This window comes from Bacteroides sp. 90-K9/2, from assembly GCF_047310725.1.
GTDB classification, from domain to species: domain Bacteria; phylum Bacteroidota; class Bacteroidia; order Bacteroidales; family Bacteroidaceae; genus Bacteroides; species Bacteroides vicugnae.
Window position 1 is genome coordinate 1 of the sequence record NZ_JBCGVL010000015.1, and the last position, 57,671, is coordinate 57,671.

Annotated in this window: 47 protein-coding genes, 1 tRNA gene, 2 pseudogenes and 1 riboswitch; of the genes and pseudogenes, 25 read left to right on the forward strand and 25 right to left on the reverse strand. The window is 42.5% G+C overall.

All coding sequences use genetic code 11. The features are described 5' to 3' along the window. Positions 1–87 precede the first annotated feature (87 nt). Entirely contained in the window at positions 88–660 is a 573-nt protein-coding gene (locus AAHJ11_RS21245; protein WP_074557505.1) for a Crp/Fnr family transcriptional regulator, read from the forward strand. Positions 661–681: 21 nt separating this feature from the next. Further along, positions 682–1,065, forward strand: coding sequence for an MmcQ/YjbR family DNA-binding protein (locus AAHJ11_RS21250; RefSeq protein ID WP_148365754.1), 384 nt, complete (start codon positions 682–684; stop codon positions 1,063–1,065). Between the two features lie 103 nt (positions 1,066–1,168). Here AAHJ11_RS21250 and AAHJ11_RS21255 read toward each other — a convergent pair whose 3' ends face one another. The 3 genes from AAHJ11_RS21255 to AAHJ11_RS21265 are packed head-to-tail and all read right to left on the reverse strand — an operon-like array spanning position 1,169 to position 6,620. Then, a complete protein-coding gene (locus AAHJ11_RS21255) occupies positions 1,169–2,419 on the reverse strand; it encodes a TolC family protein (protein ID WP_320974597.1) in 1,251 nt (416 codons plus the stop codon). Then, on the reverse strand, positions 2,397–5,504 hold the full coding sequence (locus AAHJ11_RS21260; protein ID WP_320974594.1) for a CusA/CzcA family heavy metal efflux RND transporter: 3,108 nt from the start codon (positions 5,502–5,504) through the stop codon (positions 2,397–2,399). The genes AAHJ11_RS21255 and AAHJ11_RS21260 overlap by 23 nt, the downstream gene beginning before the upstream one ends. A 6-nt stretch (positions 5,505–5,510) precedes the next feature. Beyond that, the gene (locus tag AAHJ11_RS21265) at positions 5,511–6,620 is read right to left on the reverse strand and encodes an efflux RND transporter periplasmic adaptor subunit (protein WP_217721338.1); all 1,110 of its coding nucleotides are present in this window, start codon (positions 6,618–6,620) and stop codon (positions 5,511–5,513) included. Between the two features lie 300 nt (positions 6,621–6,920). Here AAHJ11_RS21265 and AAHJ11_RS21270 point away from each other — a divergent pair, with 300 nt between their 5' ends. After that, a complete protein-coding gene (locus tag AAHJ11_RS21270) occupies positions 6,921–9,050 on the forward strand; it encodes a cation:proton antiporter (protein WP_195649979.1) in 2,130 nt (709 codons plus the stop codon). Between the two features lie 58 nt (positions 9,051–9,108). Here AAHJ11_RS21270 and AAHJ11_RS21275 read toward each other — a convergent pair whose 3' ends face one another. Next, complete coding sequence (locus AAHJ11_RS21275) at positions 9,109–10,416, reverse strand: hypothetical protein (RefSeq protein WP_195649980.1); 1,308 nt, start codon at positions 10,414–10,416, stop codon at positions 9,109–9,111. Between the two features lie 223 nt (positions 10,417–10,639). On the opposite strand from AAHJ11_RS21275, the gene AAHJ11_RS21280 reads away from it, so the two are divergent. Then, positions 10,640–11,485 carry a hypothetical protein gene (locus AAHJ11_RS21280; protein ID WP_320978862.1) on the forward strand — a complete coding sequence of 282 codons (846 nt, stop codon included), beginning with the start codon at positions 10,640–10,642 and terminating at the stop codon, positions 11,483–11,485. A 43-nt stretch (positions 11,486–11,528) separates the two neighbouring features. Here AAHJ11_RS21280 and AAHJ11_RS21285 read toward each other — a convergent pair whose 3' ends face one another. Genes AAHJ11_RS21285 through AAHJ11_RS21295 form a run of 3 tightly spaced genes read right to left on the reverse strand, consistent with a single transcriptional unit; the run spans position 11,529 to position 17,159 of the window. After that, positions 11,529–12,890, reverse strand: a complete 1,362-nt coding sequence (locus AAHJ11_RS21285) for an efflux transporter outer membrane subunit (protein ID WP_320983195.1) — start codon at positions 12,888–12,890, stop codon at positions 11,529–11,531. A 12-nt stretch (positions 12,891–12,902) separates the two neighbouring features. Beyond that, positions 12,903–16,046, reverse strand: a complete 3,144-nt coding sequence (locus AAHJ11_RS21290; protein WP_148365763.1) for an efflux RND transporter permease subunit — start codon at positions 16,044–16,046, stop codon at positions 12,903–12,905. 9 nt (positions 16,047–16,055) lie between these two features. Continuing rightward, positions 16,056–17,159, reverse strand: coding sequence for an efflux RND transporter periplasmic adaptor subunit (locus AAHJ11_RS21295; RefSeq protein ID WP_148365765.1), 1,104 nt, complete (start codon positions 17,157–17,159; stop codon positions 16,056–16,058). A gap of 230 nt (positions 17,160–17,389) precedes the next feature. Between AAHJ11_RS21295 and AAHJ11_RS21300 the strand changes: the two genes are divergently transcribed. Then, complete coding sequence (locus AAHJ11_RS21300) at positions 17,390–18,397, forward strand: sensor histidine kinase (protein ID WP_148365767.1); 1,008 nt, start codon at positions 17,390–17,392, stop codon at positions 18,395–18,397. Continuing rightward, on the forward strand, positions 18,394–19,101 hold the full coding sequence (locus AAHJ11_RS21305; protein ID WP_320974590.1) for a LytTR family DNA-binding domain-containing protein: 708 nt from the start codon (positions 18,394–18,396) through the stop codon (positions 19,099–19,101). Before AAHJ11_RS21300 ends, AAHJ11_RS21305 begins: the two co-directional genes overlap by 4 nt. A 31-nt stretch (positions 19,102–19,132) precedes the next feature. Here AAHJ11_RS21305 and AAHJ11_RS21310 read toward each other — a convergent pair whose 3' ends face one another. After that, a complete protein-coding gene (locus AAHJ11_RS21310; RefSeq protein ID WP_320974589.1) occupies positions 19,133–19,753 on the reverse strand; it encodes a hypothetical protein in 621 nt (206 codons plus the stop codon). A gap of 196 nt (positions 19,754–19,949) precedes the next feature. On the opposite strand from AAHJ11_RS21310, the gene AAHJ11_RS21315 reads away from it, so the two are divergent. The 4 genes and pseudogenes from AAHJ11_RS21315 to AAHJ11_RS21330 all read left to right on the forward strand — a co-directional run bounded on the left by AAHJ11_RS21315 (position 19,950) and on the right by AAHJ11_RS21330 (position 22,622). Next, complete coding sequence (locus AAHJ11_RS21315) at positions 19,950–20,366, forward strand: DUF3788 domain-containing protein (RefSeq protein WP_196993573.1); 417 nt, start codon at positions 19,950–19,952, stop codon at positions 20,364–20,366. Continuing rightward, positions 20,363–20,536: pseudogene (locus AAHJ11_RS21320) on the forward strand (zinc ribbon domain-containing protein); the annotation flags it as partial. The gene AAHJ11_RS21315 and the pseudogene AAHJ11_RS21320, both read left to right, overlap by 4 nt. 280 nt (positions 20,537–20,816) lie before the next feature. Beyond that, positions 20,817–21,695: a hypothetical protein gene (locus AAHJ11_RS21325; RefSeq protein WP_320978857.1), complete on the forward strand. Its 879-nt coding sequence runs from the start codon at positions 20,817–20,819 to the stop codon at positions 21,693–21,695. 708 nt (positions 21,696–22,403) lie between these two features. Next, entirely contained in the window at positions 22,404–22,622 is a 219-nt protein-coding gene (locus tag AAHJ11_RS21330; protein WP_148365777.1) for a hypothetical protein, read from the forward strand. A 20-nt stretch (positions 22,623–22,642) separates the two neighbouring features. Here AAHJ11_RS21330 and AAHJ11_RS21335 read toward each other — a convergent pair whose 3' ends face one another. The 5 genes and pseudogenes from AAHJ11_RS21335 to AAHJ11_RS21355 form a co-directional block, all read right to left on the reverse strand. Beyond that, a complete protein-coding gene (locus tag AAHJ11_RS21335) occupies positions 22,643–23,104 on the reverse strand; it encodes a DUF3795 domain-containing protein (protein ID WP_320978861.1) in 462 nt (153 codons plus the stop codon). A 2-nt stretch (positions 23,105–23,106) separates the two neighbouring features. Next, positions 23,107–24,063: a GNAT family N-acetyltransferase gene (locus AAHJ11_RS21340; RefSeq protein WP_320978856.1), complete on the reverse strand. Its 957-nt coding sequence runs from the start codon at positions 24,061–24,063 to the stop codon at positions 23,107–23,109. 196 nt (positions 24,064–24,259) lie between these two features. Continuing rightward, positions 24,260–24,361, reverse strand: a pseudogene (locus tag AAHJ11_RS21345) (alpha/beta hydrolase); the annotation flags it as partial. Positions 24,362–24,377: 16 nt separating this feature from the next. Next, entirely contained in the window at positions 24,378–25,004 is a 627-nt protein-coding gene (locus AAHJ11_RS21350; protein ID WP_259021549.1) for a CatB-related O-acetyltransferase, read from the reverse strand. A 216-nt stretch (positions 25,005–25,220) separates the two neighbouring features. After that, positions 25,221–25,691, reverse strand: a complete 471-nt coding sequence (locus AAHJ11_RS21355) for an Lrp/AsnC family transcriptional regulator (RefSeq protein ID WP_004299136.1) — start codon at positions 25,689–25,691, stop codon at positions 25,221–25,223. Between the two features lie 178 nt (positions 25,692–25,869). Here AAHJ11_RS21355 and AAHJ11_RS21360 point away from each other — a divergent pair, with 178 nt between their 5' ends. Beyond that, positions 25,870–27,156 carry an O-acetylhomoserine aminocarboxypropyltransferase/cysteine synthase family protein gene (locus AAHJ11_RS21360; RefSeq protein WP_099146753.1) on the forward strand — a complete coding sequence of 429 codons (1,287 nt, stop codon included), beginning with the start codon at positions 25,870–25,872 and terminating at the stop codon, positions 27,154–27,156. A 67-nt stretch (positions 27,157–27,223) separates the two neighbouring features. Beyond that, positions 27,224–27,463: a hypothetical protein gene (locus tag AAHJ11_RS21365; protein ID WP_004306417.1), complete on the forward strand. Its 240-nt coding sequence runs from the start codon at positions 27,224–27,226 to the stop codon at positions 27,461–27,463. A 102-nt stretch (positions 27,464–27,565) separates the two neighbouring features. Here the strand turns inward: AAHJ11_RS21365 and AAHJ11_RS21370 are convergent, their stop codons facing one another. Beyond that, positions 27,566–28,474, reverse strand: a complete 909-nt coding sequence (locus tag AAHJ11_RS21370; protein ID WP_148365781.1) for a mechanosensitive ion channel family protein — start codon at positions 28,472–28,474, stop codon at positions 27,566–27,568. 129 nt (positions 28,475–28,603) lie between these two features. After that, positions 28,604–28,700: riboswitch (TPP riboswitch) on the forward strand. Here AAHJ11_RS21370 and AAHJ11_RS21375 point away from each other — a divergent pair. The 3 genes from AAHJ11_RS21375 to AAHJ11_RS21385 are packed head-to-tail and all read left to right on the forward strand — an operon-like array spanning position 28,701 to position 32,152. Next, positions 28,701–30,950 carry a TonB-dependent receptor gene (locus AAHJ11_RS21375; RefSeq protein WP_413580084.1) on the forward strand — a complete coding sequence of 750 codons (2,250 nt, stop codon included), beginning with the start codon at positions 28,701–28,703 and terminating at the stop codon, positions 30,948–30,950. A gap of 12 nt (positions 30,951–30,962) precedes the next feature. Continuing rightward, complete coding sequence (gene pnuC / locus AAHJ11_RS21380) at positions 30,963–31,529, forward strand: nicotinamide riboside transporter PnuC (RefSeq protein ID WP_148365783.1); 567 nt, start codon at positions 30,963–30,965, stop codon at positions 31,527–31,529. Continuing rightward, entirely contained in the window at positions 31,526–32,152 is a 627-nt protein-coding gene (locus tag AAHJ11_RS21385) for a thiamine diphosphokinase (RefSeq protein ID WP_342989158.1), read from the forward strand. The genes pnuC and AAHJ11_RS21385 overlap by 4 nt, the downstream gene beginning before the upstream one ends. A 132-nt stretch (positions 32,153–32,284) precedes the next feature. On the opposite strand, the gene thrC is transcribed toward AAHJ11_RS21385, so the two are convergent. The 3 genes from thrC to thrA form a co-directional block, all read right to left on the reverse strand. Next, the gene (gene thrC / locus AAHJ11_RS21390) at positions 32,285–33,586 is read right to left on the reverse strand and encodes a threonine synthase (protein ID WP_413580085.1); all 1,302 of its coding nucleotides are present in this window, start codon (positions 33,584–33,586) and stop codon (positions 32,285–32,287) included. 13 nt (positions 33,587–33,599) lie between these two features. Then, the gene (locus AAHJ11_RS21395) at positions 33,600–34,808 is read right to left on the reverse strand and encodes a cofactor-independent phosphoglycerate mutase (RefSeq protein WP_148365786.1); all 1,209 of its coding nucleotides are present in this window, start codon (positions 34,806–34,808) and stop codon (positions 33,600–33,602) included. A 99-nt stretch (positions 34,809–34,907) separates the two neighbouring features. Beyond that, positions 34,908–37,343 (reverse strand): bifunctional aspartate kinase/homoserine dehydrogenase I, encoded by a 2,436-nt coding sequence (gene thrA / locus AAHJ11_RS21400; RefSeq protein ID WP_148365787.1) that lies wholly within the window; start codon positions 37,341–37,343, stop codon positions 34,908–34,910. 401 nt (positions 37,344–37,744) lie between these two features. Here thrA and AAHJ11_RS21405 point away from each other — a divergent pair, with 401 nt between their 5' ends. From AAHJ11_RS21405 to AAHJ11_RS21440, 8 genes are all read left to right on the forward strand, one after another. Continuing rightward, positions 37,745–38,782 (forward strand): asparaginase, encoded by a 1,038-nt coding sequence (locus tag AAHJ11_RS21405; RefSeq protein WP_413580086.1) that lies wholly within the window; start codon positions 37,745–37,747, stop codon positions 38,780–38,782. 102 nt (positions 38,783–38,884) lie between these two features. Next, positions 38,885–40,084, forward strand: coding sequence for an ATP-binding protein (locus AAHJ11_RS21410; RefSeq protein ID WP_148365789.1), 1,200 nt, complete (start codon positions 38,885–38,887; stop codon positions 40,082–40,084). Positions 40,085–40,096: 12 nt separating this feature from the next. Beyond that, positions 40,097–41,464, forward strand: coding sequence for a DNA repair protein RadA (gene radA, locus AAHJ11_RS21415; protein ID WP_008777372.1), 1,368 nt, complete (start codon positions 40,097–40,099; stop codon positions 41,462–41,464). A gap of 59 nt (positions 41,465–41,523) precedes the next feature. Beyond that, positions 41,524–41,898: a GxxExxY protein gene (locus AAHJ11_RS21420; RefSeq protein ID WP_148365864.1), complete on the forward strand. Its 375-nt coding sequence runs from the start codon at positions 41,524–41,526 to the stop codon at positions 41,896–41,898. Between the two features lie 45 nt (positions 41,899–41,943). Then, on the forward strand, positions 41,944–43,596 hold the full coding sequence (locus AAHJ11_RS21425; protein ID WP_259021552.1) for an NAD(P)/FAD-dependent oxidoreductase: 1,653 nt from the start codon (positions 41,944–41,946) through the stop codon (positions 43,594–43,596). Between the two features lie 16 nt (positions 43,597–43,612). Further along, positions 43,613–44,215 (forward strand): response regulator transcription factor, encoded by a 603-nt coding sequence (locus AAHJ11_RS21430; RefSeq protein WP_148365791.1) that lies wholly within the window; start codon positions 43,613–43,615, stop codon positions 44,213–44,215. 156 nt (positions 44,216–44,371) lie between these two features. After that, the gene (locus AAHJ11_RS21435) at positions 44,372–46,837 is read left to right on the forward strand and encodes a TonB-dependent receptor (protein ID WP_167511805.1); all 2,466 of its coding nucleotides are present in this window, start codon (positions 44,372–44,374) and stop codon (positions 46,835–46,837) included. A gap of 348 nt (positions 46,838–47,185) precedes the next feature. Next, positions 47,186–47,323 (forward strand): hypothetical protein, encoded by a 138-nt coding sequence (locus AAHJ11_RS21440; protein WP_413580087.1) that lies wholly within the window; start codon positions 47,186–47,188, stop codon positions 47,321–47,323. A 32-nt stretch (positions 47,324–47,355) separates the two neighbouring features. On the opposite strand, the gene AAHJ11_RS21445 is transcribed toward AAHJ11_RS21440, so the two are convergent. The 4 genes from AAHJ11_RS21445 to metA are packed head-to-tail and all read right to left on the reverse strand — an operon-like array spanning position 47,356 to position 51,808. Continuing rightward, positions 47,356–47,883, reverse strand: coding sequence for a GNAT family N-acetyltransferase (locus AAHJ11_RS21445; protein WP_413580097.1), 528 nt, complete (start codon positions 47,881–47,883; stop codon positions 47,356–47,358). A 39-nt stretch (positions 47,884–47,922) separates the two neighbouring features. Next, positions 47,923–49,068 carry a zinc ribbon domain-containing protein gene (locus AAHJ11_RS21450; protein ID WP_195650004.1) on the reverse strand — a complete coding sequence of 382 codons (1,146 nt, stop codon included), beginning with the start codon at positions 49,066–49,068 and terminating at the stop codon, positions 47,923–47,925. Continuing rightward, on the reverse strand, positions 49,065–50,894 hold the full coding sequence (locus AAHJ11_RS21455) for a peptidase U32 family protein (RefSeq protein ID WP_148365793.1): 1,830 nt from the start codon (positions 50,892–50,894) through the stop codon (positions 49,065–49,067). Before AAHJ11_RS21455 ends, AAHJ11_RS21450 begins: the two co-directional genes overlap by 4 nt. After that, on the reverse strand, positions 50,891–51,808 hold the full coding sequence (gene metA / locus AAHJ11_RS21460; protein ID WP_074559981.1) for a homoserine O-acetyltransferase MetA: 918 nt from the start codon (positions 51,806–51,808) through the stop codon (positions 50,891–50,893). The genes AAHJ11_RS21455 and metA overlap by 4 nt, the downstream gene beginning before the upstream one ends. A 180-nt stretch (positions 51,809–51,988) precedes the next feature. Between metA and AAHJ11_RS21465 the strand changes: the two genes are divergently transcribed. Next, a complete protein-coding gene (locus tag AAHJ11_RS21465; protein WP_002559159.1) occupies positions 51,989–52,159 on the forward strand; it encodes a DUF362 domain-containing protein in 171 nt (56 codons plus the stop codon). A 237-nt stretch (positions 52,160–52,396) separates the two neighbouring features. Here the strand turns inward: AAHJ11_RS21465 and AAHJ11_RS21470 are convergent, their stop codons facing one another. From AAHJ11_RS21470 to AAHJ11_RS21485, 4 genes are all read right to left on the reverse strand, one after another. Then, on the reverse strand, positions 52,397–53,590 hold the full coding sequence (locus AAHJ11_RS21470; protein ID WP_148365794.1) for a pyridoxal phosphate-dependent aminotransferase: 1,194 nt from the start codon (positions 53,588–53,590) through the stop codon (positions 52,397–52,399). An 82-nt stretch (positions 53,591–53,672) separates the two neighbouring features. Next, complete coding sequence (locus AAHJ11_RS21475) at positions 53,673–54,890, reverse strand: bifunctional 3,4-dihydroxy-2-butanone-4-phosphate synthase/GTP cyclohydrolase II (RefSeq protein ID WP_148365795.1); 1,218 nt, start codon at positions 54,888–54,890, stop codon at positions 53,673–53,675. A gap of 5 nt (positions 54,891–54,895) precedes the next feature. Beyond that, a complete protein-coding gene (locus AAHJ11_RS21480) occupies positions 54,896–56,794 on the reverse strand; it encodes an LptF/LptG family permease (RefSeq protein WP_413580088.1) in 1,899 nt (632 codons plus the stop codon). Positions 56,795–56,870: 76 nt separating this feature from the next. Continuing rightward, the gene (locus tag AAHJ11_RS21485; protein ID WP_148365797.1) at positions 56,871–57,257 is read right to left on the reverse strand and encodes an START-like domain-containing protein; all 387 of its coding nucleotides are present in this window, start codon (positions 57,255–57,257) and stop codon (positions 56,871–56,873) included. 223 nt (positions 57,258–57,480) lie between these two features. Between AAHJ11_RS21485 and AAHJ11_RS21490 the strand changes: the two genes are divergently transcribed. Next, a tRNA-Met gene (locus AAHJ11_RS21490) sits at positions 57,481–57,554 on the forward strand. Positions 57,555–57,671 lie beyond the last annotated feature (117 nt).

Consider the following 57,671-nt stretch of genomic DNA (forward strand, 5'->3'; position numbering starts at 1 on the left):
GGAGCTGTATGCGGTGAAAGTCGCACGTACAGTTCTTAATGGGGAAAGCGGCAGCAATGCCGCCGACCTACATAACATTCATGTTATATGGATATACACGAGATTATCAATAAGATATACCCGATACCGGAAGCTTCGATGGATAAATTGACAAAGCATCTGTCTAAAGTGACGTACCCCAAAGGGTATCATATACTGGAAGCCGGTAAAACTGAAACGAATATCTTTTTTATCGAGAAAGGGATTGTCAGAGCTTATATTCCTGTGGATGGGAAAGAAGTTACATTCTGGATCGGGAAAGAGGGTGCTGCCATTGTCTCGCTGAAAAGTTATGTGGATAACCAGCAGGGATATGAATCGATGGAGTTGATGGAAGAGTCGGAGTTGTATTTACTGAAGCGTAAAGACTTACAGGAATTATTCAAAGAAGACATTCATATCGCCAACTGGGGACGTAAGTTTGCCGAATCCGAATTCATGCAAACGGAGGAAAGACTTATTTCCCTATTATTCACCAATGCATCCGAACGGTATATGAAGCTGATCCGGAACAATCCGGAGTTATTGCAGAGAATGCCATTAGAATGCCTTGCTTCTTATCTGGGAATAACTCCGGTAAGTTTGAGCCGGATCAGGGCAAAGCTGAAACGAATGCTCTGAAAAAGAACAAAGAGGGAAATCATGAATATAGAGGAGTATAGAGACTATTGCCTGTCTGTTAAAGGAGCAACAGAATGTATGCCGTTTGGTGAAAATGTCCTGGTTTTTAAGGTCATGGATAAAATGTTCACTTTTGCCACATTACAACCAAAGAACGGAAGATTCTGGGCTGATATGAAATGTGCTCCTGATAAGGCAGAAGAATTAATAGAACAGTATAGAGATATTTTTTGGGGACCATTTTCTGATAAGAAACATTGGATAACCGTATACTTAGAGGGAGATGTGCCCGACAAACTTATCAAAGAACTGATTAATCATTCGGTAGAAGAAGTCATCAAGAAGTTGTCCAAGAAAAAACAGGAAGAATATTATAGAATATGCGAAAGATACAGAATGCCATAAACTCTCGTTGGCAGGTATCAGAATTACAATTTAGTATTCTAACAATAAATATCCGGTTCTACTGTCATTGCAGAATGTAGAACCGGATAAGAATCCTCCCTTTTCAGAAACGTATGTCCCAAATGCCACAAGCCTTTTCCAGTTCTACCAACGAGACAGCATATCCTTTCATCGTTTCAAGATATTCTTGCTGCACTTCATTATAAGTACGCTGGGCGACTAATACATCCAAAATGTTGGTTTCACCGCGTTTGTATTTATATACCATCCCATCCATTACTTTTTGAGCATCTCCAAGCATTCCCGACTTAAATTGAACCACTTTCTTTTTCTCTGCTTCATAACTGAACCATGCCTGCATAATCTCTGCCTGTATTTGTTGTTCTATATCTTTCTCCTGAATTTCGGACTGGGAAATACGAAATTTAGCAGCCTTAACGGCCCCTTTATTGATATTCGAGAAAGCCAAAGGAACAGACACTCCTACCGTAGCAGAACGAGCCGATGGAAAAAAACGATTCCAGTCTTTTTCATAAGAAACGGACAGACCAATATCCGGGCGACGTTCTGCCCTCGTCAGTTTATACGCACGGGAAGTAATTTCCGTGTTTTTTTGAGCCGTAAACAAATCTATGCGATTATCCAGACCTACTTTAATCAACTCCGAAAGATTAAACTCACGGTTTAATTCATCCCAATTACCCAACGGAATATAAAGAGTGTCCGCAGCCATTCCCATCTGTCTATTCAGCACGACCAATGCCGACTGATAGGCAGCTTCCTGACTATAAACCGCATTGAGCAAAGTGACAGCTTCCAACTTTGATTGCCGGGCATCATTCTCTGTAATCTCTCCCGCTGCATAACGTAAACTATCTGACTGGCTCAATTGCAACATATACTGGTAAGAACTTTGCTGTACTTCAAGCAACTCTCTTTGAAGAATTGCCTCCAAAAAAAGACTGGCAGCTTCGGCCCTCAAATTCTGAAATGACTGTTCCAGGATTAGTTTTTCAAGCTCCATCTGACTACGTGCCAACTTTATCCGTGCCCCTCGTTTGTTTCCTAATTCCAGTGAATAGGAAAGCCCTAATGAAAAAGTCTCATGACCGGCTTCAAATCCCACTTCCGGATCAGGAAGCACTTTTTGCGCAATCATCTCCGCATCAGCTATACTTACATTCAATTTCTCTGCCAGATAGTTTAGATTACCTTCCCCTACCCGTTTCAGATACTCATCGAGAGAGATACTCTGATAGAGAGTACTGTCCGGAATTTGCGCCACTGCACGAACAGATATTGCTTCCACAAGCAATAAAAGGAGCAAGATATTAAAGTGTATATTCCTTCTCATCATTCTTCTTTTTATTTAAAACGTTATTCTCAATCAGATAGTAGAAAACCGGAAGCACAAACATAGAAATGAGTGCGGAGAACATCAATCCATATACAATAACCGTTGCCAGAGGACGTTGCACATCACTGCCGATTCCGGTTGCCAGAGAAGCGGGAAACAGTCCGAGTACCGTAGTGACCGAGGTCATCAGAATGGGACGGAACCGTTGACGTGCCCCTTCGATAACAGACTTCCGAAGTTCCATTCCTCCTTTACGCAAGTTATTTATCTGAGATACCATAATAATTCCGTTTTGAATGGAAAGTCCGAACATGGCAATAAAGCCCACGGCAGACGATACATTCAATGTCATACCGCGTACATTGAGTGCAAGCATTCCGCCAAAAAGAGCCAACGGCACGATGGACAATACCAGACCGGCTTGCCGGAACTTCCCGAACGTAGCATAAAGCAAAATAAACATACACATCAGCGTCAACGGAAGAATGACAGAAAGACGGGTATAAGCCCTGTGCTGGTTTTCGAAAGCCCCTCCCCACTTGACTGTATATTTGCTTTTATCATAGTTCACTTTCGCATCGATCACATTCTGCGCTTCTTTTAAGAAAGAAGCCAGATCGCGTCCACGCAGATTCAACTTTACCGTCAGGTGGCGTCTGTTCATTTCACGAGTGATCGTACTTTCCCCGACACTCAACTTCACTTCGGCTACCTGCGAAAGGGGTATTTTAGCTCCGGTAGAAGAGGTCAGCATCAATCCGGCTATCTTTTCGGGTGTATCCCGCATTTCTTCTTTATATTTACAGGTAATGTCATACTGACGGTCTCCCTGATAAAGCTGAGCAATAGCTTTCCCTCCGATTGCCACCTCTATCAAATCAGCCACATCAGACACGTTCAGACCATATCGGGCAATCGCATCCCGATTCATAATGATTTGCAGTTGAGGTAATGGAGGTTCCTGGTCAATATCCAAATCAACGGCACCTTTCACCGTTCCCAGCGCCCGGGTGATTTCTTCCGCAATACGACGTGTTTCCCGAAAATCCTCACCATATACCTTTACAACCAATTCACTATGCGCACCGGCTATTTTATCCATCACCCCGTCTATCATCGGTTGGCTGAATCCGACCCTAAAACCGGGTAGTGTCTTATATTCTTCTTCCAGTTCATGAATCAAATCTTGCTTGGTCTTTCCCTTCGGCCATTCATCATAAGGCTTTATCCCGATAGATACCTCAAAATGCGAAGGGGTGAACGGATCTGTACCATCGTCATTTCTCCCTGCCTGAACCATGATATAAGTTACTTCGGGATACTTCATCGTACGGAAACGAAGGGTATCGGACATCTCTCTCGATTTCTCAACAGAAATGCCGGGAGGAAGATTCACCTGCAACCAGATCGAACCCTCATCCAATTCAGGAAGGAAATCTTTCCCTATAACACCACTTAACAAGCTACCTGCAATCAGAATCAAACATGAAAAGAGTATGGTCTTTATTGGTTTTTCTATGAGTTTCACTATTGCGCCAGTATATTTCTCCTTCAATTTTTCCAGCCATTTATTCTTATAGACCTTGCGCGGCTTACGATAAATAGCATAAGCCAGTCCCGGAATCAGCAGAAGAGCAACCAAAAGTGCTCCGATCATTGCATAACTCATCGTAAATGCCATAGGAGTAAACAGTTTACGTTCCACACGTTCGAAAGCGAATAATGGCAAGTAGGCTGTAATAATGACTATGGTGGAGAAAAGAATCGGGCGTCCTACCTCTTTGGCTCGTTGTGCGATACTTTGTTCTTCGATGTACTGTTCGGGATAATCCTCACGTTTCTTGAGAATAGTTTCCAGCATAACAATGGCACCATCTACTATGATTCCAAAATCTATGGCTCCGAGTGACAGAAGATTGGCAGGGATATCCGTAAGATGCATCAGGATAAAAGCGATAAGCAAGGATACCGGAATGGTGATTGAAACCAGTAATGCTCCACGCCAGTTGCCCAAAAACAAAATAAGCACAATAACAACCAATGCCATCCCCATTAAGAGCGTATGGGAAACAGTATCCAAAGTTGTATCCACTAGGCTGGTACGATCCAGAAAAGTATGTATACGCACCCCTTCCGGCAAAATTTCATGATTCAATTCATCCACTGCTGCATGAATGCCATCCAATACCTTAGACGGATTTTCATGTTTCAGAAGAAGCACAATCCCTTCCAAACTTTCCGAATAATCACGGGTACGATCGGTATATCCCAATACACCTTTCCTCTCCAGATTACCGTATTTCAAAGAGCCTATATCATTTAAAAAGACAGGAACTCCGGAAGTTGTAGTGACCACAATATGCCCCAAATCGTCCAGATTCTCTATCAAACCTATACCGCGTACCACATACCCCAGATCTCCCCTATTCAATATGCTGCCTCCCACATTGGCATTGTTATTTTCAATAGCCTCAATAACCTGACTAAGGGATAAGTGATATTGTTCCAGTTTATAAGGATCTATTTCTACTTGAAACTGGGTGGTGATACCTCCGAAATTTGTCACATCCGCCACTCCTGAAACTTCTTTGATACGGGGAATAACCACCCAATTCTGGAGGTCGGTCAGTTCACGAAGTGAATGTTGGTCACTTTCTATAATATAACGGTAGACTTCTCCCACAGGTGACGTCAACGGATCGAGTCCGGGGACTGCCCCATAAGGTAGTTCCACTTCATTCAATCTTTCCTGTACCCGTTGGCGGCTCCAGTAATCTTCTGTCCCATCCTTGAATACAATCGTAATCATAGAAAGTCCGAACGTACTTTTGCTACGCATAACATGCATACCGGGCAAACCGTTGATGGCACGTTCCAAAGGAATAGTGATCTGTTGTTCCACTTCTTCGGCAGCCAGTCCCGGCACTTGGGTAACAACCTGCGATGTGACATCTGCAATATCCGGATAGGCTTCTATTGAAAGTTGTGTCCATGAGTAATATCCGAACACACACATCATCACAAACAGACAAAGCATGATCCATCTTTTCTGTATAATTGAAAGCATCAAATCCTTCTTCATAATCTCCTATTTTAAATAATATCCTCCTTCACTGATGACTTTATCTCCCGGATGCAATCCATCATTTATCACAGCAAATCCATCTTTGGTCGCTTCTACCTTCACCGGTGTTCTTACAAAGATATCCGGAGTAACCTGCACATACACATAACTGTCTTTCTCTCCCTGCAACAATGCGCTCTCCGAAATCTGAATCTGTTCAATGGGAGCACTAAGAAAATGGACGGTAGTATACATACCCAATTTCAAATGTTTCTTCGAATTATCACAAACCGAAAGTACTTTGATAGACCTTGTATCTTCGTCAACCGCCTCTTCCACATGATAGACGTTACCTTTAATCACCCTCCCCGGTAAGGCCGACACTTCTATATCCAGACTACTGCCTGCATTGATAAACCGAATGTCTTTTTCTTTCACTTGGGCGGCAATCCATACTTCCGACAAATCTGCCACTATCGCAACAGGTTCGATATCATCTTTCAGGTATTGTCCGGTCACAATATTATTCTCTATAATTTCGCCCGAAATAGGCGAACGCACCACAAGGGGCTGTCCCAGTGTCATATTCTCCGGATGCTCTACCTGATATACTTCCAGTGCAGCAGACGCATTTTCAAACTCTTTGTCGGCAATAAGCAAAGCATTTTGTGCTTCTTCCAGTTCTTTCTGCGAACTAACTCCGTTCTTTATCAGGTCTTCTTTGCGCTTTAAATCTTTCTTAGCCAGCTCACGTGACGATAATGCCTGGAAGTATTCTTTTTGTGCCGTAGTAAAATCCGGTGAGCTGATTTCAAACAAAGGGGTTCCCCGGTTCACCTGTTGTCCGATTTGTATATACGATTTTATAACTCTTCCTGCAAAAGGGGAAGCAATGCAGGCATAACGGGTAGGAATAGGACGTACCACACCGGAAGTAATCACTTCTTTGGAATAAGGTTCAAGTCTGGCCTCAGCCACTTTTATCTTTTCAGATAAAAAACGGTCTGTGATCTGTACTGTGTCACCTTCCATACGATAACCACTCTGTTGTTCTTCCTTTGATTTACTCTTGCATGCGGTAACTAGCAATGCACCGCAAATTAAAAGCATTTGCAAATTTTTCTTTTTCATCATCATCCATAAAAATATTGTTAGCATTCTTTTTCGGATGCAAAGGTAAGTGGAGGTATTCCGGAAGCCTGTTAGAGATTTGTTAGAACGCTATTAGAATTTTATTAGAGTCATGCTATCGGTATAGCCAATCTCTTTGCTATATGCGGTATTGCAATTGTGATAACAGGGACACTCGCATTCTTCATTCCATCGATCATGAATCTGAAGAAAAAATAAATGACTAATTTTATTAACTAATCCTTTTTTAGAAGCTTTTTTTTAGGTTATTTTGCGGAACAAATATCACGAACTCATCAAATTATGGATTGGATTGGCCTTGATTTAACATTCCCTATCACCGACCCTACATGGATATTTCTCCTTGTACTCCTAATTATTTTGTTTGCTCCGATATTATTGAATAAGCTGCGCATTCCTCATATTATCGGTATGATCCTGGCGGGATTGGCTATTGGCGAACATGGATTTAATATCCTGGCACGTGATAGCAGTTTTCAGTTATTCGGCAAAGTCGGGCTTTATTACATCATGTTTCTGGCCGGTCTGGAAATGAACATGGGAGACTTCAAAGAGACGCGAAACAAAGCATTAGTACTGGGATTACTGGCTTTCATCATTCCCATCGGGATTGGGTTCGTGGCAAATATATCTTATCTGAAATACGGCGTAATCACTTCTGTGCTGCTAGCCAGTATGTATGCCTCCCACACACTCGTTGCCTATCCCATCGTCACCCGCTTCGGTATATCCCGCCATCGTAGTGTAAGTATTGCTGTAGGAGGAACGGCGGTGACGGATACGCTCACGCTGTTGGTACTAGCCGTTATAGGCGGATTATTCAAAGGAGAAACCGGTGGTTTATTCTGGATTTGGCTAGTAGTAAAAGTAATCTTTCTAGGAGCACTTATCATTTATTTCTTCCCACGCATCGGTCGCTGGTTCTTCCACCGATACAATGACAACGTGATGCAGTTCATTTTTGTGCTTGCAATGGTCTTTTTAGGAGCAGGACTGATGGAACTTGTAGGTATGGAAGGTATTTTGGGAGCTTTCCTCGCCGGATTAGTACTCAACCGACTCATTCCGCACGTTTCTCCATTGATGGATCATTTAGAGTTCGTCGGTAATGCCCTCTTCATTCCTTATTTCCTTATCGGAGTAGGAATGTTAATCAACCTACGGGTTATTTTCGGACATGGGGATGCTTTAAAAGTTGCTGCCGTAATGATAACCATGGCACTGACAGGCAAATGGATTGCGTGCTGGCTGACACAAAAGATATACAAGATGTCTGTTCTTGAACGAAACCTGATGTATGGTTTAAGTAACGCACAGGCAGCAGCCACATTGGCAGCCGTATTGGTCGGATATAACATTATTCTGCCCACCGGCGAGCGCTTGCTGAATGATGATGTACTAAACGGCACAGTCTTGCTTATCCTGGTCACTTGCGTAGTGAGTTCACTGATTACCGAACGGGCAGCCAGAAAAGTGGCAATGGATGACTCACTATCGGAAAATGAATCTTCAAAAGAAACAGAGAAGATTTTAGTATCCATAGCCAACCCGGACACTATCGAGGACATGGTGAATCTGTCTCTAATCATACGTGATTCTAAATTGAAAGATAATCTACTGGCCCTCAATGTAATCAACGACAATAATAATTCCGATAATCTACGACTTCGAAGCAAATATTACCTGGAAAAAGCGGAAATGACAGCAACAGAAGCAAATGTACCACTGAAGAAAGTCACACGGTATGATTTGAATATAGCTTCCGGCATTATACATTCAGTCAAGGAAAATGAGATCACAAGTATTATCACCGGTCTGCATCGTAAGAAAAATATCACAGACTCATACTTTGGAATACTTGCCGAACATTTATTGAATGGATTAAACTGTGAGATAATTATTTCTAAGTTTCTAATACCAGTCCATACAATCAAACGAATTGTCATTGCCGTCCCTCCTAAAGCCGAATACGAATCCGGTTTTCCTCATTGGATGGAACATTTCTGTCGAATGGGAAGTACCCTCGGATGCCGGGTACATTTCTTTGCCAATGAAAAAACAACCATACGCCTGCAAACGTGGATAAAAAAGCGGCATAAGCAGACACTTACCGATTTCTCCCTTTTGGAAGATTGGAATGACTTGCTGGTGCTGACGGGACAAGTAAGCTACGACCATTTATTAGTTATTATCAGTGCACGACCGGGAACTCTCTCTTACGACAGTTCTTTTGAGAAACTACCGAGACAGCTTAGTAAGTACTTCTCCAACAATAGCTTAATCGTATTATATCCTAACCAATCGGGAGAACCATTAGATACATCATTCTTCTCTAAACTATACACTGATACCGAAACCCGGCATTATGAAAAGGTGGGTAAATGGGTTTACAGGTGGTTTAAGAAAGACTGATATTTCATAGTGCCTACCTTGTTAAAATTACAGGCTGCTTATACTAAACAAGAACAGACTAATTTTGTATAGTTGTCAATTTTCCATTCTCAAAATACAAGTATTGTCCCATTCCATATACCCATTGTTCATGTGTCCCCCATGCACCAGTAGTTTTATTAATGCCACCCGAAGGATGCCCCCATGATTCCAGAACCATAGCCTTAGTCATCCCAATACACACTTGGCCTTTTAATATCAAGTCCGCCGTAGCTTTTCCGTATTTCTTATATAATTCTTTAGTTCTCTGTTGTCTTTTTATACTAGCTAACTTCTTTGCCTCTTCTTGTGCTAACTTTTCCTTCATCAATAATTCCTCTTTAGCAAGTCTTTCTCTTTCCATTGTTTCCTCATAAACGTCTGCTTCGACAACATCCAAATTATAGAAATACATCTGAGTCATTCTTTTCTGATTATCAAATATGCTTACTTCGTATGAAAATAGAGATGGACTCTCACATAATGGCATTATCAAATCGGCACTATCATTCTTCAGAACAAATGAAGGAACCATATAAGTATCTTCACTGCCTGAATAGGCTATTTCCATACATTTATATTTATTAATCGGATGAATATTTTTAATGTATATGTCTTTATTCAAATACAACTGTTTCATTTTATCCATAAATCCTAATACAATGACAGGATAGTGTTGCCTAGTATAATTGAATCCATCATACTCACCACGTTTAGCATACCAATAAAGAGTATCACCTTCTTCAGACTGTAGTGCAAAAATTGTGTTTTTTTCAACTCCGGCATCAGACAGCTCTATATCTAAAATTTTAAAAGTCCTGCCTTCTATCTCATTATAAGGTGTGAAAATGCCATCATGTTTTTCCATAGAATGATTCGTTGCTCTATATATTTCAAATGGAAAAATCCTATATCCTTGTTCAAGTATATCGTGAAAAGAAGCACATAAAGTAACATAACCATCCTTCACCAACTGAGGTTTATATCTCTTGGAGGTTATTTGATTTAATTTATAATCTTTAGGTTTAGGGTTAGATCTTTTTTTTCGCCAAATAGTGTCAATGGCAACAACCTGCTCATTAGAAGTTAGAAAATTAGCATAATACTTAGGTAGTGATTCCGAAGAATTTGGATTCCGGGGATAGAACAAAATACTTTGCCCAACAAATTGTTTATAATAGGAAGCATCTTTATAAGGGCGTATATTAGTTAACGAATCATATTCAACTACCACAGCCTCCTTTTTATCTTTTTTAGGCACACTAGTATCAATCATTTTCATATTCTGAGCATAGGAAACAGTATAGAGCGTAAATACAATGGCAGATAGCAAGACTTTCATTTTCATAATTCTTTGTTTTATTTCTACAAAGCTAACTAAAAATACAATTTGTCCATAATGATTTCAGATAAAAAGTACCCTTTTATTTTCCCGTATTATCCTATCTGTTTATATTTGTAGAATTATGTAATTCACAAAGAACATTTAAAGAAAGGAAGCACCATGCCAAATTCCGAAGCTATTGGTGCGACTTCGATTCATGAATTGGTTAATTCCTAAATACACCGATATGGCAACTTACACTCATTTCGCAAAACAACCCGATGTCTTGAAACATCTGATACTCTGTGAAGTACTCAAGAATGAAACTCCGCAAGTATATGTAGAGACCAATTCGGCATGTGCCATCTATCCGATGACACAAACCCCGGAGCAGCAATATGGCATCTATCATTTCCTGGAGAAAGCGGATGAGGTCCCATCTCTAAAGGATTCCGTATATTACCAACTGGAAAGCGGAGAGATGGCAAAAGGAAATTATTTAGGTTCACCTGCCTTGGCTATGAATGTATTAGGGAAGCAAGCAAAAAGGTTTGTATTCTTTGATTTAGAAAAGAGTGCACTGGAGAATGTGGGTACCTATGCCAAACAAATCGGATTAAGTGCCTCTGTAGAGATACATCATACCGACTCTTCGAGAGGTACCATAGAGCTACTGCCTTCACTTCCCACATCCTCTTTCATCCATATCGATCCTTACGAAATAGACAAGAAAGGAAATTCTGGAGTAACCTATCTCGATGTCCTGATACAGGCTACTCTATTAGGAATGAAGTGTTTATTATGGTATGGATTCATGACCGGAGATGATAAAGCATCTTTGGACAACTATATTACATCCAGTCTGGAAAAGGCCGGCATCAAAGATTACACAGGTGTAAAGCTTACCATGAATTCAATAAGGAAAGACAGTGTATTATGTAATCCCGGTATTTTGGGAAGTGGTATTCTGGCGACCAATTTATCCCAAACCTCCACAGATATAATCCTTGATTACAGTAATCAACTGGTTGATATATACAAAGATGCTAAATACAAAGATTATGATGGGAGTTTATATATTCAGCATCTTTGATATCAACTTATTAACAATTTTGTTTTAATCCATCTATTATCAATCAGTATCCTCCTCCCAATGCATGATAAAGATTAATAACTCCCTGTATTTCATCAAAATGATTGGAAGCGACGGATAATTCCGCCTGCAAAAGAGTCTGACGGGCAGTAAGTACTTCCAGATAGTTTTGCGAACTGTGCCGCATCAACAGTTCGGAACTACGCACCGCGGACTGAAGCGAAGTGACCTGCTGTTTGGAGAGTGCCAAACGGCCTTGCGCCTTCTGCCATTGCACCAACGCATCGTTTACTTCCGTTCCTGCATCAAGCAAACTTTGGCGGAAGGTGAGTAACGCCTCTTCCTGTTGTGCTTTCGCTACTTTCAGATTAGCAATATTCTGCCCGCGATTGAAAAGTGGCTGAACCAATGAGCCGACAGCGGAAAGCAACCACTGTCCGGGATTGGTTATAGCGCCACCTGCCGAGTTTGTCCATCCTGCGGAACCACTCAACGTGATAGAGGGATAAAAAGCAGAACGTGCCTGATTCGTTGCATAAAAAGCCCCAGCCAGTTCAGCTTCCTTTTGACGAATATCCGGACGACGGTGCAACAATTGCAACGGTACTCCGGTTGAAAGGGATTCCGGGAAACGCTGGTTGTCAAGCGTAGAACGTGTTATCAGCTGCGGAGCCATACCCAACAGGGCGGAAAGAGAATTCTCCATTTCACTGATTTGCTGTTCAATAGAAAGTACAGAGGCATCTACCGATAGCTTGCTCGCTTCTGTTTGGGCAACAGCCATTTCCGTCGTTTGCCCGGCTCTTTTCAATGCTTTCATTGCACGCAGGTTCTCATCCCATGTTTCAGCCGTGCGACGGGTGATATCCAGTTGCTTATCAAGCATCAACAGGGTATAGTAACTATTGGCAATCGTTGCTACCAGTTGTGTCTGTACCGCTTGCCTATAGGCTTCACTCTGTTCGAGGGCGGCTTTGGCTCCTCGTTTGGCATTGGTCAACTTTCCGAAAATATCCAGTTCCCAGTCTGCCGATGCTGCCAGATCATAGGTCTTGGAGGTTTTCGAACCATCCACGCTACTCAATGTTCCTTGCGGAGTGAGCGATACAGAAGGCAAATAAGCCAACTTGGAAGAAAGCAGTAATGCTTCTGCTTCTTTCACTTTCAAACGGGCGATATTCAAATCGGTATTATTCGCGATACCCGTTTCAATCAGTTGTTGCAGTTGCGGGTCGGTAAACAGTTCCTTCCACGAAAGGGAAGCAATGGAAGCGGTATCCGCTGCAACCACCGGCTGCCGGTAAAGACTGTCGGTAACCGTCATATCCGGACGTTCATAAGTCCGGTACACATGACAACCGCTCAATCCGGCCGACAGGAATAAACATATTATTATCTTTTTCATACACTTCAACAATTAAAGATTCTCCAACTCTTCCGGTTTACGTGCCGGCATCAGTTTTTCCTGAAGATACTGGAATACGATAAACAATACAGGTACGATAAACAACAGAGCAACCGTACCGATCAACATTCCACCTACGGTTCCTACACCGATGGAAATATTACCGTTTGCTCCTACTCCCGATGCAAACATCATCGGTAGCATACCGAATATCATCGTAAGAGAAGTCATCAGAATTGGACGCAGACGGACTTGTGCAGCCGAAACAGCCGCTTGTGTGATTGTCATTCCCTGACGGCGGCGTTCGGAAGCATATTCCGTAAGCAGAATAGCTGTCTTCGACAACAAGCCGATCAGCATAATCAAACCTGTCTGTAAATAGATATTATTCTCCAGCCCGAACATCTTGGCGAAAAGGAAGCTTCCGGCAAGTCCGAATGGTACAGAAAGAATCACCGCAATCGGAATGAACAAACTTTCGTAGAGCGCACAAAGAATAAGATAGATAAAGACTACACAGATGATAAATACCAGTGTGGTGGTATTCCCTGTGGAGGATTCTTCACGTGACATACCTCCGAACTCAAAGCCATAACCTGCCGGCAACACTTGTTCCGCAACTTCACGTACCACCTGAATAGCTTGTCCGGAACTGTAACCATCTGCCGGAGCACCATTGACGGAGATGGCAGAGAACAGATTGAAACGCGTCAGCGACTCTGCACCGTAGACTCGTGTCAAAGTGAGATACTGACTGACAGGAGACATCTCTCCGTTGGAATTGCGGACAAACATATTATTCAATGCTTCGGTATCCAAACGGAATTCCGGTGAAGCCTGCACCATTACACGGTAAAGTTTGGAGAAACGGTTCATATTGGATGCATAGTTACCACCGATATAGCCGGACAAAGTACTCAATACATCCGAAGGTGACACTCCATTCCGCTTACAAAGGGCGGCATCCACTTCTACCAGGAATTGAGGATATTTTGTATCGAACGAAGTCGAAGCACGTCCGATTTCAGGCCGGGCATTCAACGCGTCAATCATCTGACGGGTGTATTTCAGCAAATCTTCTACCGAACCGCCTTTCTGGTCCTGGATATAAATTTCAAAACCACTACTTACCCCATACCCGGGAATCATCGGTTGTGCAAAAGCCATAATTTGCGCAGAAGAAATGTCATCCGTACGCCGGTAAATCTCGTTAATAACAGCATTGATACCGTCTTCCTTTTCCGTACGTTCATCCCACGGTTTCAGACGGACGATAAACATACCGTTCGATGCCCCCTGACCGCTTATCATACCGTTACCCGTCACTTTAGAAAACATTCTGACTTGCGGTATGTCATGAATACGCTTATCTATTTCGTCCATTACACTTTTGGTTTCTTCCAGACTGTTTCCGGGTGAAGTACGCACATCTACAAAGATAGTTCCCATATCCTCTTGAGGAACCAACCCGGTCTTGGTGGTTTTCATCAGAAGGAACAATCCCGCACAAGCGACTAACAACAATGCTCCTGCCAGCCATTTACGTTTCAACATGAAAAATACGCCACTCTTGTATTTCAGTACCAACCGATGAAAAGCACTATCAAATGCCATGTGGAAACGGGATGAGAAACTCAACTTCTCCCCTTTCGCAGCCTCCATGTGCGGTGTCATTATCAGTGCGCAGAGAGCGGGACTTAAAGTTAACGCGTTAATTAGAGATATTGCTACGGCAACAGCCATGGTCAGTCCGAACTGGGTGTAGAACGTTCCGGTAGTTCCTCCCATAAAACATACGGGAATAAATACCGCCATGAAGACAAAGGTGGTAGTTACCAGTGCCGAGGTGATGCCCCCCATGGCATCAATGGTGGCCCGGTAAGCCGATTTATATCCTTCATCGAACTTTGCCTGCACCGCCTCCACCACAACAATAGCATCATCCACCACCGTTCCGATAACCAACACCAGTGCAAACAACGTCAACATATTCAGACTGAAACCTGCGGCATAGAGAAAAGCAAAAGTACCCACAAGGGAAACGATGATAGAAATGGCCGGAATAAACGTAGACCGCAAATTTTGCAGGAAAACGTAAACCACAAGTACCACTAACAGAATGGCTTCAATCAAGGTTTTGATCACATTCTTAATGGATGCATCCAAAAAATCTTTCGAACTCATCAGGTCTACCAGCTCCATTCCTTTAGGCAATCCTTGAGCGATCTCTGCTGTCACCTTATCTATTTCCTTAATAATCTCATTGGCGTTCGAACCGGAAGTCTGCGCAATCATACAGTTGGAGCCGGGATGCCCGTTCACTTCACCGATGTATGTATAAGAGTTGGCACCCAATTCGATACGTGCCACATCTTTCAGCCGTAGCACCTCGCCTCCTGCCTGCGAACGGATTACCAGATTGCCATAATCCTTTTCTTCTTCATAACGTCCGCGATATTTCAATACATACTGAAAAGTATTCTTCGATTCGGCGCCAAGCGTTCCCGTAGGGGCTTCCAGATTCTGTTCGTCAAGTACCGTCGTGATGTCGGACGGAACCAATCCATATTTAGCCATCTTGGCAGGATCAAGCCAGATACGCAACGAATAGTCCGCTCCCATCACATTCACCTCACCCACACCGGCAATACGTGAAAGACGGGGTTCGATATTGATTTTCAGATAGTTATTCAGAAAGCTTTCATCGAACGTGTTGTCGGGGCTATACAATGCCAATGCTTTGATATTACTTGTCTGGCGCTTACGGACGGTGATACCGCTGCGGGTGACTTCTGCCGGTAATAATCCTTGTGCCGTAGCAATACGGTTCTGCACATTAACTGTCGCCATATCGGGGTCGGTCCCTTGACGGAAGTAAATGGTGATTCTCGCTGAACCGTTATTGGTAGAGGAAGAGGTCATGTACATCATGTTCTCTACCCCGTTGAGCGCTTCTTCCAATGGCACGACTACACTCTTCTGTACTGTTTCCGCATTAGCACCGGTATAGGTAGCGGAAACGCTGACGGTAGGAGGTGCAATTTCAGGAAACTGTTCAACAGGAAGCTGCGAAAGTCCTATCAATCCGATGATAAGAAAAACGACCGAAATTACTCCTGCGAGAATAGGCCGGTCTATAAATGTTCTGATTTTCATAACGGCATCTTATTCTTTAGTCGGATCACTCTTGATTACTGTTCCCTCACGCACCAGTCCGGCACCTTCGGCTATAATAACATCACCCGGCTCAAGTCCTGTTTCAACGATATATTCAGTACCGTTATTCAACCGGAACACTTCTACCGGGGTTGATTTCGCTTTACCGTCGACCACTTTATATACAAATATACGATTCTGCAATTCGTAAGTAGCCGCTTGCGGAATAATGATACATCCTTTCTTTATAGTAGGAACTACTACTTTACCACTTCCACCGTTACGCAGGAACTGGTCGGGGTTGGCAAAAACAGCCCGCAGTCCAACAGCACCGGTTCCTTCATCCACCGTACCGCTGATAGCGTCTACCTTTCCGGTATGGGAATAGGTTTTTCCATTGCTCATAGTCAGCTCCACTTCGTCCATGTTTTCTATCGCTTTTTTAAGTGAGCCATATTGTTGTACAAAGTCGAGTATCTGATTCTCCGTCATGGAGAAATAGGCGTATACTTCGCTGTCGTCCGAAACAGTGACTAACGGCTCGGTGATACTGCTGCTCACCAACGCCCCTACCCGATAAGGAATCATGCTGGCGACTCCGTTCACCGGACTTTTCACTTCGGTATAAGAAAGGTCATTGCGCGCATTCACTTCCTGTGCCTTAGCCTGTGCCAATGCCGCTTCTGCCGCCGCTTGTTCATTACGGGCTGTTTGCAGATCGAATTCGGACACAATCTGTTCTTTGTAAAGTTCAGCTTTACTATCTGCTGTCAATTTAGCAGTGGCAAGCTTGGCTTCCGCGCTTTTTACATTGGCAACTGCTGTTTCCAACGCTGCTTTATAAGGAACCTGGTCGATAATGAAAAGTGTCTGCCCTTTATGGACAGGATCCCCTTCATTGATACATATTCCGGTAATAATGCCACTCACCTGCGGACGAATTTCAACATACTGCCGCCCTCGTAACGTAGCTGTATAATCGGATTTTAAAATCTGGTCACTTTGTGTTACGGTAAGTGTTTTGTACGTGGCCTCTGCCTTTTTCTGTTGCGAACCTCCACAAGCACATAACAGAGGCAAACAAACCAAGGCAAAAATGATTAGTTGTTTCATTGTAGCTATATTTAAATGATTGTTAATGATTTATAACCCATTATTCCATAAAAAACGCGACTGACCAAATCTAAGAATTATCAAACAATAAAATAAGAATGTAGTGACGAACGGCAAGAATATGATGACGAACGACAAAAGGGAATGCTTGGGGTTTCAGAACAATCTTTTATCTTTGCAAAGAAGTGAGAAAATATACTTCCGGGAGTTAAACGAGCAATGAGAAGAATATGAAACGTACTAATATACCTGTTTACATCGACTTGCTTTTCTGTCTGGTAATCATGCCGCCCATCATCATGCTAGTGCCGGTAGACAAATGGATTGTACACCACACGGTCTTTATGCTGACCCTGATTGCCTATCTTTACGGTCTGTACTTCATCTACCGTAAAGTGAAACTACCGATGCTTTTCATGCAACGGAAGTTCGGACATATCTTACTGCTCATGCTATCGCTTATCTTCATCACATGGTTGCTAACCCACTTTCCATATCCACCGGAACCCGACAATATAGATCCGATAATGCATAAAACCCGGCAACACATGCGGGCGCAGACTGTGTGGTTCTTTTTTCTGGTAGTGACGGGGTTCAGCCTTTCCATAGAACTGATCTTTGAACTTTTCCGGCAAATTCTTTCCAAACAGGAGATTGAAGCAGAAAAGAACAAGGCGGAGCTGGCTCTCTACAAGGCACAAATCAATCCGCACTTCCTTTTTAATACATTAAATGCTCTCTACGGGCTGGTACTTACGAAGTCGGACAAAACAGAATCCGCCTTTATCAAATTTTCCAATATTCTGAAATATATGTATGCCCAGACTACTTCAGATCTGATTTCCATAAGCAATGAAGTAGAATATATACGCCAATACGTTGACCTGCAATCTTTGCGTTTAAACAAGCATACGAAAGTGGTATTTGAAACCGAGATGGATGACGAACAGATACAGATTCCTCCGATGATTCTCATTACTTTTGTCGAGAACAGTTTCAAATACGGCGTTTCGTCCGACACGGACTGTACAATTCTTATTCGTATCATTGTAAAGGAGGGCCTGCTAAACTTTGAAACCGAGAATATGATTATGAAGAAGAACCACAAAAATCCTCATGCCATCGGAATAGACAATTGCCGTAAACGACTGGAGCTTCTTTATCCCAGCCGCTTTGCATTGATTACAAAAGAAGAAAACGGATGTTTCAAAACCTATCTTAACATTCAACTACGATGAAAAAGCTTACTTGTATCGCTATTGACGACGAACCGATTGCATTGCTCATCATCAGCCAGTTTTGCGAACGAAAAGGAGGACTGGAACTTACTACTTTCAGCGAACCGCTGACCGGACTGCGAGAAATAGCCCGGCGCAAACCGGATCTGGTCTTTCTGGATATTGAAATGAACAGTACCAACGGACTAGATATTGCCCATGCGCTTCCTCCCGAAAGTTGCCTTATTTTTACGACAGCCCATGCACAGTATGCACTGGATGGCTTCGACCTCGATGCCGTGGATTTCCTGCATAAACCCTTTGCTTATGAACGATTTGAAAAAGCTGTTGAGAAAGCGATTGTCCTTATTGAAGCACGCCAGCATAAAGTACCGGAAAACATCATAATCAAACAAGAATACAATAACATATCCATCCCTATCTCCGATATTCTTTATATCGAAGCAATGGAGAATTATACGAAAATATTCCGTATAAACGGCAACTATATATTATCGCGCACAAGTCTGAAAAGTATTCAGGAGATGTTACCCGAAAAGGCTTTTCTACGTACGCACCGCTCCTATATCATTCCGGTTAATAAGGTGGAACGGTTCTCTAAACGGGAAATAAACCTGACCGGATGCCGGATTGTAATCCCCATAGGAAGACAATATGCAGAAAATGTCTATGCCACATTGACGGCCAGGAATATGACGCTATAAACAAATCTACAGAATACCGGAGCTTTTTAAATCAGCTCCCGGCTTTCTGGGTATAAATTAATTTATCTCTTTGGCTGATTGTCCACAAGCCATCTATCAAGCGTACATTTTTCGTATCATCGTCTTCCACGTTCCATGCATAACCTCCTGAAAGCAGTCCACGCCTTTCCAATATTTCATTGGGCTGATTATTGGAGAAGAAAAGTTCCAGCTGTGTAGAATCGGGACCAAAGACAATGAAAGCTGAAATGCCGCTGCCATCCACCGCTTCTGTACGAATCCCTTTCTCAAATAAGCGGATACAGTCTTTTTGCACTTCACACCATACGTATCCGGCAGAGCCGATACAGCCATGTTCATCCCGGTCACCTCCCACAAGCGGAGATTGCGGATACTGAACTAGTTTGGAAGCCGACATCCCCGGTGTATATTTTCCTGTATAAAACACTTCCAGCGTATCATTCAGAAGTAAACCGTTGACTTCTTCTTTATTCGCATCCATCGTACTGAATGAAAGGGTATCATTCTTATCGGTGACAATCGTTACCGTATTCATGGTTGCATCACTTACAATTCCTTTAGAACTGCTCATTTTCGACGAGCAACCTGCCATGAGGCACAGAGTGCCTACCGCTAATAGCATTGTTTTCATTTTCTTTAAATTTTGCTTTGTTTTAAATTAATGCAAAGATAAAGGTTATACATCAATATCCCACTTCTACAAAATAAATTAATTTCGGGACAGTTTGTTCAGTTGCACTGCCTAAAATGCCTATATTGGACAACGATCTATTAGAAATTCAGTCTACCTTTGTGATGTAGATAATCAAAAGTAAATACGGAATGCCATGAAAGAAACTTTTCAAATCCCAACTCCCGAAACTTTGGAAGCCTTGACAGGTAAGGAACTTTATGATCTATGGACTTCACTTCGCCAACTTATCGAACAGAAGTACAATATGGAACAAATGTGGAATCATGGAGGAAAAAAATGGACCTACGAATACAAATATCGCAGAGGCGGAAAAACTCTATGTGCCCTATACGCCAAAGAGCAAACGATTGGGTTCATGGTTATTTTAGGTAAAGATGAACGCACTAAATTCGAATCCATGCGAGAAATGTTCTCCAATGCGGCTCAAAAGATATATGATGAGACGACCACTTTCCATGATGGGAAGTGGCTTATGTTCGAATTAAAAGATACTTCTTTATTTAATGATATAGAGCGGCTCCTATCTATCAAACGAAAACCCAACCGATGATTGAATCAGAAATAAATAAGAGGTATTGTCAAAGTTGCGGGATGCCTCTCCGCTTTGATGTAGAGAAATATCTGGGTACTAACTCCGACGGTTCGCGAAGTGATGAATATTGCTATTACTGTCTGAAAGACGGAAAATATATCGTTGACATTCCGATGTCGGAAATGATTACAGACTGACCAATTACTCCAAGCAACATCATAAAGGTACCTTTAGTTTTGAGATGTATATGAACCGTCCCACCTCTACTCTTAGGTTTGAGTTAGAAAGTTGGAAAAGGAAATTAATATACCGACTTCTAACAGAGAAGACAGTGGAGAGAATACGTGCCCTTTATTTATAGAGGAGATATAGAACTTTTTGAAAAAAACAGGGTATCCTATAAATTTGGTGCAGTTGACTTGGTTCACGAAAATTATAACTATATTTGCAAAATAAAAGAAAAATACTATGGAAACAAAACTGACAAAACTTAGTTTATTATTTATTCTGCTATGTTCTTTACCTGTATTTCACTCATGCAGTGATGATGAAACTGACAAGTTTTTCGTATTTGAATATTGGGAAGTACTCACAGAGACTCCCGTAAACAATGTCAATATATCAATCCTAACAGGTACTAAACTAGGGATTATAGGCGGCACAATGCCTTTCACCGTTGAAATAGACGATAAGCAAATAGCGACCGCCTCTTTAGATGAAAGTAATGACATTCATATCAGTCCTGTAAAACTAGGCACAACCTCATTGATAGTGAAAGATGCTGATGGAAGAAGAATAAAAATAGGTGTACAGGTTGTCAATGCCAGACAATCTTTCGCTGTACAAGATGTAAAAGGAAGAATCACAGGAATAGATGATAGCGGACTGACTGATCAACAGAAAGAGACGATAAAAAAGTTGGAAGAAGAGGTTATGGATAAGATACAGGAAGAATCATCCATCATTGTACAACCTACAGGACGCATAACATTTTCCTTTGATACGAAAGAAGCTGGTACTGTGAAGATTATTACTTCCGCAACAGAAACTGCCTCACCAAAACAGGGAACATTCGTCCGCTTATTATCAGAATCCGGTTATTCCTTTCAAGTTACTATTGATAATGGAAAAACATATAATTTAAAACTCCAATCTCCTGAACGCCCCGATACCTCCAAAGAAAAGAAAACGACGACACGAGATATAGGTCCGGTTCCTTTTTGGATGATAGAAGACATGACAGAACATTATAAAACATTTGTAGAAGAACAGTTGGAAGCAGAAAATATTAATGCTGGTTCTCTTCTGAAAATAGAATGTATTTATATCGGTACACTAGCTCATTAAGAATTAGATTAGTAGTTCAATCTCTTTCCACAAGAAAATGCGACAAAAACACTCATTTTACATACTAATGTCCCATTCTTAAGATTATCCTAAGACATCGTTGTGTGAAAAATGACAAACTGGAAAATAAATTGCATAAGCAAGTGCAATAATATGCAGAAATGCAGCCTCTTTTTGTATAAAAAAGCATGAGATATGCATCTTCCCTTACTAAAGAAACGTCTATTGGTTTTAAACCAACGAGAAGTCCCTCACCGAGGAACATGTCTTTTCTCACCGAGGAACGTGTCTTTCATCGGTGAGAAACCCATTAAATGTCAATTTTGAATCTTTTTTCTCCTAGTTTATCATAAATTCAAATGAGAAGACAAATAGCATAATGATTAAAATCACACGAATAAATCTCTCATATAGAATAAAAATGATGAAATAAAAATCATTGGGGTTACAATTTACCTGAAACAAAATAATAATAAAATTCACACCTGCAAATGCTGCGTTTTTTCTAGGCTTCCCGTAATTCGGATCACATTTATTGCCTTCTCGGCTGTTTAAATATTCCATTCTTCAGAAAGGATAGCTATATGAAGTTAATCTCCCATATTACTTATTTCGTCATGAGAAATCAGGGCGTTCGTCGAATAATCCTATACAGAACCCTGTTTAAACTTACCTTTGCACAGAAAACAAAAGTAATCGATAGTAACTATGGAAGAGCAAATACTAATTTTTCGCACCTCGGTAAAGAATGTACGGGATATCAAACATATCGCAGCGCTTTTCACCCTATGTCCCCAAATCTACAAATGGAATGTAGATATGGAGGATTGGGAAAAAGTGTTGAGAATAGAATGTCAGGGGATCACCCCGACTGAAATATTAAAGGCATTACGCGCCATCAACATTTATGCACAGGAACTGGAATGAAGCAGAGAGAAAGCCATAAATTAATAGCGAGGTAAATCCCTTACCTCTTCATAATATTTTTCTATTCCAATCTCTTGCATCCGTTTGTTGATGACTACAAATCTCTTATATAAATGTTCATCAAAACCTGTATTCTCGCAAGGAAAACAGCTACACTGGAAGCAATAATCCACTTGCTTCTCTTCGCTGCATACACGAACATTACAGTTTTTGAACAACTTGCATTTTTCTTTTCTGCACCCCTGACAAGTCGCCACGGACAAATGATTTAAAAACTCTTTAAAATCGGGGTACTTTGCAAAGACAGGCTCATCAAGCATCTCTACAAAACGTTGTGCATAGACATCAAAATTGCCTAATGCCTTCTTGAGTTCACCGCTGTGATAAGAAATATCTCCATCGGCAAAAGCAAAGCATTTTCCGCAATGCAGTCCACAAGGGGCAATGCGCCCCTTAATAAATTCACCATCCACCTTTTTCATTTTCACTCTTCAATCATTAATTCCATCTGTATATCTCCTCTTTCATAAGTCGTGTGATATTCGGGAAGTTCCTTGAAGCCTAACTTATGATAAATATGGATAGCCGGTTTCAGACGCGTATTGCTCTCTATAAAGATTCTTTTACCACCAAGCTCCTTCGCCTTATTGACAACGGCTTCGCAAAGTAGTACTCCGAGACCTTTGCCCTGAACCTTAGGGCTGACAGCCAGTTTGGCCAACTCATAATCATAAAGCGGATGATCCATCTTGCACAAAGCACATACACCGACCGGTTCATCTTTATAAAGAGCCACCAAAATAACTCCTCCCTTATCCAGAATATATTCCTTTGGATGATCTAAAGCCTTGTAATCGGCCTCTTCCATCCGAAAATAAGCAGTTATCCACTCTTCGTTAAGAGTCCGGAAGGCAGATTGATAGCAAGGTTCATAAGGAACTATTTGGATGTCCTTACTCTCTCGTTCCTTTTTCGCTTCCTTCACCCGCTCCAACAGGGATTTATCCGACAAAAGATTCTCCCATTCTTCGATAGCTTTCCAAAGATCATTCCGGGTTTGCTGCGTGATTTGCTCAATAGCTGCCGTAACATCTATGCACTGTTCCGAAAAAGAGTCGGACATTCTTTTTCCTTTGGCAGATAACATGACCATGTTTCTTCTCCCGTCGGATTTGTCCTTTGTCTCTTTCACTAATCCTTTAGCTACCATTTCTTTAATAATATTACTCACGGAAGGATGAGAATGACCAATCTCTTTGGCTATGGACGTAATGGTTTTTGCCTCCCCACGCGATAATACAAAAAATACAGGAAACCATTTCGGTTTGAGGTCTACTCCAAACATTTTATAGATGGCGGCCGCATCTACTGTTATTTTATCGGTCAACATGCGTAATCTGCTACCGATGGCTAATTTGCCCGTCTGATTAAAAAAGTCCATGTTTTTATTAGTTGCGTTACTAAATACGTAATTGATTACGCAAATATATCAGCTTTTCATCATATGAACAAACATTTTCCGTAAAAATACGTAAGCAGTTACGTAATTAGTTCTGTTTATGGATAAACATCAGGAAATAGTGAAAAGAATATTTGCCACTCCCCTTTCCCAATTTGGCATACGTGTTTCCATGAGCCCTGTTTCTTGAAGTATCAAAAAGGCAAGTTGTAAATTCTGTTTGTGAGAAACAAGAGAGTGCTGATAATAAAAGAACAAATACAATAATTAGTTTCTTCATGTCTATGATGTAACATTTATCTTTTTATCAGTTCTTCAATCTTTCCACCTGTAATATAAGGTATACATTCGGATATCTTCTCAATACTCCAATCCCACCATTGCAATTTCTGCAATTGGGCAATCGTATTCTCATCAAAACGCTTCCGGATTTCTTTGGCCGGTGTCCCACCTACTATCGTATAAGGAGGAACATCTTTAGTAACCACTGCCCGCGACGCAATGACTGCCCCATTTCCAATATGTACTCCTGCCATGATAACAGCTTCATATCCAATCCAGACATCATTACCTATTACTATATCTCCTTTATTATCCCAGGCAGAAGTTACATCTCCCTTATCTAAATTCCATTCCTCAAAAAAGATAGGAAATGTATAATTGGATAAAGAATTCAATGTGTGATTTGCACTGTTGAAAAGAAACTTAGCTCCACAGGCTATGGAGCAGAATTTTCCTATTATCAAGCGATCTTTATTAATCGGATAATGATATAAAACATTGTTCTTCTCAAAAAGAACCGGATCATTTACAAAATCATTGTATATTGTATAATCACCTACGATAATAGCAGGATTCTTAATCACCGTATTCAGGTAAATAGTCTGAAAATCATTGGTACGAGGATATATGTTCGAATTCATTGTAATAGCTACTTTTATATGGTTTATTGAATAGAATAAATAAAATAACTTGTGATTTACGTTAAATCACAAACAGTTGTAACAGCAGAACTTTCTATTGTTACAATCCGTATGGGCGAAGCTATTTACAAAGTTGCCATTTCATTGTGTCAGCAGAAAAGGATTTATATTACATAGCAAATATACAAGATAAATTTCATACTATTACACAAAGAATTAAATATGTATTCCATATTGATGCTTCACTTCCGCCATCACAAACGTACTTTCCAATGATCCCAAGCTATCAATCGTCCCCAACACATTCAGAATAAACTCCTGATAGTATTTCATATTGGGAGCATGAATCTTCAACAGGTAATCATAACTACCTGATATGTTATAACATTCGGTTACTTCGGGAATATCCTGTATGATCCGCGTAAACTCGGCTGCTATATCCCTGTTCAGCCGTCTAAGCTTCACACTGCAGAATACAACAAATCCCTGATTCAGCTTTTCCGCATCCAATACGGCAATATACTTCTTTATATATCCTCCACTCTCCAACCGTTTAAGACGTTCAAAAACAGGAGTTGAAGAAAGACTCACCCGTGCGGCCAACTCTTTGGTTGTCAATCGGGCGTTTTCTTGCAAAGTACGGAGTATTTGCAAATCGACTCTATCCAGTTTATCAAAAGTATCCATAAGAAAAATATTCTTCTAAAAGGTGATTTTTAGGAATAACGCAACTATATTATTCTATATAACGGTACAAAAATAGCATTATTTTCTGTATTTTATCTATATCTTGTTCGATATATCTCCATCCCATAACTTTGCAAGAAAATAAGGAAAGAATATTAAACTTAAAAAATATACGATTATGGCAACAAAGAATTTACATTTCGAGACTTTACAAGTTCATGTAGGACAAGAACAAGCAGATCCGGCAACAGATGCCCGCGCAGTACCTATTTACCAGACTACTTCTTATGTATTTCACAACTCCGCTCACGCAGCCGCACGTTTCGGCCTGCAGGACCCGGGAAACATCTACGGTCGTCTGACCAACTCCACTCAAGGAGTTTTTGAGCAACGCGTAGCTGCTCTTGAAGGAGGAGTAGCAGGACTGGCAGTTGCTTCGGGTGCTGCTGCCATCACTTATGCTTTCGAGAATATCACTCGTGCAGGCGATCATATTGTAGCAGCCAAAACGATTTATGGAGGAAGCTATAACTTACTGGCTCATACCTTACCCAGCTATGGCATCACAACAACATTCGTCGATCCCAGTGATTTATCGAACTTTGAAAAAGCCATTCAGGAAAATACGAAAGCCGTATTTATCGAGACGCTGGGAAATCCGAACTCAAATATCATTGATATAGAGGCAGTAGCTGAAATAGCTCATCGCCACAAAATTCCTTTGATTATTGACAACACATTCGGTACTCCGTATTTAATCCGCCCTATCGAACACGGAGCAGATATCGTCGTACATTCCGCAACAAAGTTCATTGGCGGACACGGTTCCTCATTAGGAGGAGTCATTGTAGATTCAGGCAAATTCGACTGGGTGGCTTCCGGCAAATTCCCACAACTGACCGAACCCGATCCAAGCTATCACGGAGTACGTTTTGTTGATGCGGCAGGTCCGGCTGCCTATGCCATCCGCATCCGGGCTATTTTGCTACGCGACACAGGTGCTACCATCAGTCCATTCAATGCTTTTATCCTGTTACAAGGATTGGAAACTCTTTCCTTGCGCGTAGAACGTCATGTAGAAAATGCGTTGAAGGTAGTGAATTTCTTAAACAATCACCCGAAAGTGAAGAAAGTGAACCATCCGTCATTATCCGATCATCCCGATCATGCGCTGTATCAGCGTTATTTTCCGAACGGCGCCGGTTCTATTTTCACTTTCGAAGTCAAAGGCGGACAAGAAGAAGCACACCGCTTCATCGACAGCCTGGAGATTTTCTCCCTGCTTGCCAATGTTGCCGATGTGAAATCATTGGTGATCCACCCGGCAAGCACTACCCACTCACAGCTCAATGCACAGGAACTCGCCGAACAAGAGATTTATCCGGGCACTGTACGTTTATCAATTGGAACGGAACATATTGATGACCTGATTGCGGATTTGGATCAGGCGCTTGCCAAAATCTAACATTCAATCATTGAACTTTCCATGACTGCAAGATGTTATACCTATATAACATTAAAACATTGCAGTCATGGAAAAATATTTAATACACAGCAACGAACTGCATCTGATAGACGCAGAGAAAATCCATCAAGCCGTAGAAAAGATGGTGGAATCACTCGATTTAGCCGCAGGATCAACCACTAACTTCGATCTCTATCAGGTTGTGGAAAACTACTTTAAAGATCTCGAGAAAAGGAGAAAAATCAATCATGTACTGGGAATCAAAGAAGATAGATATGAATTAGCCGAAGATTTCGGTATAAAATAAAAAAGAGATTTATTCAATCACGCCAGACAAGTTTTCCAAAAAATAAGGGAGTTGCACGTTAAGTACAACTCCCTTATTTTTTGAATTATCAGAGTATAACAATCAATTTCCCTGATGCACAGTAAGCTGTGGGAAAGGGAAGTTGATACCTTTTTCATTGAAGGTTTCGTAAATTGCTTTATTTGTATCGAAATAGACACCCCAGTAATCTCCGCTGTTTACCCAGACACGTGCCACTACATTCACACTGCTGGCATCCAGGGCATGAAGAGCTATAAACGGAGCTGGTTCATTCAGGATACGTTTATCGGCGGCCAGAATATCACGAACTATCTGCTGAACTTTATTGTAATCTTCCCCATAATCTATACCAATAATCCATTCTACACGGCGGGTTTCCTGATGACTGTAATTGGTCACTACTCCACTGCTCAATGAACCATTTGGGATATAAATCAATTTATTATCCGCAGTCGTAAGGATGGTGTGAAATATCTGGATTTCTTTTACCGTACCGGATGAACCTTGCTGTGTTTCTATCCAGTCACCCACTTTATAAGGTTTGAACAAAAGAATAACCAATCCTCCGGCAAAGTTCTGCAAATTACCGGACAAAGCCATACCGATAGCCACACCGGCAGAAGCCAGTAAAGCTGCGAACGAAGTAGTTTCAACTCCCAAGGCGCCGACAACAGAAATGATCAAAAGGATCGTCAACAGGATATTTACCAGACTTTTAACGAAAGTTTTGATACTTACATCCACTTTTCGTTTATCCATCAGACGTCTTATAAACTTATTAAGTAGCGAAATCAAAAAACGTCCGACGATGAAGACAATGACCGCAATCAGTATACGTTCTCCGGCACGAATACCAAAATCTATCAGTTGTTGAGTAATTAGCGAAAGCTTATCCAATCCGTCGGCATTGGCAATCGCCTCTTTCATTAATTCATCTGCGGCCACTTGCACAGAATCCGCAGCTTGTGTTGCTTGAAGTAAGAGTAGCATAATTAAATTATATATTAAATGAATAAACTGTTGTATTGGTATTTCAACAATCTACAAAGTTATATTGTTTTTAGTAAATCTAAAAGTTTTTTTTGCTTTCCTCCTTCAAAAGCCGTATTTTTGCAGTCGATTCACTGGTAGGGGTGCCTTAACATGACGGGCTGAGAACATACCCATAGAATCTGATCCGGGTAATGCCGGCGTAGAGAACTAATTAATAAGCAAAATGAAAAGAATTGTATGGATGGCCGTCGCCTTATCGGGCGCAGGCATCACTGTTCATGCACAGACGAGTGCAAAGGACAGTATGAGAGTAGTAAACCTGCAAGAGGTGCAGGTAGTATCCACACGTGCCACAGCCAAAACTCCCGTGGCATTCACCAATATAGATAAAGCAGCACTCAAAAAGGTTAACTTCGGACAGGATATCCCCTATCTGCTAAGTATGACTCCTTCCACACTGACCACGTCGGATGCAGGAGCCGGTATTGGCTATACAACGCTTCGCGTACGTGGAACCGACGGCACACGAATCAACATCACGGTAAACGGCATACCGATGAACGATGCCGAAAGCCATAACCTGTTCTGGGTGAATATGCCCGACTTTTCTTCTTCCGTAAAAGATATGCAGGTGCAGCGCGGAGCAGGTACATCAACAAATGGAGCAGGTGCTTTCGGAGCCAGTGTCAATATGCAAACCGAAGGTGCATCTATGAAACCATACGCCGAATTCAATGGTTCATACGGTTCGTTCAACACGCACAAGGAAACAGTGAAAGTGGGAACCGGCTTACTCAATAACCACTGGACGTTTGATGCCCGCCTTTCCAATATCGGTACGGACGGATACATAGACCGTGCTTCGGTGGACTTGAACTCTTACTACCTGCAAGGAGGTTATTTTGCAGAAAACACCTCTGTGAAACTGATTGCATTTGCCGGAAAAGAAAAGACATATCATGCTTGGGGATACGCAACAAAAGAGCAAATGGAAGAATTTGGCAGACGCTACAATCCTTGCGGGGAAATATACACCGACGCCAACGGCAAAAAACATTATTACGACGACCAAACAGATAATTACTTGCAAAAGAATTATCAACTTCTCTTCAACCATACTTTCTCAACGGTTTGGAATCTAAACGTTGCCTTACATTATACTAAAGGTGACGGTTATTACGAAGAGTATAAAGATGACAGATACCTGATAGAATATGGTTTAAAGCCATTTACAATAGATGGAACCGAAATAGCTAAAAGCGATCTAGTCCGTCAAAAGAAGATGGACAACAAATTTGGCGGTGGTGTTTTTTCCCTCAATTACGCAACCAACAGACTAAGTGCATCTCTGGGCGGCGGATTAAATCAATATCGGGGCAATAACTTCGGAAAAGTCCCCTGGGTGAAAAATTACGTGGGTACTCTATCGCCCGACCATGAATACTACCGCAACAAATCCAAGAAGACCGATGGCAATATTTATCTGAAAGCAAATTACGATCTTACCAGAGGACTAAGTGCTTATGCCGATCTCCAGTATCGCCACATCAACTATACCATCGACGGAAACAATGATAAATATGACTGGAGCAAGAATGCGCTGCGCCCACTGGCAGTAGACAAAAAGTTCGATTTCTTTAATCCGAAAGTAGGATTAAACTGGAACATTACTTCCAACCATCGTGTCTATGCGTCTTTCTCGGTTGCTCAAAAAGAGCCGACAAGAAACAATTATACGGATGGTGATCCGGATTCGTACCCCAAAGCAGAAAAGCTGCTCGACTATGAAGCGGGATATACCTTCGCCAACCAATGGCTGACGGCAGGTGCAAACTTCTACTACATGGACTATACCGACCAACTGGTTCTGACTGGAGCCTTAAACGATATAGGTGAAGCACTGACCGAAAATGTGCCGGACAGTTATCGCATGGGAATCGAAATCATGCTGGGAATCAAACCGTGCAGATGGTTTCAATGGGACATCAACGCTACATGGAGCAAAAACCGTATTCAGGATTTCGTAGAGAGCCTGCCGGGCTACCACTATAATGACGACGGTAGCTCTACTTCTCTCCCGACTATTCAGATAAAGCATAAAGACACTCGCATTGCTTTCTCACCGGACTTCCTACTCAACAATCGTTTCTCATTCAAATCTAAGGGATTCGAAGCTGCCCTGCAATCACAGTTTGTAAGCAAACAGTATATGACAAACGCAGAAGTTGAAGAACTGACTCTTGATAAGTATTTTGTCAGCAACCTCAATCTGGCGTACAGCTTCCGCCCCAAGAAAGTACTGAAAGAAGTTACGGTAGGATTTACTGTATACAATCTGTTTAATGAAAAATACGAAAACAACGGCTGGGCGTCAAGTGACTACACCGATACGCTGGAAAATCGGGGAAACTATGCCGGATATGCCGCACAAGCAGGGACAAATGTTATGGGACATGTTTCTTTCCGCTTTTAATCAAACAGAGTTATGGAATTGAATTTTCTGGAAATATTCGGTACGATTGTCGGGCTGGTCTACCTTTGGTTAGAGTACCGGGCAAGTATCTACCTTTGGATAGCGGGCATCGTGATGCCTGCCATCTACATCTTCGTATATTACAAAGCCGGATTGTATGCTGACTTTGGCATCAATATCTACTACCTGATAGCTGCCATCTACGGCTGGGTATTCTGGATGTGGGGAGGGGAAAAATCCAAAGATCTTCCTATCATACATACTCCGGGAAAATGTTACTTACCTCTTTTTCTGGTATTCGTCGTTTCTTTCCTCGGTATTGCATGGATACTGATAGCATATACGGATAGCAACGTTCCCTGGCTGGACAGTTTTACTACAGCATTAAGTATTGTCGGCATGTGGATGCTGGCACGCAAATACATCGAACAATGGTTTGCCTGGATTCTTGTGGATATTGTCTGCTGCGGACTTTATATCTACAAAGACCTTTATTTTACTTCCGCCTTGTACGGACTTTACTCCATTATAGCTATCTTTGGCTACTTTAAGTGGAAAAAATTAATGAGCATACAATGATAAACGAACACTATACTCCCGAAGCCGTGATACTAGCCAATGGCGAATATCCCAGCCATCCTCTTCCCCTGCAAATACTGGAAGAAGCAGAATTCGTGATTTGCTGCGATGGAGCAGCCGATGAATATATCTTACGTGGACATACTCCCAATATTATTATTGGCGACGGAGATTCTCTTTCGCCGGAAAACAAAACACGCTTTTCAGAAATTATCCACCATATAGCCGATCAGGAAACGAATGACCAAACCAAGGCCGTCCACTTCTTGCAAGAAAAAGGCTACCGGAAAATAGCCATCGTCGGTGCTACCGGAAAACGGGAAGACCACACATTAGGAAATATCAGTTTGTTGCTAGATTATATGAAAAGCGGTATGGAAGTACGAACCGTTACCGATTATGGTATGTTTATTCCCGCCAAAGACACGCAAGCTTTCGCCTCTCATCCGGGACAGCAAGTTTCTATTTTCAATTTCGGAGCGAAAGGATTGCAAGGAGATGGACTGGTTTATCCTCTTAGTGATTTTACGAATTGGTGGCAAGGAACGCTTAATGAAGCAACAGCTAATGAGTTTACTGTTCATTGTACGGGAGAATATTTAGTGTTCTTAGCTTCTATATAAACGATATGGCAATTACCCGGTTTATGCCACCCTATTGTCACAACTGTGCCACCTTGTTGGCACGACCGTGACACTTCGATGGCACAACCGTGCCAACAAGGTGGCACAAATTCATTCATAGGAAGAAAAGGATTAAAGCGTCAACAAGTACTTCTTGAAGTCCGCAAAGTCTTTTGTCATTTGCAAACTTTTCTTCTCGCCTTTCATAAATTCCTGCAATTTGGCAGGGATTTCTACCGCTTCTCCAATAATACTTTCCACTGTTTCGAGGAATTTGGCAGGATGAGCCGTTTCAAGGAATACACCTGTTTCTCCCTCTTTCAAACCTTCTACCAACGCACGATACCCACAAGCACCATGAGGATCAAGGAGATAATGATGTTCTTTCCAAGTTTCTTTCACCGTTTCACGGATTTGCTCATCGGTATAAGTTGTTCCTGAAATCTCGGCAGAGATTTCAGCATGTGAACCGCTATATAAATCAAGTACGCGGGCAAAGTTACTCGGATCGCCTACGTCCATAGCATTAGCAATTGTTGCGACAGACGGACGGGGATTGTACTTACCTGTTTGCAGGTATTGATAGAAAATATCGTTGCGGTTATTGGCAGCAATGAAACGCTTCACAGGCAATCCCATCTTCTTACCAAACAATCCGGCGGTGATATTTCCGAAGTTTCCACTAGGCACACAGATCACGGCATTATCGGCTTTTCCGGCACGTTTCAACTGTGCATAAGCATAGAAATAATAGAATGCCTGCGGCAGGAAACGGGCTACGTTGATGGAGTTGGCAGAAGTCAATGAAAGGTGTTCATTCAATTCTTTATCCATGAAAGCAGATTTCACCAATGCCTGACAATCATCAAACGTTCCGTCCACTTCGAGCGCAGTGATATTCTGTCCGAGCGTAGTGAATTGCTTCTCCTGTATTTCGCTCACTTTTCCTTTCGGATAAAGCACATACACATGAATACCTTCCACACCGAGGAAGCCGTTGGCAACAGCACTTCCCGTATCACCGGAAGTAGCTACCAATACATTGACATTCTTTTGTCCTTCTTTCTTAATGAAGTATCCCAAGAGACGTGCCATGAAACGACCGCCTACATCTTTAAATGCTAACGTCGGTCCGTGGAATAGTTCAAGTGAGTAGATGTTATCTGCCACCTTAACCAAAGGTACATCGAAACTTAATGTATCATATACAATCTGTTTCAGCGTATCGGCAGGAATATCCTCACCGAAGAAAGCATCGGCTACGCGATAAGCAATTTCCTGAAAGGATAAACTATCAATCGTATCGTAAAAGTCCTGTGGAAGAGGTTTGATAGACATAGGCATAAACAGCCCTTTGTCGGCAGCAAGCCCTTTTACCACCGCTTCTTGCAGTGAGGCAACAGGTGCTTGTTTATTCGTACTATAATATTTCATAATCTGTGGTGACTTATTTCATGAATTCTTTTATAAACTCGTCTTCTTTCAGAAGTCCGTAACTACCGTTGCAAGCGGCTACTTCATCATACGTCTGCACTTCGTCCGGCTCGATACCCGGATACCAGATAAGGAACGGAATGGGATCGGATGTATGGGTACGAAGCTCACAGGGAGTAGGATGATCGGGCAATACAGCGATGGCTACCGGTTCGTCCCAATCTTTCACTGCTTCGTAGATAGGACCTACGGCACGTTTATCGAGATTCTCGATAGTGAGAAGTTTCAAGTCGATGTCTCCCTCGTGTCCGGCCTCATCACTGGCTTCGATATGCAGATAAACAAAATCATCCGTCTTCAATGCTTCCAAGGCAGCGGCCACTTTGTTTTCGTAGTTCGTATTATAAAGTCCGGTGGCTCCCTCTACTGCGATGCGACGTAAATCAGCATAGTAACCGATTCCGTTTATCAGATCGACAGCCGAGATGACTGCTCCTTTCTTTACCTGCGGGAAAGTCTCGGAGAAAGTAGGCATCTGCGGACGGTAACCGGGGCTCCAAGGCCAAATACTGTTCGCAGGATCTTTACCTTCTGCCATACGTTTCAGGTTCAACGGATGATCTTTCAGCAGTTCCTGTGATTTCAGAATCAGGTCGTTAATCAGATCTGCCGTTTCTTGCGCTTCCGGAACCAATGGTTTTACCATCAACGGACGGAAAGGTTTTAAAGGTACATCATGCGGAGGTGTACAATCCAGTTCTTTATTACCTCCCTTGATAACCAACAGATGGCGGTACTGAACTCCTGTGTGGAAACGTACGCGGTCATTGCCCAGTTTTTCTTGCAGATATTGAATCAATACATCCGCTTCTTCCGTAGATATATGTCCGGAGGAGTGATTCTTCAGAATTTCTCCTTCCACACAAATCAAATTACAGCGCATTGCCATCTCGCCCGGTTTCAGATCCACACCGATACTGGCAGCTTCCAGCGGTCCGCGCCCTTCATATACCTTTGGCAAATTATATCCCAACACGGACATATTGGCAACTTCACTACCCGGATGGAAACCTTCCGCCACAGTAATCAGGCGGCCGTTACGTCCCATGCGGGCTAGCTTATCCATATAAGGCGTCTTTGCATATTGCAGGAGCGTCTTGTCCCCTAATGACTTCACAGGCCAATCGGCCATTCCGTCTCCCAATATGATGATATGCTTCATAAATTGAAAATTGAGAATTGAGAATTAAAAAATGAAAGAAAGCCTAAGATCCGTTTCGGAATGGTATTTCTCAATTTTTAATTCTCAATTTTTAATTTATTAAACGTTTGCGATGCTCATGATGTCGGCAAATACTCCGGCAGCCGTTACGCCGGCACCGGCACCGTATCCTTGAATCATCATCGGATATTCTTTATAGCGTTCCGTAGTGAGCAGGATAATATTGTTACTGCCTTCCAGACCGTAGAACGGATGGTTGGCTCCTACTTCCTGCAGGCCGACGGAGGCTTTTCCATTCTCCAGTTTGGCAACGAAGCGCCAGTGTTTGTTTTCTTTTTCCAATACCTGGCGACGGGCTTCAAAGTCTGCATCGAGACTTGGAACACGTTTCCAGAAATCTTCGAGAGAACCTTCGAAGAAGTCATTCGGTACAAAGAGGTTCTTTTCAACATCTTCCTGTTCCAGACGGTATCCGGCTTCACGTGCCAGAATCACTAGTTTACGGATCACATCTTTTCCACTCAAGTCAATGCGTGGGTCCGGTTCAGAGTAGCGTTCTTCCTGTGCCATTTTGATGGTACGGCTGAAAGGAATATCGGCACTGATTTTATTAAATATATAGTTCAGCGTACCGGAAAGCACCGCTTCAATCTTCAGAATCTTGTCACCGCTATGAATCAGGTCATTAATTGTATTGATGATCGGAAGACCTGCACCTACGTTGGTTTCGAACAGATACTTCACACCACGTTGGCGGGCAATCGTTTTCAGTTCACGGTAGTTTTCATAAGCGGAAGAAGCCGCAATCTTGTTGGCTGCTACCACAGAGATATTGTGTTGCAGGAAATCTTTGTAAAGCGATGCTATGTCAGCACTGGCCGTACAGTCTACAAATACGGAATTAAAGATATTCATTCCGATAATCTCGTCGCGGATGGTTTGCAGGCTGCTGTCCTTGCCCTTTTCCAGCAGTTCTTCACGGAAGTTGGCAAGGTCGAAACCTTCACGGCTGAACATTGCCTTGGAGGCATCAATGATACCTACCACATGAAGTTTCAGTCCGTTTTCCATCATCAGCTTCTGTTGCTGGCAACGAATCTGTTCTACCAAGCTGCCACCTACCGTACCGACACCACAAATAAAGAGGTTCAATACCTGATATTCGGAGAGGAAGAAAGAGTCGTGGATTACGTTCAATGATTTACGCAAGGATTTGAAATCGACAACAAAAGAGATATTGGTTTCCGAAGCTCCCTGTGCGCAAGCGATAACGTTGATACCATTACGTCCCAGTGTACCGAAAAGTTTACCTGCGATACCCGGTGTATGTTTCATGTTCTCACCTACGATAGCCACTGTTGCCAGATTTCTTTCCGCCAGAATCGGAGAAATCTCGCCCATCTCTATCTCTTTCGCAAATTCCTCGTTCAGCACTTCACAAGCCAGGTCGGCATCGGCATTACGCACACCGATAGAAGTACTGTTTTCCGAGGAAGCCTGTGACACGAGGAACACGCTGATTCCGTTCTTTGCCAATGCTTTAAAGATACGGTAGTTCACACCGATCACACCTACCATACCAAGCCCCTGAACAGTAATCAAACTTGTGTCGTTGATGGAGGAAATACCCTTGATAGCCTTGCTCTGCGGATTGGAAACTTCTTGTTTGATAACCGTTCCCACTCCATCCGGGTTGAATGTATTCTTTATTAGAATAGGGATATTCTTGTGACATACGGGATAGATAGTCGGCGGATAAACCACCTTTGCGCCGAAGTTACAAAGTTCGGTCGCTTCTACGTAACTCAATTCCGTAATGGTATAAGCAGTCGAAATGACACGCGGATCAGCCGTCATAAATCCGTCTACGTCTGTCCAGATTTCCAGGCTTGCCGCATCCAGCGCCGCAGCAATAATGGCAGCCGTATAGTCCGAGCCACCGCGTCCGAGGTTTGTTACATCCCCTGTTGTTTTATCCGAAGAGATGAATCCCGGTACCAGTGCTACTTTAGGAATAGAATGGAAAGCCTCTTTCACCAATTTATTAGTCAATTCTGTATCTAGCGTGTGCTTGCTATGTTTTCTTTCCGTCTTGATAAAAGTGCGCGAATCAAACCATTTTGCTCCCTCAATCAGTTCGGTGACGATGATCGATGAAAGGCGTTCACCATAGCTGACGATTGTATCCGAAGTCTTCGGAGAAAGGTCTTTAATCAGGTAAATTCCCTGAAAGATATCCTTCAATTCGTTCAGCAGCTCGCCAACCTGACGTTGCAACGATACTTGCTTTTCTCCGGCAGGAATCACCTCCTTAATCATCTCCACATGACGGTAAACGATTTCACGGAACTCACCCTCATAGGCTGAATCTCCCACTGCCGCCATCTTCGATGTATTTATCAATTTGTCAGTGATGCCTCCCAATGCGGAAACAACTACGATTACCGGCTCATTTGCCGACTCTACAATTCTCTTTACGCTTAAAATGCTGTTCACGGAACCTACGGATGTTCCGCCGAATTTCATTACTTTCATGAAGATACTTATTTAAATGCAATGTCCTGCAGTTTGCTTTTTACAGAACGATTGGTTGTTTACGAATAAAATTCAAATTCAATTTTATTCGTATATACAAGCGTGAATCACGTAGATACACAAAAACTATCCATTAACCCCTAAGGGTCATGGTACACATGGATGTGACTGTATGCGGATAGTACTTCATCATAGTCCTTGTTTCTACTCTTGTTTTTGATAAGTGTCGCAAAAGTAATAATAAAAACGTTCAATCTATCACTTTTTTCGGTTTTTTTCTGATAAAAAGAATCTTCCGCCTTTTCTTTATCCGGTCATTCGCCTTTACTTTTATGACATTTTGTTACTTATTTATCAAATCTATTCTTATATTTGCGAAAACAATCGCACAAAATCAGCTTATGAACCCATTAAATACTTCCGTATTGTTAATATACACCGGTGGAACAATTGGTATGATTGAGAATGCCGCGACAGGTGCTCTGGAGAACTTTAACTTCGAGCAACTGCAAAAGTATATCCCCGAACTGCAAAAGTTCAATTTCCCAATTGACACCTATCAGTTTGATCCTCCGATGGATTCGTCGGATATGGAACCGGATATGTGGCGGAAGCTGGTACGCATTATTCATGACAACTACAATCGTTACCACGGCTTCGTCATCCTGCACGGAACGGACACGATGGCTTATACCGCTTCCGCACTAAGTTTTATGCTGGAAGGACTGGACAAACCTATTATCCTCACAGGCTCACAGCTTCCCATCGGCGTACTCCGCACGGACGGAAAGGAAAATCTGATGACCAGTATCGAGATTGCCATCGCACGAAACAAGGAAGGAAGGGCGCTAGTGCCGGAAGTATGCATCTTCTTTGAAAATCACCTGATGCGGGGAAACCGTACAACAAAGATGAATGCGGAAAACTTCAACGCGTTCCGTTCTTTCAATTATCCGGTATTGGCGGAAGCGGGAATCCATATTAAATATAATAATGTGCAGATTCACGGAAATGGGGAAGAGCGGGAATTGAAACCGCACTATTTGCTGGATACCAATATAGTGGTACTGAAGCTCTTTCCGGGCATCCAGGAAAATGTAATTGCCACCATTCTGGGGATTGAAGGTTTAAAGGCGGTGGTGCTCGAAACATACGGCTCGGGGAATGCTCCCCGGAAGGAATGGTTTATACGCCGGCTCTGTCAGGCGAGTGAGCGTGGAATTGTGATTGTCAACGTGACACAATGCAGCGCAGGAATGGTAGAAATGGAACGTTACGAAACGGGATATCAGTTGTTGCAGGCAGGCGTTGTCTCCGGATATGACAGTACAACAGAATCGGCAGTCACCAAATTAATGTTCTTACTGGGACATGGATATACCCCGGATGAGGTACGCGACCGGATGAACCGTTCGATAGCAGGAGAGATAACGCTGTAATCTTCTATTTGTTTTATACGTTGAACAGATTTAATCTGAATTTGTTTTGCACGTTGAACAAATTATGTCTATTTTTGTCTTCCATAGAAAACATATTAAGATATGGATACACTCATCAGAAGATACAAAAGGCTATTAACGGCTACTTCTACCGCATATATCAGGAGCTTGATGGATACAATCAACTGGGATAACCGCCTGATTGCTATCCGAGGAGCCCGTGGAGTCGGAAAAACTACTTTAATGCTTCAATACTTAAAACTTCATTATGCGAATGATAGCCAAAGTGCCTTATATACGAGTTTGGACAGTCTATATTTCACGCAACATTCTCTTAGCGAACTTGCCGAACAGTTTTACCTGAAAGGAGGAAAGTGCCTCTTTCTGGACGAAGTACACAAATATCCGTCGTGGAGCAAAGAAATCAAAAACATATATGATGAGTTTCCTGAACTGAAAATAGTATTTACCGGTTCATCCTTACTACAACTTCTGAATGCGGAAGCCGACTTATCCCGCCGATGCATATCATATAATATGCAGGGGCTATCCTACCGTGAATATCTGCACTTATTCCATCAGATTCAAATCCGCCCTTATACACTGGAAGAGATACTGGACAACAGTGATGGAATCTGTAATGCAGTAAATTCCCAATGCCGCCCTCTTGCCTATTTTGAAGATTATTTGAAACATGGATACTATCCTTTTTATCTGGAAGGAAATGCGGAATACTATACACGCATCGAAAATATAGCAAACCTGATACTTGAAATCGAACTTCCACAGCAATGTGGAGTGGATATCAGTAACGTACGTAAACTAAAAAGCCTGCTGGGAATCCTCTCCTCCGAAGTGCCCTTTATGGTGGATATCACCAAACTTTCCGCCATGGCGGAACTTTCACGGACTACTATTCTGGCTTATCTACAATATCTGGACAGGGCTAAATTAATCCACCTTCTTTATTCGGATAATGATTCTATCAAGAAACTACAAAAGCCGGATAAGATTTATATGGAAAATACCAACCTGCTTTATGCATTGACCTTTAAGGATGTAAACAAAAGTACATTGAGAGAAGTGTTCATGGTAAACCAACTCTCCTATCAACATCGTGTAGAATATTGCACACGCAGTGCAGACTATACAATAGACAGCAAATATACGATAGAAGTCGGAGGAAAAAGTAAAGACGGGAAACAGATAGCCAATAGTCAGCAGGGATTTATCGCTGCAGATGATATTGAATATTCCGCCGGAAACAAGATTCCACTTTGGACATTCGGATTTTTATATTGAAGGAGCAAGAATATGGCAAAAGAGAAAACCGTATATGTATGCAGTAATTGCGGACAGGATTCACCGAAATGGGTGGGTAAATGTCCGTCGTGTGGAGAATGGAATACGTATGTTGAGGAAATCGTACGGAAAGAACCCACTAACCGCCGTCCGGTGTCGGGCATTGAAACACAGAAGCCCAAGCCACTGGCGCTTAGCGACATAGAGGCAGACGACGAACCACGCATCAATATGCACGATGATGAACTGAATCGTGTATTGGGGGGCGGACTTGTACAGGGTTCTCTTGTCTTGATAGGCGGCGAACCGGGAATCGGTAAATCGACGCTCGTCATGCAGACCGTACTGCACATGCCGGAAAAGAAGATTCTTTATGTATCCGGTGAAGAGAGTGCACGACAGCTGAAACTTCGTGCCGACCGTCTCTCTGACACTTCCAGCGATTGCCTGATCGTTTGCGAGACTTCACTCGAACAGATTTATGTGCATATCAAGAATACGAATCCCGATTTAGTGATTATCGACTCTATACAGACTATTTCCACCGAAAGTATCGAATCGTCTCCCGGAAGTATAGCGCAAGTCAGAGAGTGTTCGGCGTCCATTCTTCGTTTTGCGAAAGAAACGCATACGCCTGTATTGCTGATCGGACACATTAATAAGGAAGGAAGTATTGCAGGACCTAAAGTGTTGGAACATATCGTAGATACTGTTCTTCAATTTGAAGGCGACCAACATTATATGTATCGTATTCTACGCAGTATCAAGAATCGTTTCGGTAGTACGGCAGAATTAGGTATTTATGAAATGCGTCAGGATGGGTTGCGCCAAGTGAGTAATCCTTCCGAACTTTTGCTAAGTCAGGATCATGAAGGGATGAGCGGGGTAGCCATTGCTTCCGCCATTGAGGGGATTCGACCGTTCTTGATTGAGACACAGGCTTTGGTAAGCTCTGCAGTCTACGGAAATCCGCAACGTTCGGCAACCGGTTTCGATTTGAGAAGAATGAATATGCTGCTGGCTGTTCTCGAAAAGCGCGTGGGATTTAAGTTGGCACAGAAAGATGTGTTTCTGAATATTGCCGGAGGACTGAAAGTGAATGACCCGGCTATCGACCTGCCGGTTATCAGTGCGATCCTTTCTTCCAATATGGATGCAGCCATTGAACCGGAAGTTTGCATGGCGGGAGAAATCGGTCTGTCGGGAGAGATACGTCCTGTGAATCGGATTGAGCAGCGTATTGGTGAGGCTGAAAAGTTAGGTTTCAAACGTTTCTTGTTGCCGAAATATAATCTGCAGGGGATTGATACTCAAAAGCTTAAGATTGAATTAGTGCCGGTGAGAAAAGTGGAAGAGGCGTTCAGGGCTTTATTCGGTTAGATTCACCACAGAGGACACTGAGGACACAGAGGAGTGATTAATCAAGTAAGTAAATGATGATAGAAGATATTAATAATTTAACGAGTAGAGTGCCGGGATTAGCTTTTGAGGTGCATACTCAATTGGGAGCAGGTTTGCTTGAAAGTACATACGAGAGCTGCTTATTTTATGAATTGAGAGCAAACGCCATAGATGTAGAAAGGCAAAAGAAATTACCTATAATCTATAAAGGAACCCAATTAGATACAGATTACAGAATAGATTTGTTGATAGATAATCAACTCATTATAGAACTGAAAAGCGTGGAAACACTGCAACCGGTACATTCTGCCCAATTACTAACGTACATGAAACTTAGTAACCTGAAATATGGATTATTACTAAATTTCAATGTACCCCATTTAAAACAAGGAATCAAACGTTTTATTATCTAAAAAATTAAACTCTGTGACCTCTGTGTCCTCTGTGGTAAAAAATATATGATACAAGAATACCAACTCCGTATACTTCCCGAAATTGCTGCAAACGAACAGAAATTAAAGGAATATCTTTCTAAAGAAAAAGGTCTGAATCTGCGTGACATCACCGCTACCCGAATTTTGAAACGGAGTATTGACGCACGCCAGCGGACTATCTTCGTCAATCTGAAGGTGAGGGCATACATCAAGGAAATGCCGCAAGAAGATGAGTACGAACATACTATATATAATAATGTAGAAGGAAAACCGCAAGTGATTGTCGTTGGCGCAGGTCCCGGCGGGCTATTCGCTGCCTTACGCCTCGTTGAACTCGGATTACGTCCTATTGTCATCGAACGTGGAAAAGACGTGCGCGAACGTAAGAAAGATCTGGCACAAATCAGCAGGGAACACACTGTTGATCCGGAATCGAATTACAGTTTCGGAGAAGGAGGTGCAGGAGCTTATTCGGATGGGAAACTCTACACCCGGAGCAAGAAGAGAGGAAATGTAGATAAGATTCTGAATGTATTTTGCCAGCATGGAGCTTCGACTTCGATATTGGTGGATGCGCATCCGCATATCGGAACAGACAAATTGCCACGTGTCATTGAAAATATGCGGAATACCATTATCGAATGCGGTGGAGAAGTACATTTCCAGACACGAATGGATGCATTGATTATTGAGAACGGTGAAGTCAAAGGTATCGAAACAAATACAGGAAAGACCTTTCTCGGACCTGTGATACTGGCAACCGGACATTCGGCAAGAGATGTATATCGTTGGCTGGCTGCCAATAATGTGACGATTGAGGCGAAAGGAATCGCTGTCGGAGTACGTCTGGAACATCCGGCAATGTTGATCGATCAAATACAATACCATAATAAGAATGGACGGGGCAAATACCTGCCCGCTGCTGAATACAGCTTTGTAACACAGGCAGAAGGCAGAGGAGTATATAGTTTCTGTATGTGTCCCGGAGGTTTCATCGTTCCTGCCGCCAGCGGACCGGAACAAGTGGTAGTGAACGGAATGTCTCCTGCCAACCGTGGGTCACGGTGGAGCAATTCGGGAATGGTAGTGGAAATTCAACCGGAGGATTTGGAAAATGAAGAATTAAAAATGAGGAATGAAGAGTTGGCTGCGAAACAAGATGAGCAGCTGATGGCACTGAATCCGAATTTGAAAAGTTCACAACTTTCAGAGATTAATTCACAGTTACTATCTGTTCTTCACTTTCAAGAGGAATTGGAACGTCAATGCTGGTTGCAGGGAGGCAGACGACAGACTGCTCCAGCACAACGCATGCTGGATTTTACCCGCAAGAAATTGAGTTACGATCTGCCCGAGTCATCCTATAGTCCGGGATTGATTTCGTCTCCACTTCATTTCTGGATGCCATCATTTATTAATAAAAGGCTATCTCTTGGTTTCCAACAATTCGGACGAAGCAGTCACGGGTTCCTGACTAATGAGGCAGTAATGATTGGTGTGGAGACACGAACTTCTTCTCCCGTTCGTATCATACGCGATAAGGATACTCTGCAACATGTCACCGTTCGCGGATTATTTCCTTGCGGAGAAGGCGCAGGCTATGCCGGAGGAATTGTGTCTGCCGGGGTGGACGGCGAACGATGTGCGGAAGCAGTAGCCAACTATTTCAATCATTAATTAAAACTAGACTAAAATGAATTATCAACCCGAAATAGCAATTATAGAAGCCAATACATTGACCTCTCTCGGTCTGAAAGGAATCTTGGAGGAAATGATTCCTATGGCGACCATACGGACTTTCCATCACTTCAGCGAACTGATGGACGATACTCCGGATATGTATGCCCACTATTTCATTTCCGCACAGATTTACGTGGAGCACAACGCTTTCTTTCTCCCCCGGAAACGAAAAACGATTGTATTGGCAAGCGACAGTCCGCAATTCCAACTGTCCGGCGTACCTGTACTCAACATTCACGAATCCGAAGAAGAGCTGGTAAAAAATATATTGAAACTTCACCAACATGCTCACCACGACGGTTATCCGGTAAAAGATATGCCGCCCATGCCTCCGATGCAGCCTCATCAGGAAATTCTATCTGCCCGTGAAATAGAAGTGCTCGTACTGATAACCAAAGGATTAATCAACAAAGAAATAGCAGATAAACTGAATATCAGCCTGACTACCGTTATCACTCACCGAAAAAATATCACGGAGAAATTAGGCATTAAGTCCGTCTCCGGGCTGACTATTTATGCTGTAATGAACGGATATATCGAAGCCGACCGAATCTGATTCACCACAGAGGACGCAGAGGACACAGAGGATATAAAATTTAAGAATCATACCTTCGTGTCCTCTGCGTCCTCTGTGGTGAATCAAATCCTAATAAATGAGGATTGACCGTCATCTATATTTGCCGTTACTTTGCACCAGATAAATTAACAGCAGATGAAGACAAAAAAGATTATGATTGCCCTCATGCTCCTGACGACAGGGACAGCATGGGCTGAAGATTTCCCCAAAGACTCACTAAAAATAGTAGACATCGAAGAGGTGGTAGTGATTGCTACTCCGAAAGAAAACCGTAAACTGCGTGATCTGCCGGTAGCCGCCACCGTCTTATCACAGGAGAATATGCGCGCCAATCAGGTAAATTCCGTAAAGAACCTGACAGGTATTGTTCCCAATCTGTTTATCCCTGACTACGGTTCCAAACTGACTACTTCGATTTATATCCGCGGAATCGGCTCACGCATCAATACTCCGTCCGTAGGACTTTATGTAGACAATATCCCTTATATCGACAAATCCGCTTTCGACTTCAACTATGCTGATATCGAACGTATTGATATTCTTCGCGGGCCACAAGGTACCCTCTACGGACGTAACACGATGGGAGGACTTATCAAGGTGCACACAAAATCGCCTTTCACTTATCAAGGTACCGATATTCGCATGGGAGCAGCAACTTACAATAATTATAACGTTTCACTCACCCATTATCACCGTATATCCGACCGCTTTGCTTTTTCTACCGGAGGTTTCTACGAACACACGGGCGGCTTCTTTGAAAACTCTGCACGGAACAATGAAAAAGTCGACAAAAGCAACGCCGGAGGCGGACGTTTTCGTGGGATTTACCTGCCGACATCTAATCTGAAAATAGACATGACCGTGAACTATGAATATAGCGACCAGGGCGGGTATCCGTACTACTATACCGGGATTACTCAAAACGGCATAGCCAAAGCTAAAGAAAAGGGTAAAGAAATTACAGAGGACCGGGCAGACTACATCGGTAAAATTTCATATAACGACCGCAGCAGTTACCGCCGTGGATTGCTCAATTCTGGTGTCAACATCGAATATCAAGCCTGTAACTTTATATTGAGTGCCGTGACAGGTTATCAGAACCTGAATGACCGTATGTTCCTCGATCAGGACTTCACAGAAAGAGATATCTTTAATATCGAGCAAAAGCAAAGGGCAAATACCATTTCCGAAGAAATTGTCTTGAAAGCCAAACCCGGAAAGAGATGGCAATGGACTACGGGAGCTTTCGGATTCTACCAATGGCTACATACCACAGGTCCCGTTCTGTTCAAAGAAGAAGGAGTGAAAACGATGATTGAAAATAACGCCAATTCCGCTTTTGAAGAGATTGCCTCCAAACCCGGTGCACCTACTATGGGAATGACCGTACATAACCCGACACTAAGTGTAGGAGGAACCTTCGATACCCCGACTCTTAGCGGCGCACTTTATCATCAGTCTACTTTCAACAACCTATTTATCGAAGGACTGTCCGTTACAGCGGGACTCCGACTCGATTACGAAAAGATCAGTATGAAGTACAATTCCCTTAGTACTCCTGTAGACTTTGGCTTTGATTTTCACTTAGCTATGGGTCCCAACTCAATAAACTTGTCCGATCAGAATATGAAAGCTCCGGCCTCTTTCGTAGGCAAGCTATCGACTGACTATGTACAACTTCTCCCTAAATTCGCTATTCAATATGAATGGAAGAACCAAAATAATGTGTATGCCACCGTTACCCGGGGATATCGTTCGGGAGGATATAATATCCAGATGTTCTCTGACTTATCACAAACAGAATTGACCAACTCGATGATGAATGCCATTAAAGAAAGTCCGACAATAGGGCAAGATGCCACATGGGGGGCAACCATCATAAAAATGATGGACCAAATGGTACCGGCCAAAGAGATTAATGTAAAAACGTCTACTACGTACAAACCCGAATATTCGTGGAACTACGAAGTGGGCAGTCATCTTACGTTGTGGGAAGGTAGGCTTTGGGCTGATCTTGCAGCATTTTATATGGACACCCGCGACCAACAACTCTCTCAATTTGCAGAAAGCGGTTTGGGACGTATTACCATCAATGCGGGAAAAAGCCGTAGTTATGGTGCAGAAGCATCTCTTCGTGCCAGCGTGACTAAAGAACTTAGTCTGAATGCCAGTTACGGATATACCTATGCCACCTTTACTGATTATGTAATTACAGAAGGACAAAAAGATGGCAGTTCCAAAGTAACTGCGGATTATAATGGCAAATATGTCCCTTTCGTTCCCAAGCATACATTAAATATCGGTGGAGAATATGCGATCACCTGCAGCCCACGTTCTATCTTCGACCGGGTTGTGCTCCAAGCGAACTATAATGCTGCCGGACGTATCTACTGGACTGAACAAAACGACGTCAGCCAATCCTTCTATGGCACGCTCAACTGGAGAACGAATCTGGAAATCGGTGATGCAATGATTAGTTTCTGGGCACGCAACTTCCTGAATAAAGACTATGCGGCCTTCTATTTCGAAACAATGAACAAAGGTTTCATGCAGAAAGGACGCCCAATGCAATTTGGAGTAGATCTTCGCTGCCGCTTCTAATCATTTTTACTCATAAGGATATTATTTAGTCTTTTTATTGTCAGCCAAAGGTTTTTATCCATACAGAGCAATGATTTTCAGTACATTAACGGCTGACAATAAGCGCTGACAATAACCAAAAACAGGCTGACAATAAAAGATTCGGACTTTTATTGTCAGCCTGTCTCTTTGTAGATTAACAGCATAAAATACGGGATAGAAGAACGTATGTCCCTATGAAGTTTGCATTATAAAGCCGTTATACTTAATTTACCCAATCGGTATTGTTCTGTCAGACCTACGCTATCCTTAACTCTCCACAGCCGTGGTCGCATCTCTCCACGGCCGTGGGAGGATCTCGTCACGACTGTGGGAAGAAGTTACCACGACCGTGGGAAGGTAAAGATAGCGGCACCTTACCACAACTATACCGGCACCTTACCGGAACTTTATCAATGCTTCGGCATTAGTTTACCTACTGCTTGCTATCAGTTTGCTTATACCTAAGACTGCTTCGTTCATCATCCAACGTACCTGACCTATACTTCAGTACGATCAGATTCCTCCACCCCACCATGCAAACGCTTCATCTGATAAACAATACGTTCCGTCCCATTCTTAACATAAATGATGCCGCAACGTTGAAAGCCATACTTCGTCAGTATATGTTGCATGACCTTATTATCCCGATGAGTATCTACCCGGACATTAGGCCAACGTTGAAAACACCAGTCCAGACAAGCTTCCGACACCCCTTTCTGCTTTCCGTTCGTTGCCAATCGGTGAATTACTCCATAAGGTTCGTCATTGAGCCATGCACCTTCATAAATCTGTTGGTAAGTAGGATCCTCACCTAGTATGAAACAAAAAGTTCCCAAGATTTCTCCTTGTTCACCGACACAGACAAAGCTATGGCTCTCTTCAATTTCCTGACGAATCAATGCTTCAGACGGATAGCCGTCAATCCATTGGGTCGTGTTCCCGGTTGCACGCATAAAAGCACGGGCATAGTCATAAATCTCCATCACTAAAGGGAGATCTTTTATTTCAGTAGACCTGATTTTCATCATTTGAAAAGTTATTCAGAAATAAAACAGATAATAAAATCACTCGTTAATCGCTCCACAATGGGGGCATATACCTTTTTGCTTCATTTTTTCCCCGCAACGTCCACAACGATACTTATACCCAATGTTCCGACAGACTTTCTTCGCAAAAACCAGCATAAAAAAGGCAAGAAACAGATAACCGATATAAATATGTGTCATCAGGATAAAGAAGAAATAGCAGAAAATACAGCAGGACATCAACCCTAGCAAATAAAAAATAGCCGCAGCGGGAGTCAACTGTCGAAACAAATCATCCAGCACCGCCAAAGCGACTATCAAAAACAACCAGATGCTCAACAAGAAGACAGAGAGAATAAAAGGAACTTTGAATGGCGACAAAGTAGGATTGAAATAAAAATGCTCCCACGTTTCCGGCACAAAGACCTGCATTGATTCGTAAATCGTTGCACTGAAAGCCATCAACAAACAGAGAAATAATGGATAAACACTATCTATATCATTAAAATAGACCATCTGCAATTGCTTTCGACGAAAAGCACGAAACAGATATACACCAACGAATAAAGCGAAGATTATAATAAAATAAGAAGCATGTGTATCACTGAAAAGATGAATGGCCTGCGAAATACTATCAGTCGGCACAAATGATGTTTTGAGTTCTTTTTCACGTATCCAGCCCTGTTCATCCTGTGTATGAGCCAGCTTCACCCAAATACTGTCTACACTATCGGCAGGATGAACCGCAAACTCTGCCACCACTACCCTATCCCCTTTATTCAACTGAATAAAAGTATCTTTTATCGGAAGACATTCCAAAGAGATGGAATCATCGACTACTTCCAGATTTGTATTCCAGGTATAATGCCGCTCGTACAAGTAGGTCAACGAGTCTTTCGTCTTCTTCGACAGTTCTTCCGAATCCAGAGCCGGGGCTTTATAATAACAGGATGAGAGCAAAAATAAACATAGTAGTAAGTTCATCACAGTTTTCATCACAGTTTTCACCACAGAGGACGCAGAGGACACAGAGGGTAAAAGGGGAAAAAAAGGAAAAGAGAGAAACTTTCTACACTTTTTCCCAAAAACACGCAAACAGTCTGTATCAGAAGAATGAGTGAAGATGTTACCTTCACTATATCCTCTGTGTCCTCTGCGTCCTCTGTGGTGAAAAATGATTCTCATTGCGCAGCCTTTACTTTCATTTGACAATTCTTACAATCAAATTCCAGACGAAAACGTTTGCCGTCATTCGATACCAGATAGTAAGGCTCTTTATAAGGTGAACGTACCCGTTGATGGATAGGACACCAGCCCATGCTATAACGCAAACAATGTTTGCAGAACATCAGTACCGCATCTTCCACTGCTTCTTTTTCGTACGCTGCGGCTACCTGTTGTACCCCATGCTCCTGATAGAAAGAAGCTGCACGAGTATTCATTACATTCCCCAGATATGTTAATGTCGTTTGCGGGAAAGCATGACTCGTTGGCTTCCATACTGCCAATTCCTGACGATAATTGATTCGACGGGCAGTTATTAACCGGTCGATTGCCTGTCTGCGGAAATCAGCTAACACTGAAGCCGGCAAAAACCAGTTCCCGGTAAAGGATATTTCTATTTCTTTTGCTTCAAAAGGTGTATTCCCCAGTTTGGACAGTTGCGTTTTCAGATTGTCCGTCTGTGGAGTCCGGGCAAGTTCTTTCTCACGAGGGAGAGTGATTGTAACGCTATTATCATCTTCGTCAGTCAATGTCAGAGAGAAACCGAAATTGTTGTCGGCAAGCAAGATTTTCACTGCGATCTTCCTTTCGGCAGATTTGCGGGAAAGGATTCGCTCAAATTCCTGATCGAAATTACGGTACAATGTAGTGCGAGGCTTGATACGGGGCATCTCCTGCGGATAGAGTTTGTTGCTGTCCACCCGGTTGATGCGGAAACCCTGCAAGCGACCCTGTTCGTCGATATAGCAGACACCGTCTCCATTGTTAAAAGATTTAAGTCCGGCAACTGTCAGATAGTTGCCACGGGACTCCTTCATGGTTCCCATCTCTTCGCCCAGCGATTTAGGAGTGTCGAAAGAGAAAATCTCTTTATCACGTCCGTGCAAGAAATAATGAGTAAATCCACGACTAAAACTCTTGTCGAGTTGTGGTTTAAATTCGAAACGACACGTACCCGAAGAAGCACGTACATATTCCGGACGACGGGCAAAGATTGCATCCAGCTTCTGACGATAAGCGGCCGTTACATTCTTCACATAAGATACGTCTTTCAGTCGTCCCTCTATTTTGAATGAAGAAGCTCCGGCATCCAGTAGTTGTTCCAGTTCGTCGCTTTGATTCATATCTTTCAGGGAAAGCAGATGTTTGTCTTTAACAATCACTTTCCCGTCCGCATCTACCAGACTAAAAGGTAGACGGCAGAATTGTGCACACTCTCCACGATTGGCACTACGACCGAAACAGGCCTGACTGACATAACATTGCCCGCTATAGCTGACACAAAGCGCCCCATGTACAAATACTTCTAAAGGTACTTCCGGACAGCTTTCATGAATCTTCTTTATTTCACGCAACGATAACTCCCGCGCCAACACCACTTGACGGAAACCTGCTTCCCAAAGGAATTTCACTTTTTCCGGCGTACGGTTGTCCATTTGCGTACTGGCATGAAGCGGTATCGGAGGAAGGTTCAGTTTCGTGATTCCCATATCCTGTACAATCAGTGCATCGACACCAATCCGATAAAGTGCATGAATCATCTCCTCCGTCTCTTTCAACTCTTCTTCTTTCAGAATCGTATTGACCGTGACATAAATACGTGCATTATACAAATGAGCATGCTGCACCAATGCTTCAATATCTTCCAATGAGTTCACAGCTGCCGCACGGGCTCCGAATTTCGGAGCACCGATATATACAGCATCTGCACCATGGTTGATAGCTTCAATACCACATTCCAGGTTTTTCGCCGGAGCGAGAAGTTCTATTTTACGCTGCTTTATCATTTAATATCATTAATGTTGTAAGGTGTTTCCTGATAAACAAAGTAGTTCAACCAGTTGGAGAACAACAAATTGGCATGGGCACGCCAACGTACCAACGGGCCTTTTTCAGGATCATCGTCTATATAATAATTGCGAGGGATCTCTATTGGCAGGCCTTTATCCAAGTCACGGCGGTATTCCGCATCCAGTGTCAGCGGAGAATATTCAGAGTGTCCCGTGACAAAGAACTCACGTCCGCCCCGTGCCATTGCCATATAGACACCGGCTTCTTTCGATTCGGAAAGCAACGTCAGTTCCGGAACTTTCAGAATGTCTTCCCTGCGCACTTCCGTATGACGGCTATGCGGCACATAGAAACAATCGTCAAAACCACGGAAGATGGAATGGAAAGGTTCCAGTACGCGATGTTCAAAGATGCCGAACATCTTCTTTTCCAACGGATATTTTGGAACTCCATAATGATGATACAATCCGGCCTGTGCAGCCCAACATATATATAAGGTAGAAGTGACGTGCGTGCGTGCCCAATCAAAGATTTCCGTAATTTCATCCCAATAGGTCACCTCCTCGAAGTCCATCTGTTCTACAGGGGCTCCGGTGATAATCATACCATCATACTTCTCATGACGCATCTGGTCGAAATCCGTATAGAACGTTTTCATGTGTTCTATCGGCGTATTCTTCGACGTGTGGCTCTTGATCTTCATAAACGAAATCTCCACCTGAAGAGGGGTATTCGAAAGTAAGCGCACCAAGTCTGTTTCCGTTGTAATCTTCAACGGCATCAGGTTCAGAATCACAATCCGTAGCGGACGAATATCCTGCTGCGTAGCGCGGGAAGTGTCGATCACGAAAATATTTTCTTCCTTCAAAAGCTCTATCGCAGGTAGTTTATCGGGTAAATTTAAAGGCATAATCGCTATATATTAGTAATTTGAATGCAAAAATACGAAAAATATAGCAGATAATAGGGAGGTTGCTTATTTAGAAGACGTACAAATTAAGTCAATTTAATCATAGAAGCATAACAACTAATCAATAAAAGCCTTATTTTTGCCGAAGAAATTAGTACTAATAATTTAAATCTTAGAAAAATGGCTTACGTAATTAGTGACGATTGTATTGCTTGCGGTACTTGTATTGACGAGTGTCCGGTAGAAGCTATCTCTGAAGGTGATATCTATTCTATCAACCCAGATGTATGTACTGACTGTGGTACTTGCGCAGACGTTTGTCCGTCTGAAGCAATTCACCCGGCTGAATAATACAAGCTACAAAAAATGTACAGGCTGCTTTCTACGGAAGGCAGCCTTTTTTTTCACCACAGAGGACGCAGAGGACACAGAGTAAAATAGTTTGGGGATGTGTCACAACTCTCCTTTTAGTGAAATCCCCCTTGCTACAAAGCATTTGTGGCAAGGGGGATTTCTAATTTATATGGGTGATGACACATCCTTTCATTGTTTCTTCTCTGTGTCCTCTGAGTCCTCTGTGGTGAACTCTTATTTCAATTTAGCTAATGCTTCCTTGATACGACGAATAGCCTCTACGATATTTTCATCGCTTGTAGCATAACTCATGCGGATACATTCAGGAGCACCAAAAGAAGCACCACCTACACAAGCCACGTGAGCTTCTTCCAGCAAGTACATTGCCAAATCATCAGAATCTGCAATCTTACGTTCGCCGTTGCTCTTTCCAAAGAAAGCATCACATTTCGGGAACAAGTAGAAAGCACCCTGCGGAACGTTTACTTCAAATCCCGGAACTTCCTTAGCCAATTTCACAATCAGGTCACGACGGCGTTCGAATGCTTTTTGCATCTCTTTTACCGGTTCCTGTGTTCCTGTATATGCAACTTCAGCAGCTTTTTGAGAAACGGAACAAGGACCTGAAGTGTACTGACCTTGCAATTTGTTGCACGCTTTTACAATCCATTCCGGACCGGCAATAAAACCGATTCTCCATCCTGTCATAGCGTAAGCTTTGGAAACACCGTTTACAATCACTGTACGTTCCTTCATTTCAGGGAATTGAGCGATACTTTGATGTGCGCCGATGTAATTGATATGTTCGTAAATCTCGTCAGCAATTACGATCACCTGCGGATGTTTAGCCAATACAGCAGACAGTCCGGCCAATTCTTCTTTTGTATATACCGAACCTGTCGGGTTGGACGGAGAACAAAGAATCAAAGCTTTCGTTTTCGGAGTAATAGCAGCTTCCAGCTGTTCCGGAGTAATCTTGAAATCTTGTTCGATACCTGCCGAAACGATTACAGGAGTACCTTCTGCCATTTTCACCATTTCCGGGTAGCTTACCCAGTAAGGAGCCGGAACGATTACTTCGTCACCCGGATTTACCAATACAAGGATTGTATTACAAACAGATTGTTTTGCACCATTTGCACATGAAATCTGGGCGGCTGTATATTCAAGACCGTTTTCTTTTTTCAGTTTCTCAACAATAGCATTGCGCAAAGCCGGATAGCCCGGTACCGGAGAGTAACGGGAAAAGTTATCATCTATGGCTTTTTTCGCAGCTTCTTTGATGTGGTCAGGAGTATTAAAATCAGGTTCTCCTACACTTAAGTTAATAACATCAACACCCTGTGCCTTGAGCTCGTTACTCTTTTGAGACATGGCAAGCGTCGCCGACGGCGACAAGCTGTTCAAACGATCTGATAATTGATTCATTTTGTATCTATTTTATTGTTGTTGAGTGAAAATCGTTGCAAAATAAACGATAATATTTGATATATGGAAACAAATTGGCAATTTACTTATTAAAATGTAAAGTATGGCCCATTCTTTCTTTCTTCGTTCTCAAGTATCGCTCATTATACGGATTAGGAACTGTTTCAACAGGTACATTTTCTACAATCTCCAATCCATAGGCTTCCAAACCAACACGTTTTACCGGATTGTTTGTCAAAAGTCTCATTTTGTGTACGCCCAGTTCACGAAGAATCTGTGCACCTACTCCATAATCACGTTCGTCGGCAAGGTGTCCCAGACAAATATTTGCGTCAACGGTGTCCATTCCGTCTTCCTGAAGTTTATATGCTTTCATCTTTTCCATCAGACCGATGCCGCGTCCTTCCTGATTGAGGTAAACCACCACACCTTTTCCTTCTTTTTCGATCATTTCCATCGCTTTATGCAACTGTTCGCCACAGTCACAGCGCTGCGAACCAAGGATATCTCCTGTAGCACAAGATGAATGGACACGCACCAGGATAGGCTCGTCTTCACTCCATGTACCTTTAAATATAGCCATATGCTCCAATCCGTTTGATTTCTGGCGGAAAGGTATCAGACGGAACTTTCCGTATTCGGTAGGCATATTTACTTCCACTCCTTTTTCTACAATGGATTCCTGTTTCAAACGATAAACAATCAGGTCATGAATAGAAATCAGTTTCAGTCCGTGTTCATCTGCCATCTGGCGGAGTTCAGGCAAACGTGCCATTGTTCCATCTTCGCTCATGATTTCCATCAAAGCACCTGCCGGGTAAAGTCCTGCCAGACGAGCCATGTCAATCGTAGCTTCCGTATGTCCGGCGCGGCGAAGCACTCCTTTTTCTTGTGCATATAACGGATTGATGTGTCCGGGACGACCGAAGGTTGCCGGTGTAGAAGCAGGATCGGCCAACGCCTGAATAGTAGCGGCACGGTCGGAAGCAGAAACACCTGTTGTACAGCCTTCCAGTTTGTCAATGGTAACCGTAAAAGGAGTTCCCAACACGGAAGTATTGTCACTTACCTGATGCGGCAAATCCAACTCCTTGCAACGAGACACCGTGACAGGCGCACAAAGCACCCCACGCGCATGTTTCAACATGAAATTCACTTTCTCGGGAGTTATCTTTTCAGCTGCAATAATCAAGTCGCCTTCATTTTCGCGGTCTTCATCATCCACTACTATGACAAACTTGCCTTCTTTGAAGTCGGCAATCGCATCTTCTATTCTATCCATTTTAATAGTCTCTTTCATAACACTTATTTATTGATTTTCTGTATGATGAATTGAATTTGTTCATTGTTCTTTATAATCCGTTCCATATCCTTAGCCAGACGAACGCGGAACGCCCAGATGCGGAAATAGAAAAATAAACCGATAGGGAAAATGACTCCGGCTACCAAATTCAACCAATATATATGGAACGGGCGCACATGAGCAGAAACGGAAATAACCGGATAATTGTTTAATGCACCAATCAAAGTGGCAGATTTCGTATTGGACATTTCTTCAACCAACGCTTCCAGCTTTTCATTGATAGCCATTACCTCATTATCATCTTCGCTTGACATCCATAATTTGAAATAGTTCGGCGCTTTTTCCAATCGTTTCTTGGCAGCATACGCCCTACACTCTGCAGTGAGTTGTTCCAAATCACCGGTCAGACGCGTGTAATCAGGATCATGGATAATCACTTCTTTCTTAAATATATGACGTACACTACGAATTCCCGCAATCTTTTTGAACCAGTTAATATAAGCATCTGCATTAAGTACCACAGAATCCTTATTCGATTTATAGGTAAGGAAAACTCCTAATGGGGCAAGAACCGCACTACTTGTCCACATTCCCATCCATACTATCCACTTACCGTCACGGGCCATTTTATATCCTGTATTATCAATGATATAGTAAATGATAAATACCAGCACTGATACGATTACCGGCATTCCCAGACCTCCTTTGCGGATAATTCCCCCCAATGGAGCTCCGATAAAGAAGAACAACAGACAAGAGAGTGAAATCGTTATCTTCTTATGCCATTCCGTCTTATGCTTGCGAATACTATAATCGTTGTTCTCCATCGTGAATTTCTTGAATCCAAGATCGTTGGCCACATTCTCCGCACGACTGACAGCAGAAGAAATCACCTTCTGTTTCTGCGTTAAAGAGGCTACTTCGTAAAGACTGTCTACATTATATTCATGAATATCCGCCTTTTCTATTTTGATCGTATCTTCCTTTGTCAATCCATAAGAAGGACGGAAGTTTCCTTCTGCCACTTCCCTGTAATACTGTCGCCCGATACTGTCGCCCACTACCGTCATTGAATCTATGGAACTCTGCAACTGTGCCATATCCTTAGCACTGGACTGCTTACCCATGATCTCACCGTCAACCATATTGAAATCGGAATTAAACTCAATAATGGTATGTTTTTCCCGGAATTCCTCGCGTCGATAAGGTACATTCTCCGATTTCATACTTTGTGCCCTCAAATTCTCAAATAAATCTCCGCTATACAAATGTAACCAAAGATGCTGCTTATCCGCTGTCATCTCTAAACGTCCGGAATCAGCATATATAATACGTGCTTTCTCAAACCCATCTTTCATGCTATAAATCAACACATCATATAGCATACCGGTCTTCCGGTTCTTCTTAGCTACCTTTAAATTATAATCCTTTATTTCAGAATAGAAAACTCCTTCCGGAATATCCAACTCCGGAGATTTCTGTTTCATCGAAAGAATCAGGGTTCCCAGCTTAGCCTGAGCGATAGGACCAACTACATTTTGGAAATAAAATGAGACACCGACAAGTCCGCAAACAAAGAAAGCGAGCGGACGCATGATTTTAAGTAGAGAAATACCCGCAGCTTTCATTGCAAGTAATTCATAACGCTCGCCAAAGTTACCGAAAGTAATCAAAGAAGCCAGTAACACTGCTAATGGCAACGATACTGGCACTAATGTTAATGCGGAATAAAAGAAGAATTGAGCCATAACGCTCATCTCCAACCCTTTTCCGACCAATTCGTCTACATATCTCCACAGGAACTGCATCATGAATATGAACAGACAGATGAAGAATGTACCAATAAAGAGCATCAAAAAACTCTTTACGATGAATATATCTAATTTCTTTATGCGTAGCATCTTAATAGGTTCGTGCAATTAGGATGCAAAATTAGCACAAAAAAAGGAGCATCGAAAATTTTTAGTTGAAAGTTAACTAAAAACCACAAGTTCTTCTTAATTTAGCTACTTGTGACTCCCACAATTCTTTCATATCGCCTACTTCATCCGGCTCTGCGAAATCGGTAATTTCCAACACATAGTCACTAGTCAGCTCATTATAAGTCATCTTGATTTCAAAATAATCGCGTTCGTTTTCATCATCCAGCCAACGGAAGCGGATAAAAGAGAAAGAACGGATGGCAATAATCTCTGCTTTCCTCTGTTCTGTCTTGCCCCAATGAAACTCTACTATTTTATCGTCAGAAATAACTTTGTCTGCAAACCAGTCCTCCAACCCGGTCGGTGTACTAATAGCTCCCCAAAGAATATTTTTAGACGTTGCATTCAACAAATACTCCAAATGAATCTTTTCCTTTTTCATAGCAATTTCGAATTGTTTTTACGTGTGCCAAGATAAATACTTTTTTCTAAATACATCGCATAAATCAGACACTTTATTATTTATTCTTTCATTATCAAGCCCCAAACTCCCTATTCATAGGGAAAATAAAGAGCTTTCTTAAAGAAAAAACACAAAAAAGTTATGAATTGTTTTGGAGATTATAAAAAATCATCTATCTTTGCACCCGCAATCGAGAAACGATGGCGGGATAGCTCAGCTGGTTAGAGCGCATGATTCATAATCATGAGGTCCCCGGTTCAATCCCGGGTCCCGCTACTTGATAAGAATAAGGCATTTGGGAGGCTTCCACTTCTGGGTGCCTTTTTCTTTTTTAGCTCCGGTTTGCGCTATGGTTTGCGCAAGCGTCAAATTTCTACCAGAAGCCAACGTTGA

Coding starts and splice junctions, on each gene's coding strand:
- pnuC (WP_148365783.1), top strand. CDS start 30,963: ATGGAATTGAATTTTCTGGAAATATTCGGTACGATTGTCGGGCTGGTC.
- AAHJ11_RS21385 (WP_342989158.1), top strand. CDS start 31,526: ATGATAAACGAACACTATACTCCCGAAGCCGTGATACTAGCCAATGGC.
- AAHJ11_RS21270 (WP_195649979.1), top strand. CDS start 6,921: ATGGATTGGATTGGCCTTGATTTAACATTCCCTATCACCGACCCTACA.
- AAHJ11_RS21375 (WP_413580084.1), top strand. CDS start 28,701: ATGAAAAGAATTGTATGGATGGCCGTCGCCTTATCGGGCGCAGGCATC.
- AAHJ11_RS21280 (WP_320978862.1), top strand. CDS start 10,640: ATGGCAACTTACACTCATTTCGCAAAACAACCCGATGTCTTGAAACAT.
- AAHJ11_RS21285 (WP_320983195.1), bottom strand. CDS start 12,890: ATGAAAAAGATAATAATATGTTTATTCCTGTCGGCCGGATTGAGCGGT.
- metA (WP_074559981.1), bottom strand. CDS start 51,808: ATGCCTTTAAATTTACCCGATAAACTACCTGCGATAGAGCTTTTGAAG.
- AAHJ11_RS21290 (WP_148365763.1), bottom strand. CDS start 16,046: ATGAAAATCAGAACATTTATAGACCGGCCTATTCTCGCAGGAGTAATT.
- AAHJ11_RS21260 (WP_320974594.1), bottom strand. CDS start 5,504: ATGAAGAAGGATTTGATGCTTTCAATTATACAGAAAAGATGGATCATG.
- AAHJ11_RS21475 (WP_148365795.1), bottom strand. CDS start 54,890: ATGAAAGAGACTATTAAAATGGATAGAATAGAAGATGCGATTGCCGAC.
- AAHJ11_RS21410 (WP_148365789.1), top strand. CDS start 38,885: ATGGATACACTCATCAGAAGATACAAAAGGCTATTAACGGCTACTTCT.
- radA (WP_008777372.1), top strand. CDS start 40,097: ATGGCAAAAGAGAAAACCGTATATGTATGCAGTAATTGCGGACAGGAT.
- AAHJ11_RS21315 (WP_196993573.1), top strand. CDS start 19,950: ATGAAAGAAACTTTTCAAATCCCAACTCCCGAAACTTTGGAAGCCTTG.
- AAHJ11_RS21335 (WP_320978861.1), bottom strand. CDS start 23,104: ATGAAAAAGGTGGATGGTGAATTTATTAAGGGGCGCATTGCCCCTTGT.
- AAHJ11_RS21435 (WP_167511805.1), top strand. CDS start 44,372: ATGAAGACAAAAAAGATTATGATTGCCCTCATGCTCCTGACGACAGGG.
- AAHJ11_RS21485 (WP_148365797.1), bottom strand. CDS start 57,257: ATGAAAAAGGAAAAGATTCATTTGGAGTATTTGTTGAATGCAACGTCT.
- AAHJ11_RS21445 (WP_413580097.1), bottom strand. CDS start 47,883: ATGAAAATCAGGTCTACTGAAATAAAAGATCTCCCTTTAGTGATGGAG.
- AAHJ11_RS21330 (WP_148365777.1), top strand. CDS start 22,404: ATGGAAGAGCAAATACTAATTTTTCGCACCTCGGTAAAGAATGTACGG.
- AAHJ11_RS21425 (WP_259021552.1), top strand. CDS start 41,944: ATGATACAAGAATACCAACTCCGTATACTTCCCGAAATTGCTGCAAAC.
- AAHJ11_RS21350 (WP_259021549.1), bottom strand. CDS start 25,004: ATGAATTCGAACATATATCCTCGTACCAATGATTTTCAGACTATTTAC.
- AAHJ11_RS21340 (WP_320978856.1), bottom strand. CDS start 24,063: ATGGACTTTTTTAATCAGACGGGCAAATTAGCCATCGGTAGCAGATTA.
- AAHJ11_RS21470 (WP_148365794.1), bottom strand. CDS start 53,590: ATGAATCAATTATCAGATCGTTTGAACAGCTTGTCGCCGTCGGCGACG.
- AAHJ11_RS21310 (WP_320974589.1), bottom strand. CDS start 19,753: ATGAAAACAATGCTATTAGCGGTAGGCACTCTGTGCCTCATGGCAGGT.
- AAHJ11_RS21395 (WP_148365786.1), bottom strand. CDS start 34,808: ATGAAGCATATCATCATATTGGGAGACGGAATGGCCGATTGGCCTGTG.
- AAHJ11_RS21465 (WP_002559159.1), top strand. CDS start 51,989: ATGGCTTACGTAATTAGTGACGATTGTATTGCTTGCGGTACTTGTATT.
- AAHJ11_RS21355 (WP_004299136.1), bottom strand. CDS start 25,691: ATGGATACTTTTGATAAACTGGATAGAGTCGATTTGCAAATACTCCGT.
- AAHJ11_RS21430 (WP_148365791.1), top strand. CDS start 43,613: ATGAATTATCAACCCGAAATAGCAATTATAGAAGCCAATACATTGACC.
- AAHJ11_RS21450 (WP_195650004.1), bottom strand. CDS start 49,068: ATGAGAATCATTTTTCACCACAGAGGACGCAGAGGACACAGAGGATAT.
- AAHJ11_RS21305 (WP_320974590.1), top strand. CDS start 18,394: ATGAAAAAGCTTACTTGTATCGCTATTGACGACGAACCGATTGCATTG.
- thrC (WP_413580085.1), bottom strand. CDS start 33,586: ATGAAATATTATAGTACGAATAAACAAGCACCTGTTGCCTCACTGCAA.
- AAHJ11_RS21405 (WP_413580086.1), top strand. CDS start 37,745: ATGAACCCATTAAATACTTCCGTATTGTTAATATACACCGGTGGAACA.
- AAHJ11_RS21360 (WP_099146753.1), top strand. CDS start 25,870: ATGGCAACAAAGAATTTACATTTCGAGACTTTACAAGTTCATGTAGGA.
- AAHJ11_RS21300 (WP_148365767.1), top strand. CDS start 17,390: ATGAAACGTACTAATATACCTGTTTACATCGACTTGCTTTTCTGTCTG.
- AAHJ11_RS21455 (WP_148365793.1), bottom strand. CDS start 50,894: ATGATAAAGCAGCGTAAAATAGAACTTCTCGCTCCGGCGAAAAACCTG.
- AAHJ11_RS21275 (WP_195649980.1), bottom strand. CDS start 10,416: ATGAAAATGAAAGTCTTGCTATCTGCCATTGTATTTACGCTCTATACT.
- AAHJ11_RS21480 (WP_413580088.1), bottom strand. CDS start 56,794: ATGCTACGCATAAAGAAATTAGATATATTCATCGTAAAGAGTTTTTTG.
- AAHJ11_RS21255 (WP_320974597.1), bottom strand. CDS start 2,419: ATGAGAAGGAATATACACTTTAATATCTTGCTCCTTTTATTGCTTGTG.
- AAHJ11_RS21250 (WP_148365754.1), top strand. CDS start 682: ATGAATATAGAGGAGTATAGAGACTATTGCCTGTCTGTTAAAGGAGCA.
- AAHJ11_RS21365 (WP_004306417.1), top strand. CDS start 27,224: ATGGAAAAATATTTAATACACAGCAACGAACTGCATCTGATAGACGCA.
- AAHJ11_RS21265 (WP_217721338.1), bottom strand. CDS start 6,620: ATGATGAAAAAGAAAAATTTGCAAATGCTTTTAATTTGCGGTGCATTG.
- AAHJ11_RS21245 (WP_074557505.1), top strand. CDS start 88: ATGGATATACACGAGATTATCAATAAGATATACCCGATACCGGAAGCT.
- AAHJ11_RS21325 (WP_320978857.1), top strand. CDS start 20,817: ATGGAAACAAAACTGACAAAACTTAGTTTATTATTTATTCTGCTATGT.
- thrA (WP_148365787.1), bottom strand. CDS start 37,343: ATGAAAGTAATGAAATTCGGCGGAACATCCGTAGGTTCCGTGAACAGC.
- AAHJ11_RS21295 (WP_148365765.1), bottom strand. CDS start 17,159: ATGAAACAACTAATCATTTTTGCCTTGGTTTGTTTGCCTCTGTTATGT.
- AAHJ11_RS21370 (WP_148365781.1), bottom strand. CDS start 28,474: ATGCTACTCTTACTTCAAGCAACACAAGCTGCGGATTCTGTGCAAGTG.